The organism is Butyrivibrio sp. INlla18 (genome assembly GCF_900103635.1).
GTDB lineage: Bacteria > Bacillota > Clostridia > Lachnospirales > Lachnospiraceae > Butyrivibrio.
The window spans coordinates 1-57,671 of the sequence record NZ_FMXK01000003.1 but is presented as its reverse complement, the minus strand read 5'-3'; the positions used below and the strand labels follow the sequence as shown (position 1 = coordinate 57,671).

Here is a 57,671-nt window from a genome sequence, read left to right as displayed (position 1 = left end):
CTCCAAATCCGACGATCTTGTCTACTCTTTCACGCATCTCACCTGCTGCCTTGTTGGTGAAGGTGATAGCCATTATATTCCATGGATTGACGTTGCATTCATCGATAAGGTATGCAACTCTGTGGGTGAGGACTCTGGTCTTACCGGAACCTGCTCCTGCCAGGATCAGCACTGGACCATCCGTCTGAAGAACAGCTTTTTTCTGCTGCGTATTAAGTGTATCGTAAATTCCCATTACTTCTTCTTTTCCTTGCTCTTATCTTTCTTTGCCTTCGCCTCGTCCTCCTCTTTGGTCACGTTATCAAGGATCTTCTCTATGAGAAGCTTTTTAACATAAACGTCATAGGATAAAAGAGTTATGAAGGAAAAGAGCTGCATTCTCTTTTTCTCATCCTCTGTAATATTAAGGTTTGTGAAGGTCTCGCCTGCTCTCTCATATTTCTTTTTGAGGTCTTCAATAACAGGCTCAAGTTCTTCCTTCTGAAGATCGAAGGCTGTTTCATATATCTTACTAAGATTAAGTTCGTCATCACTTACATGGAACCTGTTCTTTAGAGGCTCAATAAGTGTCTGTATGTCATTTATAGATAAAATACTCTTAAGATAATAGATAAATATCAAAAGAATAAGATGATCTTTGGAATACTTTTTTCTCACTGGAGGTGGTAAAAGATCATTCTTGGCATAGTTATTGATCATGGTCTTAGTTAGGATCTTATCAGTCTCAGGATGTCTTGTAGTCTTTTTGAGTCTCTCATCCATAAAAGTCGTGAGCTGATCCATATACAGATCAATATTTGGAATCTCATCAAGAGGAATAGTATCTATTCTTCCAAGAGAAGCAATTATGCTGTTCATAAGATCATCATTGTCGATAGTCATCTTTTTTATCCTCGTTTAGTCTCTTCTGCCAATTTGCGCATCTCAAGTGCATTTTGAATAACTGCATCAGTGATCTCTTCACCGCCTAGGAGTCTAGCCAGTTCACTTGTAGAAGCGTCTGCGTCAAGCTTTGAAATGCTTGTTACTGTTCTGCCGTCATCAAGTCCCTTTTCGATCATGAAATGAGTATCTGACATAGCAGCGATCTGTGGAAGATGCGTAATGCAGATAATCTGGTGATCCTTTGAAAGTTCACCCAGCTTCTGGGAAACCTTCCAGGCTGTTCTGCCGCTGATTCCGGCATCAATCTCATCAAATATAAGAGTGCTGATATCGTCCTTGTCAGCAACCACAGTCTTAAGTGCAAGCATGATCCTTGAAAGTTCGCCACCGCTGGCAATCTGATCAAGTGGTCTCATGGCTTCACCAGGGTTTGTTGATATCATGAACTGTGCATCATCATAGCCCTTTGAAGAAATCTTATCTTCATCACTCTTTATTTCTATTTCAAATCTCACATCCAGGAAATTAAGGTCAATAAGAGCCTCTGTGAGCTTGTCCTGAAGAGATCTTGCTCCCTTCTTCCTGATATCTGAGATCTTTTTACATAGTAAAAGAACTTCTTTCTTCTTGTCATCCAAAGACTTAGTAAGCTTATTTCTTACAGCATCAAGATCTGAAAGAGCTTCAAGCCTACTAGACTTTTCCTCAAGGTACTCAAGAACCTTTTCTAAGCTTCCGCCGTACTTGTCCTTAAGATGATTTAAGGTATTAAGTCTGTCTTCTGTATTTCTAAAGTCTTCGTCGTCAAACTCAAGGTCAGAGACATAATCTGACAAGCTGTGATTAAAGTCTGTCAGGAGGTTCTCTATGTCTGATAACTGGGACAAAAGATCTTCTATATCGCTGTCATAATTAGAAACAGATGACAGCTCCCTTACAGCGCGGCCAATAAGGTCTGATGCGCTGTCTTCTCCGTCATTACCTGAAGTCATGGCTGATGCTGCATAGGCGGCTTCTGAGATCTTTCTGCTATTTACCATCTTGTGGTATCTGCTCTCAAGCTCTTCGTCTTCGCCAAGTACTACATTTGCATCATTTATCTCATTAACTTCAAACTCCAAAAGCTCCTGCTCTCTAAGTCTTGAAGACTCATCCATGCTCATGTCCTCAAGCTCTTTTTCAAGAGATCTCATCTCTTCATATCTAAGCGAAAGCTCCTGAAGCGGAGTTTTTAGCTCATTCATACAATAATCATCAAGAATCTCCATGTGCTTTTTCTTGTGAAGAAGCTCTTGATGATCATTTTGTCCGTGGATATTTATGAGAATGCTGGCAATATCTTTGAGCTGCCTAGCTGAAACAGTCTCGCCGCAGATCTTTGAAATGCTTCTTCCAGGCATGATCTTGCGCTGAATGATAACTGTTCCATCCTCATCAAGGTCAATATCCATATCCTTTATGAACTTTTTTTGCTGATCATTTAATTCCCCAAAAGTAAGTTCCACCAGAGCTGACTCTTCGCCAGTCCTGATAAGCCCAGCATCTGTCTTGCCACCAAGAGCAAGATTGACTGAACCTATGATGACTGATTTACCAGCACCAGTTTCACCGGTAAGAATATTTAGTCCCTTGGAAAACTCGATCTCCTGCTCTTTTATAAGAGCCAGGTTCTTTACATGCAAACTATATAACATTTTTCATCTCCTCTAAAAGAGGACCCCGCCAAAATTTATTTAGTCTTCATTCATGAGAGTCTGGATCTCCTCCATGATCTCTACCGCTTCCTCGTTGGTCTTAATGGCGATCATGATAGTGTCATCACCAGCGATACATCCAACGATCTGTGGAAAATTAAGTGCATCAAGGGCTGCAGCAAGAGCCATAGCCATACCTGATACTGTCTTCATAACTAATATATTCTGAGCCAGATCCATACTTACAAATCCAGCTTTGAGAACGCTAACATATTTGTCCTGCATTATATCGCTGTCTGCAGTTGAATATACATATTTTGACTTACCATCTTCTGTTACCTGCTTGGTAAGCTTCATCTGCCTGATATCCCTTGAAACTGTTGCCTGAGTAACATCATAACCAGCGTCCTTTAAAAGAGCTGCAAGCTGTTCCTGTGTCTCTACAACATTTCTTGCGATGATCTCGATGATCTTGTCGTGTCTGTTTTTCTTCATTTCTAACCTTCCCCTTCACAATCATATATTATCTAAACTTTTCACCAAGAACCTGTAAAAAGCTGACTCTGTTGAGCTTTAGTATCCTGGTTGTCATGTCGGACCTCTGAATTGAGATCCTATCCCCTGTTGTCATTTCAATTATACCGCATCCATCAAAGCTGGCCACAACCTTTTGACTTATGTTGTCTCTAAAGGCCCCAATCTCAACTTCGACCTTAGTCTTTGATGAAAGCACCAAACTCCTTGAATTAAGAGTATGTGGGCATATTGGAGTTATAAGTATCATATTGGCTGAAGGCTCCACGATAGGACCACCTGCAGACATATTGTAGCCTGTTGATCCTGTAGGAGTTGAAACTATGATACCATCTGCATGATAAGTGCAGAGCAAAAGGTCATTGACGTAAATATTGTAATCTATTGCTGAAATAGATGAATACCTTGTAATGGCAATATCATTGAGACAGTAATCCTTCTTGTCTCCCATACTGCCATCAAGCATCATCCTATCTTCTATCTCATACTTACCGGCAAGGATCTGCTCAAGAGCATTGTCGATGCCATTTTTTTCAACTTCTGCAAGATATCCAAGTGTTCCTAAATTGACACCTATGATCGGAATGTCATAGATAGCGGCACTTCTAGCTGCCTGAAGCATTGTGCCATCGCCGCCAAGAACAATACAAAGGTCAGAATCCTTTGGAATAGCACTCTTAAACTCTTTGCCAGTGTGCTTGTCATCTCTGATCTTTTCGCTCTCAGCTATAACACATTTCTTGCCGTGTTTTTCAAGATATCCCTTGATATAATTAGTGATCTCAAGGTTTATATCCTTGTTTCTGTTAGTAACTATACAAAAGTTATCCATCTATATTCCCCAATAATGCTTTAATCAAGTTTGCCGTGGGCTCTGTCTACAGTCTCTGCAATTAGCTTTTCCATTTCAGGAGTATGTGAGATACCAGTTTTGGCTTCACATATCTCTTTTAATATCTTCTCACCATCAGCCTCTGTGAGCTCAGAAACTTTCTCATTAAACTCAGGATTCTTTCTGATGTGGATCAGATACTCTATGTTTCCTTCTGGTCCCTTGATAGGTGAAAAATCAAGGTGAAGCACTTCAAAGCCTGCAATATCAACGAAATCCATGATCCTGTGTACAACTTCTTCGTGAACCTTTGGATCTCTGACTACACCTTTTTTGCCAACCTTATCTCTTCCTGCTTCAAACTGAGGTTTGATAAGGCATACCATTTCTCCGCCGTCCTTTAGAAGGTTTCTGGCTGGGAGTAATATCTTGGTAAGTGAGATAAAAGAAACATCGCAGGATGAAAAGTCAAGATCATCCTGAATATCTGCTCTTACCATGTATCTAAAGTTAGTCTTTTCCATGCAGACAACTCGGTCATCGCTTCTAAGCTTCCAATCAAGCTGTCCATGACCTACATCAACTGAATAGACCTTGGTCGCTCCATTTTGAAGCATACAGTCTGTAAATCCGCCAGTTGAAGCGCCTATATCCATACAAACCTTTGATTCAAGTGAAAATCCAAAGTTGTTAACTGCCTTCTCAAGCTTGAGACCGCCTCTACTAACATAAGGAAGAGTATCCCCCTTTACTTCTAGAGATGTGATCTTGGCTTCTTCAAAAGTAGTCCCTGGCTTATCCTCTCTTTGTCCATTCACAAAGACATCGCCAGACATTATGAGGGCCTTTGCTTTCTCTCTTGATGTAGCAAGACCTCTGTTTACAAGAAGGACATCAAGTCTCTCTTTTTCTTTTGCCATAATAAATTACCTGTGTATTTCTTTTAATATCCTATCTGCAATAGACTTAGCATCTATTCCAAGTTCCTGTCTGAGCTTGTCCACATTTCCGTGAGTTACAAACTGATCAGGAATAGCTATCTGAAGCATATCAGCATCGATCTTGTTCTCATCAAGATATGCTCTTACTTTCTCGCCATAACCGCCGCAGGCAACGTTCTCTTCCATTGTTACAAAGAGCTTGTGGTCCTTGGCTGCCATGTGAATGTAATCAGTATCTATAGGCTTAGCAAATCTTGCATTCACAAGACTGCACTTAAGTCCCTGTTCTTTGAGGATATTTCTGACTTCCTCTGCGCTCTTGACCATACTGCCAAGAGCCAGAAGACAGATATCTTTTTCCTCATAGATAGGCTCGCACTTGCCCATCTCTATTGGAGCTCTGAACTCCTTGAGACCATCATAGGCATTTCCTCTAGGGTATCTGATAGCAGTTGGTCCATTGAACTCAACAGCAAACTTCAACATATCAGAAAGCTCCCATTTATTCTTTGGCGCCATGATGTGCATATTAGGCATAGTTGAAAGATATGAGATATCAAATATCCCCTGATGAGTCTCGCCGTCACTTCCTACAAGTCCTGCCCTGTCAACAGCAAAGACTACAGGAAGGTTCTGAAGACATACATCCTCTAAGATCTGGTCATATGCCCTCTGAAGGAAGGATGAATAAACTGCAAACACTGGTCTATAGCCACCTGTAGCCATACCAGCTGCAAAAGTAACAGCATGTTCCTCAGCAATGCCTGCATCTACAAATCTATCCTTGTACATGTTCCTAAATCTCTTAAGACCTGTACCATCAGCCATAGCTGCAGTAATAGCCACCACCTTGCTATTTCTGTCTCCAAGCTTGCACATAACTGTGCTGAAGATATCCTGATAGTTAGCAGTAGTTCTAGGATTTCTAGGAAGACCATTCTCAACAAGGAAAGGTTCTGTGCCATGGAATCTAGCAGGATGTCTCTCTGCAGGCTCATAGCCCTTACCTTTCTTGGTCATAACATGGATCATAACTGCCTTTTTGACCTTCTTGGCCTCCTTGATAGTCCTGATAAGGCCTGCTGTATCATGACCATTAACTGGTCCAAGGTATGTTATTCCAAGGTTCTCAAATACCATTCCAGGTACAAAGAGCTGCTTAAAGCTGTTCTTGGCTCTTCTGATTCCTGTAACTGCCTTTTTATTCTTACGAAGCTGAGCGTATACGTCCTCTTTGAGGTTTAAGTACCCTTCTGCAGTACGAACACCGTTAAGGTACTTGTTCATACCGCCTACGCTCTCAGAAATAGACATCTCATTATCATTAAGGATAATGATAAAGTTAGTCTCCAATTTGGCTGCATTATTAAGGGCTTCATAGGCAAGTCCGCCAGTAAGAGATCCATCACCGATAACAGATACTACTGTGTAGTCATCCTGCTGAAGATCTCTAGCCTTGACCATTCCAAGGCCTGCTGAAATAGAGGTTGAGCTGTGACCTGTGTCAAAACAGTCTGTATCGCTCTCACATCTTTTGGGGAAACCACTGATTCCGCCGTACTGACGAAGAGTACTGAATTTATCTTTCCTGCCAGTAAGGATCTTGTGAGTGTATGACTGGTGCCCTACATCCCATATTATCTTGTCTTCTGGAAGATCTAAAGCTACATGGAGAGCCATTGTAAGCTCAACCGTTCCAAGGTTAGAAGCTAAGTGTCCACCTGTGATTGAAAGGTTGTCTATCAAAAACTCTCTGATCTCCTGTGCAAGTTCAGGATATTTATTTGCAGGAATATTCTTTATATCTCCAGTTTTATTTATCTGATCAAGCAGCATGTTCATCTACCATCCATCATTTCTTTCTATAGATCAAATACTGAAAGAGCTCATCCAAAAATGTGTTTTCAAAGCCATGATCACTAAGTATCTTGGAGGCCTCATCAGAGAGTTCTTTTACCTTGTTAGAAGCTCCCTCCATGCCATAAAGGCTCACATAGGTGCTCTTTCCGTTCTTTTCATCTGAACCGATCGGTTTACCAAGTTCTTCCTGATTTCCAACTATATCAAGGATATCATCCTGAATCTGGAATGCAACTCCTACGCAACTTCCAGCCTTCTCAATGGCCTCTACAGCACTTTCATCTGCTCCGCCAAGGATCGCTCCTATCATAAGACTGCTCTCAATGAGAGCTCCTGTCTTGTTCTCATCTATATAACTTAAGGTATCCTTCATCTCCTCATCAGGGATATCCGTCTTGTTCTCTGCTACGATGTCAGCGCACTGACCACCTACCATGCCATAGATTCCAGCCTTGGTAGCAAGGACTTTAAGAGCCTTAAGGTATCTTTTTTGTCCGTCAAAAGAATCTGAAACTGAGCCTGCAATTGCTGTCTCAAAAGCAAGGTTTAATAGGCCATCACCAGCAAGTGTTGCCATACCTGCGCCATATACTGCATGAGTAGTCTTTCTGCCTCTTCTGTACTCATCGTTGTCCATAGCTGGAAGATCATCGTGCACAAGTGAATAGGTGTGTATCATCTCCATTGCTGCCATAAAAGGCTCTACCACCTTAAGATCAGCATCTGCTCCAGCAAAAAGGCGATAGGACTCCATCATCATGATAGGTCTAAGTCTCTTGCCTCCTGCTAAAAGGCTGTAATTCATAGCCTCAATAACAGTCTTTGCATAACCTTCCTCTTTTGGAAGATACTTTTTTAATATATTCTCAACTTCTGATACTCGCTCTTTGAGGCGACTTTCAAAGCCTTCGCTCTTCATTACTCAAAATCCTCCAGACTGCCATTTTCTGCTATCTTCTGAACCTTGAGTTCAACCTCTTCTATAGCCTCGTGGCAATTCTTAAGTAGTTTCATGCCTTCCTGATACTCTTTAAAAGAATCTTCTAAAGAGATGTCATCTTTTTCAAGAGCATGGATCTTTTCTTCAATTTTGCTGAAAGCCTCTTCTACAGAGAGCTTTTCTTTTTTATCCTCAGTCTTCTTGGCTGCCATACGCATTTTCCTCAGTTTCTATAACCTTAGCCTTGATAGTTCCATCTGTTACGTAGATTGAAAGCTTGTCATCCTTGTGAATGTCCTTGATGCTCCTTACGTTGCTACCATCTTCACCAGCCACATAGGAATATCCACCCTTCAATCTATCAAGTGGTGACAGGCCCTTTAATTTCTCGATATCAATATTAAGCCTGTGCCTATAATCTGTAAGCTTCCTATCCATAAGAGACTGCAGAGTATCTGCAAATCCGTCTAGTCTAAGGAGCTTATCTCTTATCTTGCCCTGAGGGCTTAAAAGTCTCAAGGACTCTTTATATCTGTCCATCAGGAGCTTCTTGCTGTTTAACTTATTTTCCATGCTCCTATGAAGGGTAAAAGAGTAATCCTCTATATCCTGCACGAATCTGTTATATTCGAATACTGCAATTTCTGCAGCAGCTGAAGGCGTAGGAGCCCTTCTGTCTGAAACATAATCTGCTATTGTAGTATCTGTCTCATGACCAACTGCAGATATAATAGGAATTGGACAATCAAAGATTGCCTGGGCGACTATTTCCTCATTGAATGCCCAAAGATCTTCTATAGAACCTCCGCCACGGCCAACAATGATAACATCAACCTGTTTCCTGGATAAAGTCTCAATTCCTCTGACAATACTCTCGGAAGCCTTCTCACCTTGAACTATGGCAGGATAAAGAATTATCTGAATATGCGGATTTCTGCGTGTCGCTACATTTATAATATCCCGCACAGCTGCACCAGTTGGAGCTGTAACTATGCCAAGAGTCCTGATATATGATGGAATAGGCTGTTTGTATTCTTCTGCAAACATGCCCTGTTCCAGTAGCTTTTGTTTTAATTCTTCAAATTTCTCATAAAGAGCTCCAGCTCCATCAAGTTCTATCTGTCTTGCATAAAGCTGATATTTGCCATCTCTTTCATATACATCAACTGTTCCGCTAGCCTTGACCTGCTGACCTTCCTTCATCTGAAACTTAAGGCCGCCTCTGTCTCTATCACCACGGAACATCACACAAGAAATAGCACCACCTGCATCCTTCAACGTAAAATAAATATGTCCAGATGAGTGGTACTTTAAATTACTGACCTCTCCTTTAATAGTAAGTGACTTAAGGAGAAAGTCCTGAGTAAACATATTCTTTATATAAGAATTAACCTGTGTGACTGTATATTCACTGCGCAAATTTTGCTAACACTCCATTTACAAAAGCGGATGAGCCATCCTGACCAAACTTCTTGGCAAGTTCAACTGCCTCGTTAATAGCAACACCCGTAGGTACTGTATCATCATATTTGATCTCATAGATAGCAAGACGGATGATAGTGAGCTCAACCTTAGCCATTCGGCTTGTATCCCAGCCAGAAGTTTCCTTGTTGATAGCTTCATCTATCTCTGGAAGCTTTTCTGCTATCTTCTCGTATTTTTCTCTAACGTAATCGGCATCAGCCTTAGAGAACTCGTGATCACTAGTCTCTGTGAAGAGTTCCTCCTGCTCTGCCATATCTTCTTTTGAATTAAATTCAACACGAAAGAGCAGCTTGAATACCTGCTCCCTCAGTTCTGTTCTATTCATCATACTTTCATTCCTATCTTATGCCTTTGGCATTGTAATTCCGGCGATCCTAATATTAACATCAGTAACTTCAAGTCCTGTCATGTTCTCAATTGAAGCCTTAACACGAGTCTGAACCTGCTGACATGTAGCTGGAATATTGAATCCATAAGCCATCATAAGTGCAAGATCAACCTTTACCTCTGACTGACCAACAACAACCTTCGCACCCTTTGCAAGATTCTTGCGGCTAACCTTTTCAAGAACATCACTTGTATAATTACCAGCCATAGCAGATACGCCTTCAACCTCAAGGGCTGCAAGAGCTGCGATTCTAGCAACTACGTCATCTGCGATCTTAACTGATCCAACCTCTGCAATTTCTTTTCCCATAATTGTCACCTCAATAAACACATTAATAATCTAATTCATTATACAGTATATCATAATCAATTCGCATCAATCCAGAATATTATAGTCCTGGTCTCAGCAAATGTGGTATATGACACGCTGCTGGTATCACCCTGAAGCACATCAAAGACGCCTTTATTAGTAATGAGCTGTTCAAAGATACTATCGTAAACCTCTTTGGTAGCGCACTTCATTGTTACGTTATTACTTCCATCCTTGTATCTTCTGTCAAAGAGGTCCTTGATAAGAGACATCTCTGCTGACTTAAAATACTCATCTTCTCTTACATAGTAGTTGTCTGTCATGCTACTGCAAACAGGCATATCTATAAGATCTGAAATATGATGTGTCTTGCCGATATCATCAGAAGTAACACACAGATAGTCGTAATTTACTGCAGGAAGCTTGGTAGCATCAGCAGTTTCGCCGTTACTGGTCTGATAAGAAGAATCTCCCCAGGTAACATCTACATAGTAATATGTTCCATTACACTGAACCAGGTTCCAAGCGTGTCTCACACCCTTTGAACTCTTGGTATCAACTGTTCCTGTAACTAGTGTGCACTTGATCCCAATCTTATTAAGAAGATACTGCGCTGCCTTGGCGTATCCATTGCATACACTCTTGCCATTTATAAATACTGAGCAGATATTCTGATTGTCCTCTGCATCAAGATCATAATCAGTATTAGTGATCAGATACTCATAAATATATTTAATAGCGTAGTATTCATCTTCAGAAGAAGGTGCATTGGTAAGGCACTTATTTACTGCATCGTTTATCTTAGCTTTTTTGTCTGCAACCTGCTCTGGTGTGTATGTATAGTTACCTGTAAAGGTGATCATCTCAATGACATCGCCTCTTGTGTGGTTCGTATACTGATACCCATCCACATAAAAGATCTCCGGATGATCCATCATTACATAGTCAAAGATCAGTTCTACAGCTTCATCACTGGTTGTTGAAACCAGTATATCTAAAGCCTGGTTTTCGAGTATTGTCAGGATCTCAGCATAAAGAGTCTTGCCTTCATTTGTAAGGCGCTCGTAAGCATAGAGTCCTTCCTGCTTCTTTTTGATGGTCTCTAAGTTAGAATCTGTAAGTCCTATGGCCTCTCTAGCAGCTTTCAGTTCCTTCTCAGATACTGAGCCAGAAACTTTTTTGTTACTGTACTCTGCCGTTGTGGTCTGATCTGGTTCTGCAGGTGCTTCATCTTCTGAGGTAAAAGAAGCTCCTTCATCCGCTTCAGCAGATGTGCTGACAGTAGCACTACTATTAACAGCTACATCTTCAGAGACATAATAGGTCCCATCAGAAGATGCCTCACTAGTACTATCTGAGGCATCCTTCATCCCTAGGGACTCAAGATACTCATCTATACTAGAAAACTGGCATCCAGACAAAAGCCCGCAAGATAACACCCCGGCTAATGTTAAAGCGATAAATTTCCTCAAAAACTTATCCTGACTTATCAATGCTTTCCTCCAGACTTAGTTCTTTTTGAACTCAGACAAAACAAGTCCTTTATTACGCTCCATTGTCATGCCGACACTCCACTCGTTAATGAAAAGAAGAAGTGGTCTGTCATGCATATCCTTGATCTTCTTCATGTCAGATGTTCCTACAAGTGAAGACATATCAACATCCTCATTATCAACCCATCTGATGTACTCATATGGAAGATTCTCAAGAATTATATCTACATTGTACTCACTTTGAAGTCTAAACTTCAATACGTCAAACTGAAGTACACCTACAACACCAACGATTATCTCTTCGAGACCTGTGTTGTACTCCTGGAATATCTGAATAGCACCTTCCTGAGCAATCTGAGTGATACCCTTAACGAACTGCTTTCTCTTCATGGTATCAACCTGACGTACTCTTGCAAAATGTTCAGGAGCGAATGTAGGAATTCCCTCGTATACGATATTTTCCTTTGGCATACATACTGTATCACCGATTGAGAAGATACCTGGATCAAATACACCCATGATATCTCCAGCATAAGCTTCGCTCAGAATCTTTCTCTCATCAGCCATAAGCTGCTGAGGCTGTGAAAGACGCATTATCTTGCCGCTCTGAACATGCTTAACTTCATTGTTGGCATCATATCTACCAGAACAGATTCTCATGAAGGCTACTCTGTCTCTATGAGCCTTGTTCATATTAGCCTGAATCTTGAATACAAATGCTGAGAAATCTCTCTCCATAGGATCAATAACTTCTCCATCAGAAGAAGTACGTCCTGTAGGTGGTGTGGCCATCTTGAGGAAGTGGTGAAGGAAAAGCTCAACACCAAAGTTCTGAAGAGCTGAACCAAAGAATACTGGTGTAAGCTCACCTGCTCTAACCTTCTCAAGGTCATACTCTGCACCAGCTCCATCTAAAAGCTCGATCTCGCCCTGGAGCTTTTCAAATGCATCCTGGCCTACCATGCTGTCGATTCCAGCCTTGTCATCTAAGGAGATGAATGTCTCTTTACCTTCCTTGGTACCCTTCTGAGTCTCTGAGAAAGTAACGATATGTCCTTCTCTTCTGTCATATATTCCCTTAAAGTTCTTACCTGAACCAATTGGCCAGTTCATAGGGCATGTAGCAATACCAAGGTTATTCTCGATATCATCAAGAAGATCAAAGGTATCCATAGCATCTCTATCAAGCTTGTTGATAAATGTAAAAATAGGAATATGGCTCATTGCACAGACTTTGAAAAGCTTTCTGGTCTGAGCCTCTACACCCTTACTAGCATCGATAACCATGACTGCTGAGTCAGCCGCCATAAGTGTTCTATATGTATCCTCTGAGAAATCCTGGTGTCCAGGTGTATCAAGGATATTGATGCAGCAATCCTCATAATTGAACTGAAGAACTGAAGAAGTAACTGAGATACCTCTCTGCTTCTCAATCTCCATCCAGTCAGATACTGCATGCTTGGCTGTAGCCTTACCCTTAACAGATCCAGCCTGATTGATCGCTCCACCATAGAGAAGGAACTTCTCAGTAAGTGTAGTCTTACCAGCATCAGGATGTGAAATGATAGCAAAGGTACGACGCTTATTAATCTCGCTAATTGTTTCTTTTGTATTACTCATCTCTTAATTCCTTAAATAATAAACTAAACAAACTCAAGTCTTAAATTATATAAATCAGCTCATCACTTAATATTTATTAAATAAGCTCATCTCTTAATATTTATTAAATAAGCTCAAATATTAACTTAGTTAACTGTTACGAAAATAAAACGCAAGGCAATATACTTGCACAATTTGGCTGCTTTAGAAAACGTTGGTACTTAGGCGTCGTCTTTTGACGCCTTAGTACCACTACGTTTTCTATAGAGTGAGAACGTCAGTCAAATGGGCAAGAATATTCCTTGCGTTAAGTTCCGCTAATTCAGTCCTTAGGGCAATCTTTAATTGAGAAGCTGATACGTCCCATCTTGTCCTTGCCGAGGCAGATTACTTTTACTGTATCGCCAAGTGTAAGAACATCCTCTACATGGTCGATTCTCTCCTTAGAGATCTTGCTGATATGAACCATGCCTTCCTTACCAGGAGCAAACTCTACGAATGCACCAAACTCCTTGATGCTTACAACCTTACCTGTAAAGATCTGATCCTTCTCAAAGTCAGTAACGATAACATTGATCATGTTAACTGCTTCTGCGATCTTGTCCTGATCTTCTCCGCAAACTGAAACCTTACCGTCATCTGTGATGTCGATCTTAACGCCTGTACGAGCGATGATCTCGTTGATTGTCTTACCTCTCTGTCCAACTACATCACCAATCTTCTCAGGATCGATCTGGAGAGAAACAATCTTAGGAGCGTACTTAGATACTTCCTTACGAGGCTCGGCAATAGCCTTGCTCATGCACTCATCCATAATGAATAATCTAGCTTCACGGCACTGTGCAATAGCTGTCTCAACGATAGGCTTTGTAAGACCGTGGATCTTGATATCCATCTGAATAGCTGTGATACCATCTTTTGTACCAGTTACCTTGAAGTCCATATCTCCAAAGAAGTCCTCAAGTCCCTGGATATCTGTAAGAACGATGAAATCGTCATCTGTATCGCCTGTTACAAGTCCGCATGAGATACCAGCAACCATCTTCTTGATAGGAACACCAGCAGCCATAAGTGACATGCATGATGCACATGTAGAAGCCATTGATGTTGATCCGTTAGACTCAAATGTCTCTGATACTGCACGGATTGCATATGGGAACTCTTCAACGCTAGGAAGAACTGGAAGAAGTGCTCTCTCTGCAAGAGCTCCGTGTCCGATCTCTCTACGTCCTGGTCCTCTTGAAACCTTTGTCTCACCTACTGAGTAAGCAGGGAAGTTGTACTGGTGTACATATCTCTTGTCTGCAGCAAATGCATCAAGACCTTCAACCTTCTGAGCCTCTGAAAGAGGAGCAAGTGTTACAACGTCACAGATCTGTGTCTGTCCACGAGTGAACATAGCACTTCCGTGTACTCTAGGAATAAGGTCAACCTCAGCTGAAAGAGGTCTGATCTGCTTGATATCACGTCCGTCTGGTCTCTTGTGATCCTTTAAGATCATCTTACGAACTGTCTTTTTCTCATACTGGTAGATTGCTTCACCAAGGATAGCAAGCCACTCTTCGTTATCAGCAAACTTTTCTGTAAGTCTGTCTGTGATCTCTGAGATATTGTTCTCTCTTGTCTGCTTGTCGTCTGTGAATACAGCCTTCTCCATTTCTTCTGGAGGAACAACTTCCTTGATAGCTGCAAAGAGCTCTTCAGGAACTGCACAGCTTGTGTACTCGTGCTTTGGCTTACCAACTTCTGCTACGATACCCTTGAAGAACTCGATGATCTGAAGGTTAACATCATGAGCCTTGTAGATAGCTTCCTTCATCTTCTCTTCTGGGATCTCATTAGCACCAGCCTCGATCATGATAACCTTCTGTCCTACAGATGCAACTGTAAGCTTGAGGTCACCTGTGTTCCACTGCTCCTGAGTTGGGTTTACGATAAGCTCACCATCGATCATACCTATCTGTGTCATAGCACATGGGCCATCGAAAGGAATATCTGAAATTGAAACTGAAATTGATGCACCAAGCATAGCAAGAAGCTCAGGTCTGCACTGAGGATCTACTGCCATAACCATAGTCTCGATTGTTACATCATTTCTGTAATCCTTAGGGAAAAGAGGTCTCATAGGTCTGTCGATAACGCGGCTTGTAAGAATAGCGTTCTCTGAAGGCTTGCCCTCTCTCTTGTTGTATCCACCTGGGAATTTACCTACTGCATAAAACTTCTCACCGTACTCTACTGAGAGTGGGAAGAAATCGATTCCGTCTCTTGGCTTAGCTGATGCTGTTGCTGTACAAAGAACTGTTGTGTCACCGTACTGCATGAATGCGCATCCGTTTGCCTGTTTTCCTACTTTACCGATCTCTACCTTAAGGGTACGACCAGCAAGTTCCATTGAATAAGTCTTTACCATTATTTTCTCCTTCTACTGCCCATCCGCAGTCCATCATCCGCAAAAACGCTTCAGGTGCGTGTGCAGTTTAAACATTTATTATGATATATGGTTTTCAAGGTCATAATAAAAATCACGAAGACATAATCTTTATTATAACTTTGAACCCATATACCTAGTGCACTTTAGTAAAAATTGAAAAGACGGAATAAGCCGATGTGACTCAGCCATATCCCGTCTTTATAGTTCACAGAATTATTTTCTAAGACCAAGGTCAGCGATGAGCTTACGATAAGCTTCGATGTCCTTCTTCTTAAGGTATCCAAGAAGGCTACGTCTCTGACCAACCATCTTAAGAAGACCTCTTCTTGAGTGGTGATCCTTAGGGTTCTTTGAAAGGTGATCGTTGAGCTCCTTGATTCTCTCTGTAAGGATAGCTACCTGTACCTCTGGTGAACCTGTGTCGCCAGCTGTTCTAGCAAACTTGTTGATAACTTCTGTTTTCTTTTCCTTTGTAATCATTGTTACATTCTCCTTTTTTCTGGAAATCCGCCATATACACAGATAAAGGTTGGAGTATCCTTAATCCGAGTACTGGTAGTTTCTGTTACTATTTATTACTGATATTTTGTCAGCAACTATAGTATGTTAGCATAAATTTGTCTTTATGTAAAGTCAAACTTAACCTAAGTCAATATTAGGCATTGGGATCTCGAAAGGCTTCTTTTCCTCTTCCTCAGCCTTAAGGAATTCGTAAGGTTCACAGTGCTGCATACCAGCTACGATGTTCATAGGGATCATCTTGATAGCACTGTTAAATACTGTAACATTGCTGTTGTAGATTCTTCTCTGAGCAAAGAGTGTCTCTTCTGTCTCAGTGATAACCTTCTGAAGGTTAAGGAACTGCTCAGATGACTGAATCTGAGGATAGTTCTCAGCTACTGCATTGATCACGCCCATAGACTTTGTAAGATTTGAATCAAGCTGAGCGATTTCCTTTGAATTCATACCTGAACGATATTTGCAGCTCTCAAGGAGGACCTTCTGTTCTGCGCTAAGTACTGTTGCTGCTGCTGCATAGCATGACTTAACTGACTGTGCTCTCTTCTGGCAAGCTACATCGATGTTACTAAGTGCTTCATCTACTTTGTTCTTTAAAACAATGAGTTTGTTGTTTGTTCTAACATACCAACCGATAAAGATCAGTAAAAATGCTCCTACTCCTACTATAGCTTTAACTAAATAAGCTGCGTTATTAACTGTTTGTGCTGTCTGCTGTACGTCCATTTTTTAAGCTCCTTTTTTTCTTGTTGTAAAATCTTCTTTATCAAGTTCAAGCCCATCAATATAAGTTCTGATGAAATCATCAATACCCCTACACTTTTTGATTGCTCTTTTGATATTCTTTTTCTTACGTGGAGGTGCACTTATATCCACCCAGGTACTTGACTCATTCTGAGTATATAAGTATCCATTCATGAATAAGAGCATGAATTTTTTTGCCCACTTTTTTGATCTAAGTGAATCATAAAAATCTCTGATTCTCATGATATGTCTTGGATTAAGAAGCATAAATGCTCCAAGTTCTTCGTTTGTAATTACCTTAAACTGTTTATTAAATATAATGTCATCAGTTTCAATAGCAATCGCTCCGTCCTTTTTCAGAGGAATGAACTCCTTCTCACCCACTTCAACATAACCAAGAAAATCATCTGGAAGCTTGATTTCTATATAATTCATAGCATTAGACCAGCGATCATCTGTCCCAAAAAGGTTAGAAGACTTTTCACTTCCTGTGTCTGCATATTTCTTGTACTGAACAAGGTTGTAATCAAGCCCTTTGTAACTGCCACTAATCTGTAAACGAGGCATAATCTGCTTGGTTCCACCATCAAAGAATGATGTTCGTGCATGATCTTCAAAACCAAATCCAAGAGATGCAATATTAAATACAGTTTTGCGACCTGGAACCTCTTTCTCTATTCCATCAGGGCCTGTAACACCTTTCCTTATTCTATCAAGACAATGATATTTACTATACTCTCTTGAATAGGAAACATTTTTTACACCAAGATCTGGTTCAAATGCTCTGAAAATGCAATCTGCTGCTGACAGGTCTTTTGCCATACTGATTCCAAAGCGTATTTCATCAACAAAATGCAAGTTGAGTCCAATCGCAAATAATGTAGCTAAGACTTTAACCCACCATGGAATTGGAGCAAAAATATCTCCCAAAATGACTACCACAGTGATCAGAAATATAGCAAGTAAATACCACTTTTCTTTTTCACGTGGCTCTAAGATTTCCTCTGCAGTATAGAGGCATCTTTCTTCCCCAACATTTTTCTCCTGCGCCATTTCTCCTCCTTTATTAGCTCCTATTTTGTTACTATTTTTGTAACAAGCAGTAACAGTTTCTTAATTATATATACATAGCCTTAATAAATCAAGGCTTAATTATGATCTTTCAATCTACGTATGCACATAAAAAGAGAGCTAAACTGTTATGCTTAGCTCTCTTTAAGGTTAGTGTAATTATTCTGTGTAATCAGGAGCGTCATCCATAACAATAGCTGCAATAATGTAAGCGCCGATGCCAACTCCGCCGCCGAATGTTGTAAGTGCCCATACAAGTCTTACAACTGTAGGATCAATTCCAAAATACTCGGCAATGCCTCCGCATACTCCACAGATTTTTCTATTATTGCTTTTATATAATTTCTTTCCGTCCATGTCCACCCTCCAAAAAAATGAATGTATAAAAAACTAAAACACTAAAGCAGCATCGCTTGTGTTACTACTGATTATATTATCAGTAGTTTTTCCTTCAAATAGTAAATTCAGCAAATGAAGGTATATTATTTTTCTTTTTTGGCAAATTAGCTATCTTTTTACTCTACACTATTGATCAAGGCAAAGATTTCCTCTTTTATCTTCTGATTTACCAAAAGAGCATTCTCTCTTGAATCCTGGTTTGAATAGAAATAGAACTTTATCTTTGGTTCTGTTCCTGAAGGTCTGATAGCAAACCATGAACCATTATCAAGGAATAATCTGATAGCATTCTGAGCTGGAATATCCTCATATCCGCCAATATAGTCGATAACCTTATCAACCTTAGCGCCAGCAACAGATGTAGGAAGATTTTCTCTAAAGTACTTCATCATACGCTGTATACGCTGTGCTCCAGGAATACCCTCAAGGACGATATTTGGTTCATCCTCTGCAAAGAATCCGTATTTAGCGTAGATTTCCTGAAGGACATCCCAGAGTGTCTTGCCCTGCTTTCTATAATATGCTGCAGCTTCTGCAACAAGCATACCTGCTGAGATACCATCTTTATCTCTGATATCCTCACAAACTGCGTATCCAACAGACTCCTCATATCCAAAGAGGTATGTATAACCATTCTCGTGAAGATATGGGATCTTACCGCAGATATTCTTAAATCCTGTAAGTGTCTCAAACATCTCTACGCCATAAGCCTTAGCCATGATAGTAGAAAGAGTTGATGTAACGATAGACTTTACCATTGCTCCCTTTTGAGGAAGTGTGCCAGCGTCTTTTCTACCCTCTAATACATAGTTAACAAGAAGGTATCCAGTCTGATTACCATTAAGAGGGATATAATTGCCATCTGCGTCTCTGATCTCAATAGCAAATCTATCTGAGTCTGGGTCTGTAGCCATTAAGAGCTCTGCTCCAAATTCCTTACCATACTTCTCACTAAGCTTGAATGCCTTAGGATCTTCTGGGTTAGGATATCCAACTGTTGTAAAGTCTGGATCAGGATTCTCCTGTTCTGGAATGATCTTCCAGTTGTTGAAGCCCCTATCTGTGAGCATCTGTCTAAATGGAATAGAACCGCATCCATTAAGTGGTGTATAAACAAGAGGAATAGAAAGGTCAAGCTCGTCTCCCTCATGAATAGCCATCTTTTCGATCTTATCAAGGTATTCTCTGTCGTACTCTTCACCAAGGATCGTGATCTTACCTTCTTTTACAAGAGCATCGAAATCACCAGTCTTGATGCCATTCCAGATATCAACAGCATTGATCTTCTCTGTCATGCCATCTGCGATCTCAGATGAAACCTGGCATCCATCATCCCAATATGCCTTGTAGCCGTTGTATTCTCTAGGATTGTGTGAAGCAGTAATGTTGATTCCAGATACTGTTCCAAGGCGTCTGATCATAAAAGCAAGCTCTGGTGTAGGTCTAAGATCAGGGAATGTGTAAACCTTGATACCATTTGTTGCAAATATACCAGCTGCAAGCTTAGAGAACTCTTTTGAAAAATGTCTTGGATCATGAGCGATGATAACGCCCTTTTCCATGTTCTCTTTACCAGAAGCTACGATATAATCAGCAATACCCTGTGAAGCCTTGCCGACAGTCAAAAAGTTCATTCTATTAGTTCCAGCGCCTACCTTACCACGAAGTCCTGCTGTGCCAAATGCAAGATCCTGGTAAAAGCGCTCTTCAATATCTTTGTCATCATCCCCTATCTGAAGGAGCTCTGCCTTTAATGGATCGCCATCAGAAAGGTTTGTAAGCCATTCATTATATCTTTCTTTGTAATTCATTTATTAAACCTCCTTAATGAATTATTCGATTCAAATACTATTTTAACATATAAACATTTTTATATGAGTGATGATCCTTTTAATACAAGTATCCACACAAATATGGTGAAAATACTAAGAATTGTTGAAACTACCACGTATTCACCCGCAAGATCAGCGTCTCCATCCATACTCTGTGCCATAGGATATGATGCCGCTGCAACAGGGGTTGCAAACATGCAAAATACAACAAAAAGCTGAGCGCCTCTAAATCCGATCATAGACATGATAGTCACTATGATGCTTGGTATCACAAGGAGCTTAAGTCCTGTTCCTATAGCAATTGGCTTTGCATTTTTCTTCATATCAGAAGCTTTAAGAGTTCCTCCTAGTACAAAAAGAGATAAAGGAGTTGCCATATTGCAAAGCTGAGATATAGGTCCTGTAAGGCATCCAGGCATCTTAAGAGGGAGCATATTAAAAACGATACCTGCAATAGCACCTATGATAAGGGGATTCTTTAGGATATTTTTTACCAGCACATTTGGTGATACTGAGCCGCCTCTAAAATACTCTAGGATTGCAACAGAAGTGATGTTATAAAGAGGCACGATAAAGGCTACCATGATACTTGCCATTACCACACCCTCTTTGCCGAATACGCTCTCTGTAAGAGGAATTGCAAAAAGAACTGAGTTACTCCTAAAGATTGCCTGCATTATAACGCCGCGTCTTGAATTTTCTTTTTCAAATAAAGGAACAATGAAAAACACGGCGAATATGACCACAAGGGTGGCTGCAAAAGCAAAGCCTACATATCCCGCGCCCTTAAGCTCAGTAAAGTCCACATCATAGAGATTGTTGAACATTATAAATGGGAAAAAGACGTTAAATACTACTCCATTTAGTTCTTTTAAAAACTTTTCTTGTACAAGTCCTATTCTCCTAGATATAACTCCAAGAAGGATGTAAACAATAAAGGGTATTACTGCATTTGTAGCGATTATCAGATTTTCCATTGCTGTCCCAGCCTTAATTATTTTGCCGCTAGCTTAAGATCACTTTCTATTTGAGCCTTAAGCTGATCTATACTGTCAAACTTCATTTCTGGTCTCAAAAAATCTTTGAGCTTTACTTCTATTGTCTTACCATAAACATCTTCGTCAAAATCATAGATATAGGTCTCCACACCTACCTTCTCATGCTCTGAAATAGTAGGCTTTCTGCCAATATTAGTCATGCCCTTATATTCGCAGCCATCTATCACAACGAGGCTACTATATACGCCAAATGGAGGAAGGAGCTTATTGTCAGGAGGAAGAATATTAACTGTAGGAACACCTATTGTATGACCAATATGTCTTCCGTGCTCAACGATTCCGCTGATACTGTAGTCATAACCCAGAAGCCTTCTGACCATATCCATATCTCCGTCTGAGACAACGTTTCTAACTCTTGTGGAGCTTACTTCTTCGCCGTCCATCATAACCTTATCAATGAGCCATAAGTCAAATCCAAGCTCCTTACTTAAGTTCTTGAGTAGGAACTGATTGCCGCTTCCCTTGTCGCCAAAAGAGACATCGGTACCCGCAGCGATATACTTGGCCTTTAGATCATCTACCAGAATGTTTCTGACAAAATCCTCTGGTGGTGTTGCTGCTGTATTCTCAGTAAGTGGGAACTCTACAAGAATATCGATTCCCATCTTCTCAAAGGCTCTTCTCTTTTCATTTCTGGTAAAGAGCTGTCTTACTGTGTGCCCTACAAAAAACTCCTCAGGCGATGGCTCAAAAGTAAATACTGTAGCTTTAAGGCCATTTTTCTTTTGCTCAAGGATCATATCAAGGAGCTTTTTGTGACCTAAATGTATGCCATCAAATTTGCCCATTGCTATGGCTGTTTTTTCATTTATATTCAGTTCATCAAGTCTTGTGATTATCTGCATCTTTTTATATCTCATTTCTCAAAAAAGAACTTGTCCACCTTGAACATCTTAGTTCTTGAATCATATTTGTATATTCCAAAGAAAGTCTCATCTTCGGCGTATACTCTGATCATATTGCCATCTTCAAGCATCTCTTCGAGATACTCTGTATCATTAACACCCTCAGGATCTTCATTTATGATGTTGTCCTTCCTGAAGCTATTACCATTTTCCAAAAGCACTCTGGCTGAATCCTTGACGTGAACTTTATCAAGGTCTCTAAAGATAAACTCTGGAGACTGGATATTGTCAATCAAAGTACCATCATCTCTCATCTGCTCAATCTGAGACAACGTAAAAGCTGTCTCAAGATTAAAAGCACCTACCCTCGTCCTTGTAAGATGCTGCATTGCTGCCCCGCATCCAAGGCGAAGGCCAATATCTTGGCACAAAGTCCTGATATAGGTTCCCTTAGAGCACTTTACTTCCATAGTAAACATATGCTCATCTTCTAAATGTGAATCATCTAAAATGGTTATGGCATCTATATGGATCTTTCTTGGTTTTCTTTCAACTTCGATTCCTTCTCTTGCTAGTTCATAGAGTTTTTTGCCATCCTGCTTGATAGCTGAAAACATAGGAGGAATCTGGTCATAATCTCCAACAAAGGCCTTAACCGCCTCGTGGAGCTCCTCTTTGGTCACATTAACCTCTGATGATTCAAGTACATTGCCAGACATATCCTGGGTATCAGTTATAACACCCAATCTGCATACAGCAATGTACTCCTTGTCATGATCTGTAAGCATCTCAACAAGCTTGGTTCCTGTGCCAAGGCATACTACCAAAACACCCACAGCATCAGGATCAAGAGTTCCTGTGTGGCCAATCTTTCTCTGATGAAGAATGCCCCTAAGCTTTGCTACGACATCATTTGACGTAAAGCCAGGTTCCTTATATATATTTATTAATCCGTTATACTGGTTCATATTTTTCCTATCCAATGTGATAAAACAAGCCACAAGACATAACAACATATCTTGTGGCTATTATTCATGTGATCAATCAAACAGCTGCTGGTGTATATATTTAGTAATGTTATTGATTACGTCATGCTGTGTTCCATTCACTGTGCAGCCTGCTGCTCTCTGATGGCCACCACCTCCGAAGAGCTGGGCAATCTTGGAAACATCAACTGCTCCATTACTGCGAAGGCTCACCTTGTAGGCCAAAGGCTCAATCTCATACATAAACACAGAACAATCAACTCCAATAGTAAGGAGCATCTGATTGACTATACCATCAAGGTCACTGCTGACAGCTCCATAGAACTCCATTGTCTGCTTGGAAACAACAGATACGATACATCTGCCATCCATAAGCATGATGCTTTCCAAAAGAGTTCTTCCAAGGATCTGATTCTGCATATAGGTCTTTTCATAAAAAACATGATCTATAAGACTTCCAAAATCAAAGCCGTAGGAAATAAGTTCTGCCGCAACTTTCATGGTCTTTGGAGAAGTATTGTTATACTTGAAAACTCCAGTGTCTGTGACCATTCCAGTATAAAGAGTCTTGGCTATATCAATATCAAGTTTGCTATTATCGATCACATCATAAACAAGCTCACAGGCTGAACTAGCTGTAGGAACAATGTAGTTCTCATGACCAGTTCCCTGATTGCTGATATGATGGTCGATGTTAACAACCTTCCTGGCATTATCAACAAAGGTTTCTGCCTTACCAGTTCTGTCTTTGCCACAATCAAGAACAATAAAAAGATCGTAGCTGTCTACATCTGTTGTGAACTCATGATTTACCTTATCAACATCTTTGATAAAGGTAAGTTCTGCTGGTATACTCTCAAGAAAAACGTCAATCTTGGCATCTGGATAGCATTTGGACAAATACTGATACATGCCCATACAAGAACCGACGCAATCTCCATCTGGCCTTATATGACCGCTGATACCGACAGTCTTTACACCTTCCATTAGCTGATCGATTTTCATTCTTCCTCCTCAAAAGAGTCATCATCTGCAGAGTCTTCTAACTCATCCTCGATGTCCTCTCCACGAGCTGCTCTAGCCTCATTGTCCTTGGCTGTAACCTCATCGATTATCTTGGACATATTGATAGCATACTCAATAGAATCATCCATGATAAATCTAAGCTCTGGAGTATATCTCATGTTGAGCTGCTTGGCTACTGTGCTACGGATATAACCTGCTGCACTCTTAAGACCTTCTGCAGTTCTAAGTCTATCCTCGTCATTACCCATAACAGTCACCCAAACCTTGCATGTCTTAAGGTCAGGGGCAACCTCTACATCCATAACGGATGTAAAGGGACTGATCCTTGGGTCTTTACTATAACGGATTGCTTCAGAAATAACCTTCTGAACCTCGCCATTAATTCTTTTATTTTTATTACTGTTTTTACGCATTTTACTCTCCTGTTAATAGGAAGTTCTGCTCTCGCATCAGGTTCTAGGAACCTCTACCATCTCGTAAGCCTCTACCATATCGCCTTCATGAAGCTGATCGAAACCGTCAAATACAAGACCACACTCGAAGCCTTCCTTAACTTCCTTGACGTCATCCTTGAATCTCTTAAGAGATGCAAGATCACCTTCGAAGATCTGCTCGCCGTCTCTAGAGATACGAACCTTACAATCCTTCTTGATGACACCGTCCTTAACGAAGGAACCAGCGATGTTACCAACCTTAGAAGCCTTGAAGATCTGTCTAACTTCTGCATGACCAGTAACTCTCTCCTCATAGATAGGAGCAAGCATACCCTTCATAGCATACTCAATCTCTTCGATAGCCTGGTAGATAACCTTGTAAAGCTTGATCTCAACGCCTTCATGCTCAGCCATGCTCTTAGCTGTTGCATCAGGACGAACATCAAATCCGATGATGATAGCGCTAGATGCAGCTGCAAGAGTTACATCTGACTCGTTGATAGCACCAACACCACCGTGAATAACCTTAACAACTACCTCATCATTTGAAAGCTTAAGAAGACTCTGCTTGAGGGCCTCTACGCTACCCTGAACGTCAGCCTTGATGATGATGTTAAGTTCCTGAAGTCTACCCTCTTCGATCTTGGAGTAGAGATCATCAAGAGACATCTTAGCCTTTGTCTCTTCGATAAGATCCTTCTTGTGCTGCTGAAGGTATGTATTAGCATACTGCTTGGCCTGCTTGTCAGTCTCATGTCCAAGGAATACCTCACCGGCATTAGGAACATCTGAAAGACCAAGAATCTCAACTGGCTGTGAAGGACGAGCTTCTTTGAGCTTGTTACCCTTATCATCAACCATGGCTCTAACCTTACCTGAGCTTGCTCCTGCAGAAATGAAGTCACCTACATGAAGTGTACCCTTCTGAACAAGAACATTTGCAACAGGACCACGGCCCTTATCAAGTCTAGCCTCAAGTACAAGACCTCTTGCCTCTCTATCAGGGTTAGCCTTGAGCTCAAGGATATCAGCAGTAAGAATGATAGTCTCAAGAAGGTCTTCAATACCTTCACCTGACTTAGCAGAAACAGGTACGAACTCTGTTGTTCCGCCCCAATCAGTAGAAATAAGACCATATTCAGTCATTTCCTGCTTAACTCTGTCGATATTTGCATTTGGCTTATCAATCTTGTTAACAGCTACAATGATCTCTACCTCTGCAGCCTTAGCATGGTTGATAGCTTCTATTGTCTGTGGCATAACTCCGTCATCAGCTGCAACTACAAGTACAGCGATATCTGTAGAATTAGCACCACGCATACGCATAGCTGTGAAAGCTTCATGACCAGGAGTATCAAGGAATGTGATCTTCTGATCATTTACTGATACCATGTAAGCACCGATTCTCTGTGTAATACCACCGGCCTCTCTATCAGTAACGCTTGTCTTACGGATTGCATCAAGGAGTGATGTCTTACCATGGTCAACGTGACCCATTACGCAGACAACTGGAGGTCTCTTCTTGAGAGTCTCTGGTGCATCCTCATCCTCTTTAAGAAGCTCTTCGATAACATCAACAGGAATCTCCTTCTCGCAGATGATATCGTACTCGATGGCGATATTCTCAGCTTCTTCATATGTAAGCTCTGTATTAACTGTTGAAACCTGACCAGCCATGAACAGCTTCTTGATGATAACTGATGGCTGCATCTTCATCTTCTCAGCAAGTTCCTTAATAGAAACCTTCTCTGGGATTGAGATAACCTTGATCTGCTCTTCTGGCTCTTCTACCTTCTTGACCTCAGGCTTGATGAATCTGCCAACTCTCTTACTTCTTGGCATCATCTCTTCCTGCTCGTAAGCAAGATCTTTCTTGTTTCTCTTATCCTTTTCCTGACCGATACGACGTCTTTCTTCGTCTCTGTGGCTTCCGCCCTCTTTTACAGGAGCATCTGCAAATCCGCCTCTAGAAGCATTCTTATCAAACTTGTTTCCAAATTTGTTGTCGTTTCTATCGTTTCTGCCACCGAACTTACCGCCCTGTGGAGCGCCCTGATTGTCGCGTCCACCTCTTGGTCCGCCGAAGGAATTGTTCTGGCCATCTCTACGGAATCCACCGTTTTGACCATTTCCATTATTTCTATTCTGGAAGTTATTTCTATCGCCTCTGTCATTTCTAGGTCCGTTGTTTCTGTCCCCATTCTGACGGAAGTTTCTATTATCTCTGTTTCTGTCATTCTGTGCAGGAGCTGCATTCTGCTCTCTTGCTGGAGCCTTTGGCTGTACATTCTCCTGTACCTGCTCTTTAACCTCTGGAGCTGCCTGTGCCTGAACTGGAGCCTCCTTCTTTGGTGCTGGCTTTGGAGCTGGTGTCTTTGATACAACGTTATCATAGCTATCAAGCTGTGATGGAGCTGTTAAAGGCTTGATTGGATGGTAAACATTCTGTGACTGAGCAAAAGTTCCTCTTCTGCCGTTGTTGTTTCCACCATTTCTGTTGCCACCATTGTCACGGCGCTGGTTGTTATTGTTATTATTGCCGCCGTTTTGGCCGTTATTGTATCCACCCATCTTGGAATTACCAGCATTGGTAACCATGATGATCTTGCTCTTCTTTTTCTTTGGCTCATCGCCTGCTGCCTGCTTAGGCTCTTCCTTTGGAGCTTCTTTCTTAGCTTCCTTTGGAGCGTCCTTGCTCTCTGCAGGTGCCTTTGCCTCCTTGGTAGCACCACCCTTAAAGTGCTTTCTAGCTACCTCTGCATCAGCTTCCTCGATAGAACTATTCGAACGTTTTGCCTCTATGCCTTTCTCCTGCAGAACGCTTATCAGCTCCTTTGCGTCGCATCCAAGCTCGCTTGCAAGTTCGGATATTTTAATTTTTGCCATTCACATTTCCTCCGTACTTTTTTCTAGAAGTAAGTCCTTTATGAGGGTCTTAGCCAAACCTTGGTCTGTTACAGCCAGACTCGTTCGAACGTCCTTACCAATTGCATGTCCCAAAGCATCTTTGTTGCCAAAGAAGTATATTGGAACGTTATAATAACTACATTTATCCCTAAACTGCTTTTTAGTATTATCTGAAGCGTCTTCACTTACGATCACCAGCACTGCTGTTTTTTTCCTGATAGCTTCAAGGCAGGCAAATTCGCCGCTCTTTAGCTTGCCAGCTCTCATACATAGCCCCAGCATAGAATATATCTTGTTAGAATCCAATATCTTAGCCAAGCTCCTTTTCCATTCGCTCAAGCACGTCTGCTGGTATCTGAGCCTTAAGAGATCTCTCAAGTCCTTTGTTCTTGACTGCTTTCAAAAGACATTCCTTGGAGCTACAGATATATGCTCCCCTGCCATTAGCTCTACCTGTGGTATCAAGAACAATCTCGTCCTCAGGAGTCTTAATGACCCTGATCATCTCTTTTTTCTCTTTCATTTCACCGCAGCCGACGCATTTTCTCATCGGAATCTTTTTTTGCATATTATTCCTCAACTTCAGCATCAGAAGACTCTACATCGCCTTCCTCATACTCGCCCTCTTCATACTCATCGTAATCTTCATCATCAAGATAGTCTTCCATACGGAATCCAGGAGCATCCTTAGCCTGTGTCTCACTCTTGATATCGATCTTGTAACCTGTAAGTCTTGCAGCAAGTCTAGCGTTCTGACCTTCTTTACCGATAGCAAGTGAAAGCTGGTAATCTGGAACTACTACCTTAGCGCTCTTCTCGTCTGGATCAGCAAATACTGCAACGATCTTGGCTGGTGAAAGAGCATTCTGAATAAGGTTACCAGGGTTCTCATCCCAGTTGATAACGTCGATCTTCTCACCACCGAGCTCATCAACGATAAGGTTAACTCTAGCGCCGTTAACACCTACGCATGCACCAACTGCATCTACGTTAGGGTTGTTAGAATAAACTGCGATCTTAGTACGGCTTCCAGCCTCTCTTGCGATTGACTTGATCTCAACTGTACCATCCTGGATCTCAGCAACTTCCTGCTCAAAGAGTCTCTTTACGAGATCTGGGTGAGTTCTTGAAACAAGGATTCTAGGTCCCTTTGAACCATTCTTAACTTCAAGAACATATACTCTGATACGAGATGTAGGTCTGTAAACCTCTCCCTTTACCTGCTCATTTTCATTGAGGATAGCATCTGCTCTTCCAAGGTTGATGCTAACGTTCTTGCCAATGAATCTCTGAACAACACCAGTAACGATGTCATGCTCTTTCTCAAAATACTCATTGTAGATAGCACCACGCTCTTCCTCACGGATCTTCTGAAGGATAACGTTCTTGGCATTCTGTGTTGCGATACGTCCGAACTCCTTAGAGTTAAGAGGAACTGCTACAACATCATCTACCTTTGCCTTCTTGGTGATCTTCTTGGCATCATCAAGTGAGATCTCAATCTGAGGATCCATAACATCATCAGCAGTCTCAACTACAGTCTTGTCTGCATAGCACTTGAAGTCGCAGTTGTTTCTGTCAACTTCTACTCTGATGTTCTCAGCTCTGCCAAAGTTGTTCTTGCAAGCTGTGATAAGTGAATTCTCGATTGCATCAAACAGAGAATCCTTGCTGATGTTCTTCTCCTTTTCTAAAAGATCAAGGGCATCCATTAATTCTTTACTCATCGTAATCTCCTTTTTTACGCTTGGATCAAAAATCCAAAGCAAGCTTAATCACTGATATCTCTTTTCTTAAAAAGTTTTCATCTTTATCATTTATAGTTACGGTTACGCTGTCGCTGTCAAAACTCTTGAGCGTACCGGCAAACTCCTTAACTCCATCTCTGGCTTTGAAGAGCTTGAACTCTACATCCTGTCCGATGCTGTTTGCAAAATGTCTGTCTTTCTTGAGCTGTCTTCCAAGTCCTGGACTTGAAACCTCAAGAGTATAAGCATCTTCAATAAAGTCATCTGCATCTAATGCATCAGATAAAGCATGACTTACATCAACGCATTTGTTGATATCTACTCCGCCTTCTCTGTCAATGTAGGCACGAAGATACCATTCACCAGCCTCTTTGACATACTCAACGTCATAGATCGTGACGCCATTAGCCTCGGCTATAGGAACTAAAAGCTCCTCGGTTTTCTTCTCGATTTCATTTTTCTTCATGAATTAAACCTCATCCTTCGATTCATATATTCATAATCTGAAACATGATTTACATATGAATACATAAATCTTATCTAAATACATAAAGAAAGTGGGCTTTCTTCAAGCCCACTTAACATTTACCATATCGACAATACCACAATAACGCATTTTCGTCAAGGGCTACTATTTTATCACCTTGAGATTCATTTGTCATCACCGTATTTTTTCTCTGGTAATACTATTAGCTTGTTTTTTGCATGTTTTGGTATGCTTGATACAAAAGCAAGTGATACCATATTCTTATATATTCCTATTTTAGTACCACTGTATCAAACTTCAGTAATACCATTTTTCTTTTTTCTACTTGCTTAGTATCATTGTATTAATTTCTTGTAATACCATTATGTTTTATCTAGTTCTTTTAGTATCACTTGCACGGATTCAAGGGATACCATTCACTCTTTTCTTGCCTTTTTAGTATTACTACGTATAGCTCTTGTAATACCATTAAGGTTTATCTTGCATTTTTGGTATCACTCCGCAGAGCTCTCATAATACCATTGCACTTATTCTAGCTATTTTGATACCATCTCAAAGGACTTCAGCAATCCCACAGTAATACACAATAACCTATTCTTTCAGATATAGCGCTATCACCTTCCTAACATCATCAATTGTCAAAGGATGTCGCTTTGTTTCAAAAGTCATGATAAGGTTCACGCCCGGAATATACCCATTTTTCATATAAAGAGATATCTTGCGCATCATATTGTCAAAATAAGCCGCATCATCAACCAATCCAAAATGCTCCCAAATAATAATTCCGCCAGTAACATCGTTCCTGATAGTAAAGTCCGGATAAAACGCGATTCCGTCAATGTCTAGAAGACATTCATATCTATAAGAAATACCTTGTTCAAAAAGTTCGTTAGCTATTAGTGCTTCCGACTTGGACCTCACGTATTGTCCTTTCGGAGCCTTTACTATAAGGTTTTCTGGATGAGAACCGCTGCGTTCATATGCCTCATCGCCCCAGCCATCACCCAATATAAGTGAGCGGTACGGTGAATTTTCTTCAATCAAAGAGGCATAATCAGTGCATTTTCGCCTTTTAATATATGCCTCAATACAGCTAAGCTCATTTTCTTTATCCCGTAAAATAGCTTTGGAATAAGCCTTCTTAGCAAGCTTCCTTGCAAGCTCGACATCTTTCTTATTAAGGTACTTTCGTTCATAGCCGCCATTCTTATTCTTCTTTTGATGGTACCATCTATAATGGCCATTTTTCTTCAAGGGAACTATTGAACCAGCCGGGGCATGCGATATCTCCTCCTTTAATAATTCAATTTTCTTTTTTATCTCATATTTTTTCTCAAGATAATAATCAATACTCATATTTCTGTATGCACACTCTCCTTTTGCAATCTAACATCAAAGATGCAAGTCTTCTCTCACCTCTTTCACTGCATAAAAAAATAAATGAGGATTCTTTTGGATGAATATCCACAAATAATCTAAAGACGCACTGTCCGTGCCGAATACTTAGAAAACAAAAAAATAATCTCAACTATCAGATAGTTGAGATCTCGGGTTGGGCTGTTATTAAACAGTCAGTACCTCGTAGCGGAATCGAACCGCTGATTCTGCCGTGAGAGGGCAGCGTCTTAACCGCTTGACCAACGAGGCTTACTAGCTTTTGTCGACCGCCGTATCGCGGCGACTTGTTTATATTATCTCAAAGATAAAAATAATGCAAGTACTTTTTTTAAATTTTTTCAAAAAATTTTTATGTTAACTTCTAGGCGTTTCCGTAATTTTCAAGATAGCGTCAAGACACACGCCTTAGATTCAGGAAAACACTGACAATCCATAGATCATTCATTTATCAAAGCATATCATAAAAAAATTGGCGACTTAGTTTTCCAAGTCGCCGAATCTTATATCAATTTACTATATTCCTTGGCTCGCCCTTCTGCCATGCCTGAACATTTTTCTTTACTTCTTCGAGGCATCTTTTTCTAGCTTCTGTACTAGCCCATGCCATATGAGGTGTTACAAAGAGCTTGCCACTATCCTGAATCTTAAGAAGTGGTGAATCCTTAGCCATAGGCTCTGGATTAAGTACATCAAGGCCTGCTGCCGCGATCTTGCCTTCTACAAGTGCATCATAGAGATCCTGCTCGCTGACTACAGCTCCTCTTGCTACATTAATAAGGATTGCATTCTTCTTCATCTTGTCAAATGCATCTTTATTAAAGAGGTTTCTAGTTCTGTCACTAAGTGGGCAGTGAAGAGATACCACATCAGAACGACTAAGAAGCTCATCAAACTCTACTCTCTCGTAATCTGTGCAAGTACTCCTACCTGAAGCAGAATAGAAAATAACCTTAGCACCAAAAGCTGTTGCAATCTCTGCAACCTTTCTACCTATATTACCCATTCCAACAATTCCATAGGTCTTGCCATCAAGCTCATTAAATGGAATATCAAGGCAGCAAAAATGTGGCTGGTTAGCGTATTTGCCACTCTTAACAAACTCATCATAATACTTGCAGTTCTCCATAAGGTAAAAGAGAAGTGCAAAGGTATGCTGTGCTACTGACATAGTTGAATAGTTGACCACATTTGCAACCTTAACGCCATGTCTGTTGCAAGCTTCTATGTTCGCATTATCAAAGCCTGTTGCGAACTCGCAAATAAGCTCAAGGTCTGGTGCATCATCTAATATTTTGTCGGTGATGGCACTCTTGTTGATCATAAGGACCTTGGCGCCCTTAAGTCTCTCAGCTGCATTGTCATCTGTTATCTTGTCGCCATAATATGTGCACTCACCCAGCTCATCAAAAAGGGTGTAGTCCATATCTGATCCTACGCTATCGGTATCTGCTACTACTATTTTCATGATCCGCTCCTTCAATAATATAAAACATTTTTATTCAAGACTTACTTCAGGAAGTTCCTGACTTGTCCAGTTTGTATCATTAGTATAAAAAATATCCTCTGAATAATTGTGCAAAAGAATATATGCGCGTCCATCTTCTACAAGGACAAGCTCATATCCAAGTCCGCCCATGGTTGGAACAAAGGAATCTACATATTTGCACTTGGCTCCATCTCCAAGGACTTTGTCATCATAGAGACTTACAACGCCTTCATCTGTGCTAAATTCAAAGACATCTTTGTACTCATCCTCAGTAATAAGTTCCTTAATAAGCTTAAGCTCATTATCTGTATATGTCTCTTCCATGATGCCTTCATTGGTATGTACCACTTCGCCAGTTGTGTATTCACCATTTGGTGATACAGCCATTCCCATCATACCAGCTGTTCCGGCACATCCAACAAACATTTCGCCATCATTCATATGGAAAAAGATATATCCATCATATTCTTCATCCTTATAAATAGCTGTATTGTCAGAAACAAAGTAAGCTACGCCCTCTGCATCTCCAGTGTGAGAAAAGTAATAAAACTCTCCTTTAAAGCTAAACTTCTCCTTGTCCTGATCACTGATAGTGATATCTCCGCCAATTGATGAGTGATTGTTTGTCTGCTGCCACTGTCCTTCGAAATTTGTAGCAGTCTCTGTACTCTTTCTAGTCTCATATATAGGTGCTATAGTCTCAACTTCAATGTACTTATTTATATCTTCCTGACTTGTAACATCTATTGGTTCACTTGCATCTGTAACAGCTGCTACAGTTTCCTCGCTGCTAGCAACTTCTGAAGTCATCTCAGTAGAAACCTGCGTACTACTATCAGGACTTGTAAACTCCTTATCAGTAGGCTCTGCCTTAGTAGCACATCCTGTTAAAAGAGCTGCTGCCAGCATGATAGGTAAGATAGTCTTTTTATTCATAATAATGCTCTCCTCTGTATATATCTTTACATTATACACACATAGGAGAGCTTAATTGTTAATTATTTTTGTATTTTAAATTCGTAAAATTCACCTGGGTTAAGAATAACATCAGCCACAAGCTCAGTGTTTTTCTGAAGATCATAGCCAAATTCTCTCTTTTGAAGCTCAAGCTCTTTTTCTTTAAATGGATACCAACCATCAAAATACTGAGTAATCTTGGCATTCTCACTCTGTACATGGATTGTAGCATGGACTGGATGAGCCTGTCCTGTAACATGAGCATAGAGGATGACCATATCATTGTCATAGTGGAAAACAGACACATTTGGTGCTGATACATATACACCGCCATAGTTAAACACTGGCTTAATGGCATCAAACGCCCACACTGGCACTCTAGACAGGTCTGATGGATTCTCAGGAATATTCACAAGATACATCTGTCCCTTGCCATAGCCATCCTTAAGGAAAAGAGATGTGTGATACTCCCCTGCTCCGCCATTTAAAAGTGACCATGACATATTATTAGAATGCTGAATATCTGCAAAAAGAACTGGCTCAACATTTTCAAGGTATCCAGCTGGATCGTCAGTCTTGTAATATCTTGTAACTGAAAGCTTTCTACCTGTAAGGTAGGCGCTACTAAGATCCTTCCATTCCTTTTCTGGGGCCTTTGCCATAAATCCTGGTGTTACAAAGGCCTTACCGCCCTTAATAAGGAAATCTTTAAGCTTTTCAAATATCTTTTCATCGCAAAGGGAACTCTCTGTCACAAGGACACTTCCGCTGTCTGGGAAAAGAGGTGTTGGATAAAGAGCAAAGCCCTGCATTCCAAGGAAGTCTTCTACGTGATTCTCACCCTGTGATGCATAAGGAATGTAAGCTGGGATTCCCACAGGCTTACCAGTTCTATCAAGCATCTTGTCGATTCTCTTAAACTGTAGTCCCAGAGGAGTTACAAGCTTATTTTCAAAAAGATCTGTCCACTGGAAAAGAGTTATCTCTTCAGGCTTGGAAAAGGCTGAAAGATAGCCCTGCTCAAGATAGTCATCAACTGGCCAGCACTGATAAGTGTCAAACCAAGTTCCATGATTTCTGCCGCCGCTGGCATCATCCATCCATCTAACCAGGCTGTAACTAAGATATGTTGGAAGGTGCTGATCCTGATAGGCACTGGCTCTTGTCTCAGTTCCTGTGTAGACCATATCAAAAATATCTTTTTCAACGTCAGGTCTATAGCCTGTTGCATGGTAAGATTCACGCCAGTTAGGGAACTTGATGATCATCTTGACATTAGGATTAACCTTTTTAGCTGGTCCTACTACAAGGTTCTCCGAAACATCCTTCATAAGTTCTTTTCTAAACTCTACCCAGGACCTATCTCCCTTAGCCTTGAGGCAATCCTCACAGGTACAGTTTGTAAAATAGAAGTCATCGAGAATAACTTCATCAAACTGCTCTGCACAGTACTCAGAAACCTTCTGAATGTACTCCCTCATCTTTGGATTTGTGTAACAGAAGGTACCAAAAAGTCTCTGTCTCTTTTCATCTTCCTTATCAAGGTCAGGCACAACCGTTGTAAATCCGCCTGCAACCTCAACATTTCTCTCTTTAAAGAACTCGATAAAGCTCTTCATCTTGTCCTTGTCTACCCAGTGTCCTTCTCTGTATGGCTCAAGATAGACCTTATCAAGACCTACATACTTCTCAATGAAGTCATACTGCGTTTTAAGCGTTTCAAGATCCATTCTCTCTAAGATCTGAGCTACGCAATACACTGTAGTTTTAAAATTATTAAAATGTCCCATTTCAAACCCCTCCGTATTATGCGTGATTATCTATAATGATCCTGCTGTCTTTGCAAGTATCCTTATCAGCCTTTAATAGTGGCATAAGTGAGATGTAAAGTGCATACCCATTTACAGCAAGTGCTCCGAGCCATGCGCTTATCTCTGTATAAGCTGTAGCCTTAAATCCAATCCTTCCTATGAAGAAAGAAATGACAAAGGTTCTAAGTATCATTTCCAAAATACCGGAAAGCATAGGAAGCATAGGCTTACCCATTCCTTGTACTGCACTCCTAACAACAAATAAGATATTTAAAAAGATCATCATTATGCCGCATCTAGGAAGGAACAGGCACACAAGGCCTATCTGCTCCTCACCTGATAAAAGGATCGCAGCAAGCTTATCTGGAATAAACACCATGATAGAACCAAGGATGGCATATGCAGTAAGCGCTATTCCAAGGCATACCTTAAAGCCTTCTTTTATCCTGTCATATCTACCTGCACCGTAATTTTGGCTTGTGTATGCGCTCATGGCATTTCCAGCTGTTGTTGCCGGATTCATGAAAAGATTTAAGTACTTGCTACAAGCTGCATAAGCTGCTGTATATACAACTCCGAATCCATTTACAAAGTACTGAACCACCATGCAGCCTATGGCTGTGATAGAGTTCATAAGCGCCATTGGAATACCATTTTTTAACAGGTCAAAAAATATTTTCTTTTCATTTTTGAAATACTCTTTTTGGAGTTTTAGAACTTCCATCTTCCTTAGGCTGTTAATACAAATAATGGATGAAATAACCTGTGAGCACAGCGTTGCGATGGCTGCACCCTCAACTCCCATGTGAAGCTTAAAGATAAATAGGCTATCCAAAGAAAGATTTAATATTGAAGAAATGATAATAGCCTTAAGAGGTGTTCTGCTATCTCCCAAAGCCCTTAGTATCGCTCCAGAAATATTGTAGCATATGCCAGCTGAAAGTCCGCCAAATACAATGTATCCATACTTTAAGCTATCAGCAAAGATAAGTTCATCTGTTCTCAAAAGTCTCAGGGCATGAGGCAAAAACAAAACGCTACTAACAGACAAAAAAGCCGCTAATACAATACCAAGCTCTATTACTCCTGCAAATCTGTGCTTTAAAGTCTCAATATCTTTGGCTCCGTAGCTCTGAGCTACCAGAACAGCGAAACCATTAGCAAGTCCAAAGGAAAAACCAACAATAAGGAAAAATAGCGATCCCATGTTACCTACAGCAGCAAGGGCATTGTCTCCAAGGCCTTTGCCTACTATCCAGGTATCTGCAAAATTGTAAAACTGCTGCAACATACTGGTAAGTAGTAGTGGCCAGTAGAAGGAAAGTATAAGTTTCAATGGACTTCCCTGTGTAAAATCGATCTCTTTTCTTTTCATAATAATCCCACTCCACATACAAAAATGCTGATATTACCTACATTTGTAGTATCATTCTAGTCCTGTATCTTTTTAAATTGATATATATTTTTTGCCAATTTTTGCCCAATTTTTGTTATGATTGATTTATGGGAAACGCAAGAAAAGAAAAAATACAATTTGATACACCTTCAAACATATACGTTGTAAAAAACGGATGTCCTGTGACCTATCCGCCTCATTGGCACAATGCTGCAGAATTTACCATTATATTAAGGGACGGCTGTAAATACCGCGTAAATGACGTCTCCTACGAGCTAAAAAAAGGAGATGCCCTTTTGATATGGCCTCACCAGATTCATGAGACAATATCCATTCCTGAAAATGGAGCTCTTTTCATCCAGTTCTCATCTGCTATCATCGAGAACAGCTTGGACCTTGTATCAATCTCTAGATTCCTGTATACCTGTCATTACATTTCAGCTACAGAGGAGCCTGAGCTTGCCAAATATATAACCAAGAAGATCCTGGAAATAAAAAAGATACACGAACTTTCTGAGCCCCTTTCAGAGACTCAGTGTAAGCTGTGTATCTATGACATCTTATTAAAGATCGGCAACCACGTCCTTGATAAAGCCAAAAAGAATGCGTCCGAAGATTCCGTTACCAGAAAAGGAAGCTGGAAATACATTCATGCTGCCTGTAACTATATCATAGAGAACTCCTCTGACAACATCACTCAATCAGAGGTAGCAAAAGAGATTGGCCTTAGCACCTACTATTTTTCAAAGCTCTTTAAACAGCATATGAACATATCTTTCCCAGCATATCTTGCAAATATACGTGTTAAGAGCGCTGCATCACTCCTGCTTGATGAAAATATGTCCATCACAGAGTGCGCATTCCAGGCAGGCTTCCAGTCAACTACTGCTTTTAACAAGATCTTCCATGATATAACCGGCTATTCACCAAGGGATTATAGAAAGCTCTACAAGCAGTGATCATCTCACCATCATCTTATAAATTTCTGTGCAGTCTTTAGTATCAAGGGTTACAAAACCTGAGATACTACCTGTTCTGCCATCTCCATTGCAGAGAACATCAACAAGCTTTGGAATATCTTCTTCCTTTGCTCCAAGCTCTGCAAAAGAAAGTGGCATTCCAATACTCTTAAGGAAATTCTCAAGGCATGCAATTCCAGCAAGAGCAGTAGCTTCTGGGTTATCAAAATCCATCTGGCATCCCCAAACACGAGTAGCAAGCTTAGCAAAACGCATTACATCATGCTTGTAGACATACTTAAATACCGCAGGCATAGTAACTGCAAGGCCAGCTCCGTGGGCACAGTCATAAAGAGCTGAAAGCTCATGCTCTATGTTGTGGCTATTCCAGTCTTGACTCCTACCAACACCAACTGCGTTGTTGTGAGCCATCATTCCAGCCCACATGATATTTGCTCTTGCCTCATAATTATTGGGATCTGCTATTACTCTTGGAGCCTCATGGATCATAGTAAGCATAAGACCTTCAATAAGTCTGTCTGTAACCTCAACATCTTTGGTATTAGTAAGATATCTCTCATGAAGATGCGCAAGGATATCTGTGATACCTGCTGCTGTCTGATATGGAGGAAGGGTCTGTGTAAGTGCAGGGTTCAAGATACTAAACTTAGGTCTGATGGCATCTCCGCTAGCGCCCCTTTTAAACATTCCCTCTTCTTTGGTAATAACTGAATCAGGGCTTCCTTCACTACCTGCTGCCGCAATGGTAAGAATGGTTCCAATTGGAAGAGCCTCTTCAATTCTCTTTCCAGAATAAAAATCCCAGAAATCGCCGCCATAAACAGTTCCTGCTGCTATAGCCTTTGATGAATCGATCACACTTCCGCCGCCAACAGCAAGGACAAAATCAACTGACTCCTTTTTACAGAGTTCAATTCCTTCGTATACAAGGCCGCTTCTAGGGTTTGGCTTAACACCACCAAGCTCAACAAAAGAAATGCCTGCTACCTCCAAGGATTTTTTTACCCTATCCAAAAGTCCTGATCTTACTACACTTCCGCCGCCGTAATGGATAAGAACCTTACTGCCGCCAAAGCGCTTAACATATTTACCGGCGTCATTTTCTGTATCCTTACCAAATGCAAAAAAAGTTGGTGAATAAAAAGTAAAGTTATCCATAAATACCTCCGTTTTAAATTATTTCATAAAATGAATTACAGAATCATCAATATCTGAAACCTTTGAAAAGCCAGTAGAGCTCATAAGATATCTCAAGTCTCGGCCAAGGCCTTCAATGAACTTCTTAACTCCTTCTGTTCCTTCGCTTTCTAGGGATGGAAGCATTGATCTACCTACAGCTGCTGCATCTGCTCCAAGGGCAAGGGCTTTGAACACATCAGCTCCCGACTCAATTCCGCAGTCTACGATTATCTTGACATTCCTACCCTTCAAAGCCTCTTTTATCTTAGGAAGAGCCATCATAGGCGGAATAGCATATGGGATTCGTCCATGATGATGGCTTACGATAATAGCCTTAGCTCCGATATCAGCGCACTTAACAGCATCAGCCACACTCAAAACACCTTTGACTACAAAAGGTAGATCTGTCATTTCAACGTAAGATCTCAGCATATCAGCTGTCTGGAAGGTCATATCTTCCCCAACAACAAGATCATATCCGTTCTCTCCAAAGATATGGTCTATGTCCATTCCTATTCCAAAAGCACCAACTTCCTTGGCAAATTGAAACTGGTCACGGACCTTGCCATTATCAGCGTAGGGCTTAACTATTCTAACGGTCTTGGCCCCAGTATCAGCAATCCTCTTAAACTGATCATTTTCCATCATTCCGCAAAAATTAAGGATATTTACCTCTTTAGCAGCCATGGAATACTCTTCAAGTCCGTTATGTGTCCTTCCATTGTAATTTCCAAGGTGAGAAAAAGCTGGTGTCATAACCGGCATGGAAAAAGCCTCTCCAAAGAAATCTATAGTAGTGTCAGCCACCTTGGAGTCAATATACCTTGGTTCTATAAGAATAGAATCCATGTACTTTTGTGTAATAATATTTGCGTCAAACTCTCTAGTATAGGCCATTTAGCTCCTCCTTTAAGTACTCCATATACTTGTAATATTCTTCGTCGGTCTTAAGATGTTCCAAGATAACCGGCATATCTGAATCTATGGCATTCATCTTCTCTGCATAATATCTAAGTGGGAACTCTCCCTGCCCTGGCGCACACTCTTCTAGCCTTACCGTAAACTCGGGGCTAAGGTGCACATCCTTGATGTGACAGCTCCTTATTCTGTTTCCTAAGAGTTCTGCGCACTCATCAATAAATTCCTTGGCATTAAAATATCTGTCTATGGAATTTATCATGTTGATAGCATCCATATGAACTGCAAAGCGGTCCCTATCCACTTCCTCAATAAGTCTTAAATAGTCCTTGGGGCTAGTTGGCACCATCCAAGGCATAGGCTCTAAGGTAAAAAAGGTATTTTTAACATCCGCCCTGTCAATGATCTCCCGAACCATGCTCACTATGTCTTTTCGCATATCATCAGAAAAGTTTTCTTTATAAGCACCGTCCCAGATAGGGCCTGTAGTTCCGGCTACGTTAACGCAGCACCTTGCTCCAACATAATCTGCAAGTCTTAGCTGCTCTACGCAGTAATCAATATTCTGTTTTTTCTCTTGTGAATCTGAGGAAAGAGCATTCCTCCATATTCCGACTTCTGCTACTGAAAGTCCAGCCTTATCAGCAGCTTCTTTATATTCGATTATCTTTGACTCTGGTTCACTGCTCTGAACCGGGAAAACCACTGTCTTGCAGCCAAGCTTTATCTGATTGTCAGCCCAATGAACAGCAGAATCATATACAAGTGGTGAAGATGTTCCTAGTCTCATTTTGTCTCCTGTTTTCAAGCTTCAAAATGCAAAAAACAACACTACAAATTAATGTTATAAAAACAAGAGACAAAAAACTAGCAGATTATTTTTATATTTTGACCGATTTTTGTCTATCAATCTTCTTTGTGTTTTTCAAGCTTTTCCACAAATGCCTGTCCCATTTCAGAAAGCTCACTGCCTTTTCTGGTGATGTAGCCAAAGGTAAGTGTCTCATCCTCTTTTAGCTTAATTGCTGTAAGTTCAGATTCGTTAAGGCTGTCTCCAAGCATAGCAGCGCCAACTGCGTAGCCATTAAGTCCCAGCATGAGCTCGATTGATGTAGCTCTTTCGTTGGTGCTGATGACCTTCTTATAATCGTAAGTAGCAAGGGCTTCTTCTCTGTAGTAAAAAGAGTTGTTGTCTCCCTGATCAAATACCATGCAAGGATAGTCCTTGAGATCCTCGAGGGAAATCTCATCACTACCTGCAAGTGGATGGTCTTTTCTCATATATACATAAGTGTCACGGGTAAAGAGCTCATGAAATTCAAGGGATGCGTCTACAAAGACCTTTTTAAATGTATTCTTGTTAAAGTCAGAAAGGGCAATAACACCAACTTCACTTCTCATGGTCTTAACGTCCTCAATAACTTCACTGGTCTGAGTCTCTCTGATAAAGTACTGATACTCCTCAAGGTCATATTCCTTGACAGTATCGATAAATGCATTAACAGCCACAGTATAATGCTGCATAGATACAGAAAATGTAGGCTTCTCAGTCCTAGAATTTAAGTACTTTTCTTCAACCTTCTCAAACTGCTCTACAGCATGTCTTGCATAGGCAATAAAGCTAGAGCCAGCAGGCGTTGTGACAACACCATTATGAACTCTTTCAAAGATCTGAATTCCAATCTCATTTTCAAGATCTCTAACTGCACTAGAAAGACCAGGCTGCGAAACATAGAGCCTATCCGCTGCCTTTCTCATTGAGCACTCCTCATCTATGGCAATAACGTACTTAAGCTGTAATATAGTCATGTGCATTACCCCTTTAACGCAAAAAAGTATTTTTAACATAATAACATAAAATTATTGCTCCGGGGCAAATGAGCTTCGGAGCAATAGATTATGAACAGTCTATGGATGTTCAAAGAATATATATTAGTCGGCAAATAGTGGTGTGGAAAGATATCTATCACCAGAATCTGGTAAAAGAACTACGATATTCTTACCCTTGTTTTCTTCTCTTTCTGCAAGGATAGTAGCAGCCTTAAGAGCAGCACCTGATGAAATACCTACGAGGATACCTTCAGAAACAGCAAATCTCTTACCTTCTGCAAATGCATCGTCGTTTTCGATAGCGATTACTTCATCATAGACTTTGGTGTTAAGTGTATCAGGAACAAATCCTGCACCAATTCCCTGAATCTTGTGAGGTCCTGCTGTGCCCTGTGAAAGAACTGGGCTGGTTGCTGGCTCTACAGCAACAACCTTAACGTTAGGATTCTGCTCTTTTAAGTATTCACCTACGCCAGTAACTGTTCCGCCTGTACCTACACCAGCTACAAAGATGTCTACCTTACCATCTGTCTGCTTCCAGATCTCAGGACCAGTTGTAGCTTTGTGTACTGCTGGGTTAGCTGGGTTTACAAACTGACCAAGAATGATCGATCCTTCAATCTGACCATTGAGCTCTTCTGCCTTGGCAATTGCTCCCTTCATTCCCTTGGCACCTTCTGTAAGAACGATCTCTGCGCCGTATGCCTTGAGAAGATTTCTTCTCTCAACACTCATTGTATCTGGCAGTGTAAGGATTGCTTTGTATCCCTTAGCTGCTGCAACTGCTGCAAGACCAATTCCTGTATTTCCTGAAGTAGGCTCGATGATTGTTGCCCCTGGTTTTAACTTACCACTCTTTTCAGCATCCTCGATCATGCTAAGAGCTACTCTGTCTTTAACTGATCCTGCTGGATTTAAATACTCAAGCTTTGCAAGAAGTGTTGCATTTGTAACTCCTGCTTTCTTGCTATAGCCGTTAAGCTTAAGAAGTGGTGTTCCCCCGATAAGTTCTAATGCGCTTTCCTTGATGTCTGCCATTGTTTTTTCCTCCATTTATCTTGATTTGATTTCGTATCCGTTATTTGATGATATGATACTAACACGTCCATCTCATAAATTAAATTAAACAATCCTTATCGTTAGAGTTAAAGATTTCTTATCACCCACAGATCTCCTTATACTTAAGAAGTTCCTCTACATAGGCTTCTCCATACGAAGAAAGAACGCTTCCTTTTCTAGTGATATAGCCAATCGTAAGAGGATCTTCCTCCTCAAGCTTGATGGCCACCATACCTCCAAGGATAACGTCGTCACCTGTAAGCATACCTGAACCAATTGAATAGCCCCCAAGCTCAGCAATGATCTCCATTGTGGTCGCTCTGTCATCTGACTTTATCATCTTTGGAAAGTCATAGTCTGCCAAAGCCTCCTCTGTCAGATAGAAATTACTGTTATCATCAGTCTGGTCAAAAGAAACACATGGATAATCCCTCATCTCTTCTATAGAGATACTCTTTCTACCAGCAAGTTCGTGGTCTTTCCATACATAGACGAAAGTCTCTCTCCTCATAAGAGGTGTGAATACAAGCTGATATTCCTTAAAGAGCTTTTTCATGATGCTCTCATTGGCCCCAGAAAAAGAGATTATTCCGACTTCACTCTTAAGGGATCTGACATCTTCCAAAACTTCTCTTGTCTTGGTCTCATGAATAGCAAAAACAAACTTCTCCGGATCACTTTTCTTGATAACATCAGTAAAAGCCTTAATAGAGAAGTTATAGTGCTGAGTAGATACAGAGAACCTTTCTTTGTCACTATCCTTAGAAATATATCTATCCTCTAAGATCTCGTACTGAGCAACGGCCTTTTTGGCATAGGAAATAAATTCTCTTCCTGCGTCAGTTAAAGAGATTCCCTTGTTAGTTCTCTCAAAAATAAGAAATCCCAGCTCATCCTCAAGCTCCTTGATACTAGCTGAAATGGCTGGCTGTGATACATAAAGTTTGCTGGCAGCTTCTCTCATGGAAGAAGAGGTAGCTACCTCTAATACATATTTGATCTGTACTATATTCATGATTTTTACTCCTGTAAGTTCAAAATCTTCAAGATTTATTATGCCTTATTCCTATAGAAAATTCGAGCATTTCTCATTATTATTTGCTATGATTTATTCATTATATTTAAAAAAAGAAGGAAACTAAAATGCCAAGATCATCCGAAAGCAAAACTCAGAACATGACTTCAGGAAACAGTTTTAAACAGATAGTACTGTTTTTTATTCCTCTTTTATGGGGGAATCTCTTTCAGCAAGTTTATAGCCTTGTAGACAGCATCATAGTTGGTAAAGGGATCTCAGATAAGGCCCTTGCTGCAGTTGGAGCATCTGGAACTTTAAACTTTCTTATTCTTGGCTTTGTAGTGGGTATGACAAGAGGCTTTGGCATTCTCTTTGCACAGTGCTTTGGACGTGAAGATCATGCCATGCTAAGAGCCTATATATCTGCTGCCAAAAGACTCTGCATCGGCATTTCACTTGTATTATCAGTTGTATGCATTCTAGCCCTTAGATCAATGCTTAAGTTCATGCAGACTCCTGCTGACATCATAGATGATGCTTATATATACTTTGTGATCATCCTCATAGGAATCGTGATCACTGTCCTTAATAATCTTGTGATCACAATCCTTCAATCCCTTGGAGATAGCAAAACTCCGCTGTCAGCAATGATCATCTCTTCTCTTGCAAATATCGTCATGGATATCTTCCTTGTTATGGGACTTGGAATTGGCGTTGCAGGAGCAGCTATAGCTACAGTTCTTGCACAGCTCTTTTCATTTATCTACTGCTTCTACAAGATCAAGATGATAGATATATTTGATAAAAAGAATTATTCAGATGCTGAAGTTAATGGCAAGAATATTACCTTTGAACTTGTTAAGATCGGTATCCCCGTTGCATTTATGAACTCCATAACTGCTGCCGGCGGAATCATCCTTCAGTATTTTGTAAACCTTATGGGAAGTGGCTATGTGGCTGCCTATTCTGCCTGCATGAAGTTTGCTTCACTATTTGAGCAGTTCGGCATGTCAGCAGGTCTTTCTATGATGACCTTTGTAGGCCAGAATATGGGCGCTGGCAAGTATGACAGGATAAGGAAAGGCGTAAGACAAGGTCTGTTACTAGCTACTGTCTTAAATATCCCCCTTGCTAGTGTTCAGATTCTTTTCCCAGAGCAGCTTGCAAGGATATTCCTTAGTGACCCTGAGATCATCTCCTACTGCAAAGACTTCCTTCCTATCCTTGGAATAAGCCTCTTTGCCCTTGGATGGCTCTTTGTATATCGCTACTCAGTTCAGGGCCTTGGCAACACCTTCGTGCCTATGCTCTCAGGCGCCCTAGAAGTAATAATGCGCCTAACCGTATGCTTCACTATTGGACGAGCAAGCTTTAGAGGCATTGCCCTCTCCGAAGTATCCGCATGGATAGGCGCATTCATAATGCTAATGATCACATATTATGTAGTTATTTCCTCAAAAAATGATCAAATAAGTTAATAAAACAAAGGCTGATAAGGCATCCCCCAAGGATATCTGTAAACCAGTGAACTCCGCATACAAGTCTTCCAACAATTGTAAGGCATACGATCACAAGGCTCACTATTCTGATAAGTCCCTGAAGCTTGTCAGCCTTAACATACTCTCCGATTACAAATGTAAGTGTCGCAAATACTGTTACTATCAGCATTGTATGTGATGAAGGAAATGACGCTTCTACATGCTCAGCTCCCTCTTCAATGATAGGTCTGTAGTTGATGACAACCTTCTCAAAAAGTGCATAAGTAGCCAGAGTCACAGCATACACACCGCCAAGACAAAGGATCTCTCTATCTACCTTTGCGATGCTCTTTCTCTTAATGAGCTGCACAAGTCCCATTACTGCAAATATGGCTACAACTAAGAGTGCAAGTATTCCAAATACCTCTGTAAGCTTGTACCAAAACATATTGATTCCAAAGACTTCATGCACTGTCTGATTGATATGTGACAGACCAATTGATGTTCCCTCTGGGCCAATTGCTGCCACATCCACTGTCTTAACTAGTATTATCAGCACTACGAATAATGCTAAATAAATGATCCCCTGTACTAAACTATTTCTTTTCTTCATTGTTTCTCCTCTTTTCTAACTACACAGGCCAAGGCCTGTAATTTGTTCTTGTTTTTTAGCTGGTTCCTGATTTTTAATTAATTCTTGTCTTTTACGTCTTATTTGTTCTTTCATGGTATAAGACGTAATTTTAGTTTCCATTTTAAGTCTTTTTACACAATAAGCCAGAATAATACGTAGTTTTGATTAACCAATTACGTCTCTTTCAAAACAATTATTATCCATACGTAATATATTGGCAATAAACTACGTCTAATCAGAAGAAATTTCGCTATTGGCGTAACTCATCGAAATAACTATACGTCTTATTTAAAAATGCCTCTATTCAGACGTAGATTTGCTATTCATTAGTGGCACTTATATTCGTCACTGCCCATGGAGCTATTTTACTGCATTAAAAAACCGGTGTCTAATATTTTAATATTTGACACCGGTTATCTCATGTATGGTTTCTCCTACGTCCAAACCTCTAGTATGTAAACACAATACAACTCAGCATGGACATAATTAGTCCATCTAAAAATAACAATTTCTATTTGGTTCTTTACACAAAATGTATAGAAAGTGGCTGCCAAAAAATTTTGTCACTTTGTGCTATCAATCTCGATCATCACAATTTCCGGATGATTGAAAAATCTCGGATATGGCGTACTCTCACGGGCCAGCCCCCTGCTGATGACAATCACAGAACCATTTTCCATTTCATAAGTGCCTTCAACAAGCTTTGGGAAACGCCCCTGATCAGGAGCCATTACTCCCATCTTTGTGAAAGGAATTCTCCACTGCCCGCCGTGGGCGTGTCCGCAAACAACAAGGTCAAAAGAATACCTCTCATATACATAAACCCTTTCCGGTCTGTGGGATAAGAGAATCCTGTAGTGATTGCTGTCGGAAGCAGCATCTGCGCCATCTAGCTGAGCTGTCCACTCTTCTTCTGTCATGTAGGTGGGATCATCAACTCCGCAGATATCTATGATGTTTCCTCTTATCTCGATTGTACTTGAATCCCCCTCAAGTACCACTACACCTTGTGATTCAAGGTACGCCTTCATCTCTTTTTCTCTCTTACTCCAATACTCGTGATTGCCCGTCACATAATAGCATGGGTACTTAGGTGCAATCGCCTCTATTAATGCCTTGGTGTTATCATCATCAATCTTGTCATCAAAAATATCTCCAGATAAAAGAACTGCATCCACATTTCCTTTTTCCAGCATAGAAGTCAGCTGTGACTGGTTCTTACCATAGTAACAAGAATGCAGATCAGTGACCAGCGCAAATCTCACAGGTCCATCTATCTTACCGTCACCGTCAATGCTGATCTGCTCAGTAACCGGAACTTCAAACCATGCTGTAACTCCGATCAGCACCAGCAGTATAGAAATCAAAAATTTTACAATCTTTTTTACCTTACCTTTTTTCATTTCAACTCATTCCTATCATCTTTATCTTCTTCAAGATCAACGAAGATCACTACTAATAATACAGCCTGGAGCAGGGAAATGTCCCAGCAAACACACATATGCCAAATATTTTTAAATATCCTTATAAATTCCTTATAATTGCCTGATATCCTTCTAACCATAGAAAACGAAATGCATGGAGGAAATCAAAATGAAAAACTTACTTAAAAAAGGTCTCACAGGATTTGAATTAAAATACCTGGCTCTTATATTTATGGTGTTAGACCACATTCACTACTTTTTTGAATATACAGGCATGATTCCTATTTGGTTCTCATGGCTCGGCAGACTGGCAGCTCCTTTATTCCTGTTCTGCCTCATAGAAGGCTTCACCCACACACATGACAAAAAGAGATATTTTCTTAAGATCTACTCTATCTCAATAATCATGGGTCTCTTACGATTTGGCTTTTACAATGTACTTGACTTTGCAGTAAGAGGCGATGGTTTCATACCTGCAAACGCTATGCTTTCAAGCTTTGTGGTACTTCTAGTAGTGCTTATGGGAATTGAACTTATCAGACAAAAGAAATTCTTAATTGGAATTCTAGCCGTTGTAATCCCAGTTATACTGCCATATCTCTTTATTTACTTTGTATATATACCATATACAGATAACCATACAGTTAACATCATTGCAAGCCTGATCAACTTCACGATTCTTCCACTTCATACCATGATCCAGGATGGCGGAACTCTTACACTTATTGAAGGCGTGATCCTATATCTGTTTAGTTTTTGCAAAAACAAGAACGCAAGAATCTACGCTTTCGTTATCTTTGAGCTCTTGTACGGAATTGGACTTGTGACACTTGCTATTGGATCATTTAATGTTCACACTCTTATATTTGAAGCCTATGAATGGATGTCAGCCTTTTCAGCTATATTCATGCTCTGCTATAATGGAGAGCGTGGCCATGGGAATTCAAGGTTCTTTTACCTCTTTTACCCAGCCCACATCTACGTGTTATATGGCATCTCTCTTATTGCCTATGCATTATTCTAAAACTAACACCCTATGGGGACGATTTTAATGAAATTACTAGTTATTGATGACGAAAAAGACATACTGATACTAATAAAAAAGGTGCTCTCTTCAGATTATGAAGTGACAACAGTGCACAGGCCCTTTGAGGAGGTTCCAGAAAACCTTGCAGACTTCGACCTCTTGATCACGGATGTGATGATGCCTGGCGAAGATGGATATTCTCTTTTAAGTAGTATCCGTGACAAGACTGATGCTCCCATCATCTTCTTAAGTGCCAAGGCCCTTGAAGAAGACGTTATCTATGGTCTGTCCATTGGCGCTGACGATTATATCAGAAAGCCTTTCGCCATCGCTGAGCTTAGAGCCAGGGTCGCCGCCCACATAAGACGTGATAAGCGTGATCACAGTGCCTGCATCAAGGATGGAAATATCAGTATTTATCCTGACTCTAGGCTTGTCCAGGTTAATGGCAAAGAGCTATCTCTTACCAAGAGCGAATTTGACATCGCTATGCTCCTTGTGCGGAACAAGGGACAGGTCTTTTCCAAGGAACAGATTTATGAAAAGATCTATGGCTTTGATAAGGATGGCGATGAATCAGCAGTAACTGAGCACATCAAGAATCTTAGAAGAAAGCTATCATACGCAGGAAGCGTTATTGAAACAGTATGGGGAATTGGTTACAGATGGAAAAAAGAAGCATGACTATAAGCCGTATGATTGGCATTTATATTGCAATTGTCTGCGTGTTGATTGGATTTACTACTCTCGTTGCTATCATGTTTATTTCTTTCTTCCTTAAAGGAGAAAGCTCTTATGCCGCAGATAATGTAGAAAAAGCGGTGGAAGCCTGGATCATTGATTGCCAGGAAAGCGGCGAGATAAACACAGCTCTTTTCCCAGAAGGGGCAGATATTATTGTGATCTCAGCTGATGGAAAAGAAATCTTAGTTAAGGTGTCATCTTCTAAGGAGAAGGCCCTTCGTAAATTCGCCAAGGAGTCAAGTCCAGAAAATGGCAGAATGCTTAAAGGACAGGATGTTTATCTGCGTATGGACGCTGTAGATAGAAGCGCATTTATCCACTACTGCGTAAGTGCACCTTACGAGTACCTGATCCTTTTTGGCTTAGCCCTTGCATACCTTTTGGAAGTGCTGATTCCAACTGTGGTTTTGGTCAAAAAGATCAAGAGTAGCCTTGGAAAAGTATTTGATTATACAGAGAGTCTAAAAAGACAAGACCTTAGCGCATCAGCCATAAACACAGGCATCTACGAGCTTGATCAGATAAATATTGCAACTGAAGGCATGCACAAAGAGCTTGTTGCCACCATGGAAGATAAATGGAAAAAAGAACAGGATTCAAAGGCTCAGATGGCTCAGATAGCCCATGACCTCAAGACTCCCCTGACTGTCACCAGAGGAAACGCAGATCTTCTCATGGAAAAAGACTGCGATGAAGAGTCCAAGGAAAGCCTTGAAGCCATAGTTCGTAATTCTGAAAAGATTGCCCTGAGCGTTCTAGATATTCTTGAAAAGTAGCGGCAAATGAGGATATATACATGCTACTTAGTACAAGAAAAATAGACCATCGAACCATCAACATGAAAGTCAATGTCCTTATACAAATTCTTAAGGACATGCAATAATTGCTTTTGGGTTTAAATATCGAACTACTATAAAATTGAAAAGGCCCTCCACTACTATATGAGTAGTGGAGGGCTGAAAGAGTGATATTATGTATTAGCCTTCAATGGCAATCAGATTCTTTTCCGGGATTTTTTTCTCTATCGCCTTTTTAGGAATCGTCAGATTGAGAACACCATGTCTGTAATTTGCATCGACATCTTCTTTTTCAACATTCTCGCCAACATAGAAGCTTCTTGTCATAGATCCTGCATAACGTTCCTGTCTGAGGAGTTTACCTTTTTTGTTATTTTCATCCTTGTCAAGATTCTTAGAAGCATTGATGGTGATGTAGCCATTATCAAGTTCTACTGTAATGTCTTCTTTCTTGAATCCAGGAAGGTCTACTGAAATCTCATAATTATCATCTTTTTCCCGGATATCAGTCTTCATCATCCTTGATGCTTTTCTGCCATAGAGCTTACGCTCCATGTCATGTTCCATGTTGCCAAATTCCTTCATGTAAGGGAATCCGAACAGATCATCAATAAAATTCTCTTCAAAAATACTAGGTGCTAACATAATGCTTACCTCCTTTGCACAAAAACAATTTGTTAACTGTTATTGAGCATTGGGACGGAGGGTTTGGATCATTGGAACCTCTAAGTCCTAACGGTCTTCTCTGTTCCTTTGTTCTACTTATGGTATAACACCAAAATTAGCACTCGTCAACCTAGAGTGCTAATTCAGATAAAAAGATATTGTATTCTTCAATACAGAATTAATATCTGTAAGCAGTTCTTAATTGCCTGGGTGTATAGCTCCGTGTATTCATCCCCCAAAAATATCGTGCATTCAATAGCTGACAAGACCTTTTTCTCTATGAATTCATTGTGATATTGGAAACGTAACCTGCCACGATCCTTCTATAGGAGCGTTGTTACAAGTCCAAAATTCACCCATTACTTCGCAACCTGCAAATTCTTCGAAGGCGATATCAAAAACATACTCTTCATAACTATCAGCGTTATTGTCAGCCCAAAAAGCCACGCTGTAATTGTAATTTATGATTTCTCCGGAAGAGCTCTTCAGATATGCATATCCGTGATTATCTGTATTAAGGATATCATCATACTTTACCTGTATGTGAAGTTTGCCGTCAACCAGCCCTGTACCTGTAAGCGTTACTCCATCACATAACTGATAACCAGTTCTATCTGGAAAAAGCAGCGGTGTTGATTCGATATCATTTTCATCGTAATATCCGGCACATCCTCTAATCTGAGGATCTATGGCAAAATTATTAGCTTCTCTAATATCAGTGATAACAATTGACTCCAGTGCCATTTCAGTGTGTTCCTTTTTGCTAAGGATCTCACTTACAGAGAAGGTAATCTTATCGCCAGGCTTTAATTTGCTTTCGTCTTGATCTATTGTAATTGCCCATAATGCCGTTCCGGTTTCGCTATCGAACTTTTCAAGGTGACAGCCTGCAGTCTGATCATATGGTGTGTAGATTGAATAGCTGTCCATAAGGTCTGAAGATGCCGTTATGCGGTTTCCAGTCATATCCTGCATGGCCATAAGTATATTCACGGTGTCTCCTTCAAGTTTTGCTGCAATAACTTCCATTTTTATTCCATTGTCCTCACATATTTCTCGGACAGGCTTTAGTTTCTGAGCAAACGCTGGTGATACGGAATAAAGCAATTCGTAGGCAATACTATTATCAGCGGCTGCAAGGGCCGGTACTGAAAGTGAAAAGCATAGAAGCAAACAGGCTGCTGCGGCTAAACCCCTTTTCCAAGTTTTTCTTTTGTTTACAAAGCGTATATCAGCTTCTTCAATGTACTGCGAACTGATTTCGGATATGGCTTCGTATAAATTTTCAGCTGTCATTTGTTACACCCCTTTTCTTGAAGACATATTCTTAGTTTTCTTCGGAGTTTCAACATACGCTGCGAAATATAGTTTTCACGACATCCATAATCATGAGCCAGATCTTTCACCGAATCTCCGTAGTAGTATCTTCTTACGAACAGTATCCGGTCTTCTTTTGGAATTGTTCCAAGAAAGGCGTTGATCAGATCTGCCAGCTGCTTCTTTTCATATATTTCCTCCATGTCAAAATCTGAAGGCAGACAACTATCAAGTTCTTCCAACATCACGACCATAGCATTAAAGCGCTTTTTTGCATGATTGGACCTGTACCTGCTAAGCGAAATATCCCTTACGATTTTTCCCAGGAAAGCTTTTAACGATTCGGGAACTGTAGGTGGGATTCTTTTCCATGCCTGCCCCCATGTGTCATTTACGCATTCTTCTGAATCTTCTCTACTTTCGAGGATATTCTTAGCAATACGGAAACAGTAAGCACCATATTTGACATTGGTCTCCTGCAATGCAGCTTCATCTCTCTTGAAATAAAGTTCAATAATATGAGTGTCCTCCACGTAAGTCTTCTCCTTAAAATATGTCTTCTATCTATATAGCCGCAAATAAAACAAAAATATTTCTGTCCATGAAAACTTTTTTAGTATTCAACATCAAATACGGCACATAAAGAAAAGCCCTGTCTATGCAAGGCTTTTCCTGAATAACTCACCCTCTTTGAATATATTAGTTATGTGCTCGCTGCCATTGGATTTACTTGTATGATACAGATCTGCTAGTTGCTGCTGAGTGAGCCAAACTGCCTCATCTTCAAGTCTGACATCTATCTTGGTCACTCCATCATCTGAGCTGTATATTTAAAACTCACCTTTCTCTCCGGCTATATTTTTTCAAACCTTTCATTTTTTAGCATGTCTCTATCATCTTTCTTATACCATTAGGTATCACTTCAAATCCAAGCTTCTGATAAAACCCTTCTTTTCCCTTAGCCGAAACTCCGCCAATAGTCGTAAACCTTCCTGTAGAAGAATTCTTCACAGCATAATCTACAAGATGGTCAACAATCATGGTTCCTATACCCATACCTTGATATTCAGGTAAAACCACTATTTCCTGCAGATACCAATACATTGCTCCATCACCAACAAGTCTGCCCATTCCTATTAGTTCACCGTCTTTCACGGCGGAAACATTTATAAGGCCGTTCTGTAATGCCTTTCTTGCATGCTCTACTGGAATATCTGCAAAACCAGTAACGACTCTGAGTCTAACAAAATCCTCCGGCTTCAATATGTTATCAACAAGCTTAACCCTAGTGCTCAAATAGTCCTTGATTAACGCAATGTCTTTTTTATCCTTGTCTCGCCCAAGTTCCTGCTTCATCTCGATGAGGCCTTTTATTGAGATTACCGGAACGTTATCAACCATATCAATTGTATCTTTGATCCAGTTCTCAAAAACTTCTATTTTTTCCCCAATTTGAAACTTCCTATTGCCGCTTTCTGTTAAAGAAAATGAGTAGCCATCTGCCGCAAGTTGATCTGCCATCTTTGACGTGCATCCCATATCTATATCATGAGTTTGCTCTCTGATTCCGTATAGAACCATGGCACTTCCAGCTATTATCCAGTATTCATCGCGATTATAAGGGAAATCTTCTAATTTACTGATGATCTCTTGTTTGTTCATACTCTCTCCATCATTCCAATTGCTTCATCCAAAGAAACACAATCCACAAATCTCTTAGGCCACATTCCCTCAATCTTCCCCTACAAGATGCACAATTTCCGCCTCATGTCCAACTGCCGGCAAGAACTTTTCGAAAATATCTGCAGTCTTTATCTTCAAGCTGGAAGTGTTAACACAGGGATGACATCCTATATATTCCCCCTCTTTAACATCCTCATCAACAAGGAGTCTTACTCCACACTCACTATCATTCATAAGTCCCATCACGCTCACAGCCCCTGGCTCAATATCCAAGAACTTTAGCATATCTTCAGCTTCCGCAAAAGAAAGCCTTGCTGATTTTATCTGGCTTGATAGTTCCTTCGTTTTAAACTTCTTATCGCCGGGCATCAGAAGCAAATAGAACGCCGTTTTCTGTCTGTTGCACAAAAAGAGATTCTTGCACATCAGCGTTCCCAGCGCCACGTCCACCGCTTCACATGCTTCCATAGTCATGGCAGGTTCATGATCCACCCTCTGGTACTCTATTCCAAGGCTATCTAAATAGTCATAGACTCTAACCTCTCTGGAGAGCCTCCCTTCAATGTTTTCCGGTCTTCCAATGAATAATTCCATACTTAAAACCTCCAAATGCTGAATGCTGGCAAATTAGTCAAATTCAATTTTTCTATACTAATTCTTCACATACCTAGCATTTCAGGCAACTTATGAATAATCATACCTGATTTCGGGCAAAATAAAAAGCCATATTAGAGCATATTTGCCTCAATATGGCTTTACAATAGTTAACTATATTCAAAGATAATCGACAATGCGCTTTTTCTGTGACATACAAAAATAGCCTATTTTACATAAAAAAGCGAATAATTATTCATACATGTTCTTTCTAATGGTAACGTAATCTTCTCTTTCTTTTTCTCTGTTCTCACTTATCAGGATATCTTCATAAATATTATATCCGTCTATGGTGTAGGCAAGCTTCACGTCAAAATTTGTTATTTTTTCATCCAGTCTTTTGTTAGTAGGAAGAATTATATATCTGTCCAGATCCACTCTTGTATAATACAAAAGCTCTTGGGTTTCAATTTCCTCTTCCTTCATCACTCTCAAAACTCCGGTGTAATAATTATGATCAACATAGTCTCTTCCGTAAGGCATCAGTATATTGGGATCATATTGTCTTACAAAGTAGACAAGTTCAGGAGTAAACGCAGCTCTTATTATTCCTTCATCCTCTGTGGGCTTTATCCTGTCACATATGTCTATCACATTTTGTGGCAAATGGTATATATTTTCCACCAGATACACGTGTTCATTTGCATATACGCATGAACCCGTTATTGCAATAACCACAGCTAAAATGCCGACTGCGATATGCTTTTTTACCGAACTTTTTATACTCATAATAAACTTGGTAAAAGCGTAAGCAATAGTAACATACATTGGGATAATCCATAAGATTCTGTAATATGTATTGGCAGATTCAAGTCTTGCCACTTTAACATACAGCTTCTTTGTTATAGGAAAAAGAAATCCTGCAACTATAACAAGCGGAATCACTCCAAATATGATTTTCTTTCTTACATCAGATTCTTTTACTATAAGATAAATCGATGATATCAATAGAAGAAGCCAAAATATTATCCAGCTACGTCCGTTTCCAAGTCCACCATATCTCTGAAGGTCAACTAGGCATTCCCTAAAAATTCCGTACATATAGCATCCTCGTAAAATATGTATCAGCAGGATTATTTCGTAATCCAGCCAAGTCGTCGGAACCATTCCAAATCATGACTTCGTCATGATGGTTCCTCCTCACATAAGCTTATATAGTACAACATAAACAAGATTTGGAATAACAGAACAAAATGCTCCTAAAAGGACAGTTAGTCTCTTTGAAGAATACAGCAACACAAGTGTCAGTAGCGCAATAAGTCCCGCTCCGAACACAACTCCCATTTCTGAACACATTCCGGAAAACATGTTAACCAGTGCCAACAGTCCCCAGAGAGACGCTTTCTGCGAAAGCTTCTTCTCTTCTTCACCTGTATCCTTAAACATCCATAAAAATATCAACAGGATAGTCGGAAAGGCAATGCTTGTAAGCATTGATTTTCCCTGCCATGTCCTCATCAGAAAGAATGTTGCCGGAGTATAGATTGATACATTTCCAAAAATCATAAGCATATTGACAATGATCATGAAAATCGGTCTCATCTCAATTTTATCTGTAAATAGCACTCTAGCTATCTCATGATAAATAAAATATGCCAGTAGAATAATCAGAACCGGCCACACTGTATAGGCAACAATTGTCGAATGTACACCTGCAGCTTTTGCAATAAACGCTATCCACATCGGAATAGCCGCAAGCGCATGCCTTCCATCAAGCATAATGCTACCACCTTTATTTGGATCTATGGTATACATTGCTCCCATTTTTTGTGCGATTACAGATTGAGTGACATAATACGAGTTGTCGCCGTCAAAAATCCGGGTTATAACCGCCATTACCATTTGAAAAGCAACAAGTGCAAAAAATATTCCGTAAAAGATCTTGGTATCCATGCTAAGGCTCTTTATATCTGGCTTTTTCAACATCTTCTTGTCAAATCTAAAACAACCTGCCACAGCGAATAACAGTACCGCAAAAAGACACCACTTGAAACATGTTTGAAAAGCATAAGGCTTGCCTGCAATGGTCATAATACATAAGATGGATATTATCTGAACAATCCCCGAATAGATAAAAAAACCAAGTAAAAAGGTAATGCCCAGGGTTCTAAGTTCTTTTTTCAAAAAAAATTTGAACAGTTGTCCAATACACATAGGTACTATGAACATAAAGATAATAAGTCTTACTATAGACCATATCGTTAACATGCTTGCATTCATTCTTCTGACTGATCATTCCCCCTTAGCTGTGCTTGGGACCTTTCCTTTCAATTTTTCCCAGAGACTCTATAGTCTCCAGATAATCTTTTTCTACTGAACTCAGTGTCTTAGCCTGATACTTTTTATACTCTTGTTCTACCTTGTCTATTGCTTTTTGATGACTTACTGAACCATTTCCCTCCAAGAGCTTTTCTCCGCTCATGGTAAGGATATTATCCAGATGCCTTGCCCAATCGTCCATAGTCATTGGTATCTCACGTTCTGCCTGTCTTTCTGCAAAATCAAGGTATCCAGATACAATCTGTCCCATTGCTCGTAGTTCTTTTTCGTTCAGATAGTTCTTGGCAATCTTGGCTTCCCCAAGAGTAGGCTGATCACCTTTAAAAGACATAAGTCCCATGAATTCCTTCTCTGCATCCACCCTATGATATATAACTTCAGCAGCAGTTTCTCCGTGAACTGCAAAGTGAATCTTATTCTGCACTTTTTTGAAGAACTCTATAGATGTTTGTGCCTTTGGATCATAATCAACACTTGTAGCGTATATTTCAAGGACTTGCCTGTAAAATACCTTTTCAGATGCACGGATATCTCTGATGCGTTCAAGAAGCTCTTTGAAATAGCCACCGCCGCCGAGGTTCTTTAAGCGCTCGTCATCCATTGTGAAGCCTTTCTGCATATATTCCTTCAGCCTGGCTGTTGCCCATTGACGAAACTTAGTAGCGGTTATTGAAGTTATACGATACCCCAAAGAGATTATCATATCCAAATTATAATGAAGCAGGTTTCTTTCAACGTTTCTTCCGCCTTCAATTTGAACTGTTCGGAATTTCCGAACAGTTGCCAATTCATCTAACTCACCCTCTTTGAATATATTTGTGATGTGTTCGCTGACATTGGATTTACTTGTATGATACAGATCTGCTAGCTGCTGTTGGGTGAGCCAAACTGTCTCATCTTCAAGTCTGACATCTATCTTGGTCACTCCATCATCTGAGCTGTATATTAAAATCTCACCTTTCTCTTCGGCCATATTTTTCAAACCTTTCATTTTTTAACATGTCTCTATAAATATATATTGCGGTCAAAAATCTTGACCGCAAATAAATTCTGTAATAAAGCATAACATAAATTCACACGCATTAACATCGTTAGCTACAAACATGAATATGTCTGTCGTCCTTATTTTATGCATGAATTATACATTTTGTTAAAATATCATCAAGCAAGATAAATAGTAACGTGAACAATCGGTGTAAGACCAAACAAAAAAACAGACTTCATATATCCTAAATCTGTCCTTTTGTTTGGGCTTCAGACCGATTTTCATCAGAGTGAACTAAGTCGCGTCCGGGTGGCTGTGGAATTTCAATCTGCCACCATTTATACAAATCTTATCATTGTTTCCGGCTAAAAGACATCAGCCATTCTCAAATACAGTCTTTATTCCACGCAAAATAAGCCTTCGTGAAAAGGCTTGTCTATCGATATGAGATTCACTTACTCAACAAAGCATATATCTGCCGTCCATGCGAAAAGTGATGA

The 57,671-nt window shown here is 40.3% G+C and carries 57 protein-coding genes and 1 tRNA gene (1 of these 58 running past the window's edge); 5 read left to right on the top strand and 53 right to left on the bottom strand.

Annotated elements, in window-relative coordinates; genetic code table 11:
* From BLS24_RS00300 to BLS24_RS00125, 36 genes are all read right to left on the bottom strand, one after another.
* Nucleotides 1-235: the 5' end (the start) of an ATP-dependent helicase gene (locus tag BLS24_RS00300; RefSeq protein WP_091755127.1), read on the bottom strand. 2,225 nt of this gene lie to the left of the window's left edge; 235 of the gene's 2,460 nt are visible here — the first part of the coding sequence; the start codon lies at nt 233-235; the stop codon falls past the left edge of the window.
* Nucleotides 235-882, bottom strand: a complete 648-nt coding sequence (locus BLS24_RS00295; protein WP_091755126.1) for a DUF1836 domain-containing protein — start codon at nt 880-882, stop codon at nt 235-237. The genes BLS24_RS00300 and BLS24_RS00295 overlap by 1 nt, the downstream gene beginning before the upstream one ends.
* 5 nt (nt 883-887) lie before the next feature.
* Nucleotides 888-2,579: a DNA repair protein RecN gene (gene recN / locus BLS24_RS00290; RefSeq protein ID WP_091755125.1), complete on the bottom strand. Its 1,692-nt coding sequence runs from the start codon at nt 2,577-2,579 to the stop codon at nt 888-890.
* A gap of 39 nt (nt 2,580-2,618) precedes the next feature.
* The gene (locus BLS24_RS00285) at nt 2,619-3,074 is read right to left on the bottom strand and encodes an arginine repressor (RefSeq protein WP_091755124.1); all 456 of its coding nucleotides are present in this window, start codon (nt 3,072-3,074) and stop codon (nt 2,619-2,621) included.
* Between the two features lie 28 nt (nt 3,075-3,102).
* On the bottom strand, nt 3,103-3,945 hold the full coding sequence (locus BLS24_RS00280; protein WP_091755123.1) for an NAD(+)/NADH kinase: 843 nt from the start codon (nt 3,943-3,945) through the stop codon (nt 3,103-3,105).
* A 20-nt stretch (nt 3,946-3,965) separates the two neighbouring features.
* On the bottom strand, nt 3,966-4,865 hold the full coding sequence (locus tag BLS24_RS00275) for a TlyA family RNA methyltransferase (RefSeq protein WP_091755122.1): 900 nt from the start codon (nt 4,863-4,865) through the stop codon (nt 3,966-3,968).
* A 6-nt stretch (nt 4,866-4,871) separates the two neighbouring features.
* Nucleotides 4,872-6,722 carry a 1-deoxy-D-xylulose-5-phosphate synthase gene (gene dxs / locus BLS24_RS00270; RefSeq protein WP_091755399.1) on the bottom strand — a complete coding sequence of 617 codons (1,851 nt, stop codon included), beginning with the start codon at nt 6,720-6,722 and terminating at the stop codon, nt 4,872-4,874.
* A gap of 16 nt (nt 6,723-6,738) precedes the next feature.
* Nucleotides 6,739-7,665, bottom strand: a complete 927-nt coding sequence (locus tag BLS24_RS00265) for a polyprenyl synthetase family protein (RefSeq protein ID WP_091755121.1) — start codon at nt 7,663-7,665, stop codon at nt 6,739-6,741.
* A complete protein-coding gene (gene xseB / locus BLS24_RS00260) occupies nt 7,665-7,898 on the bottom strand; it encodes an exodeoxyribonuclease VII small subunit (RefSeq protein WP_072701501.1) in 234 nt (77 codons plus the stop codon). The genes BLS24_RS00265 and xseB overlap by 1 nt, the downstream gene beginning before the upstream one ends.
* The gene (gene xseA / locus BLS24_RS00255) at nt 7,879-9,105 is read right to left on the bottom strand and encodes an exodeoxyribonuclease VII large subunit (RefSeq protein WP_091755120.1); all 1,227 of its coding nucleotides are present in this window, start codon (nt 9,103-9,105) and stop codon (nt 7,879-7,881) included. The genes xseB and xseA overlap by 20 nt, the downstream gene beginning before the upstream one ends.
* Nucleotides 9,095-9,496: a transcription antitermination factor NusB gene (nusB, locus tag BLS24_RS00250; RefSeq protein WP_091755397.1), complete on the bottom strand. Its 402-nt coding sequence runs from the start codon at nt 9,494-9,496 to the stop codon at nt 9,095-9,097. Before nusB ends, xseA begins: the two co-directional genes overlap by 11 nt.
* Before the next feature lie 18 nt (nt 9,497-9,514).
* On the bottom strand, nt 9,515-9,868 hold the full coding sequence (locus BLS24_RS00245) for an Asp23/Gls24 family envelope stress response protein (protein ID WP_091755119.1): 354 nt from the start codon (nt 9,866-9,868) through the stop codon (nt 9,515-9,517).
* A 56-nt stretch (nt 9,869-9,924) separates the two neighbouring features.
* The gene (locus tag BLS24_RS00240; protein ID WP_143015131.1) at nt 9,925-11,361 is read right to left on the bottom strand and encodes a transglutaminase domain-containing protein; all 1,437 of its coding nucleotides are present in this window, start codon (nt 11,359-11,361) and stop codon (nt 9,925-9,927) included.
* A gap of 15 nt (nt 11,362-11,376) precedes the next feature.
* Nucleotides 11,377-12,981, bottom strand: coding sequence for a peptide chain release factor 3 (locus BLS24_RS00235; protein WP_091755117.1), 1,605 nt, complete (start codon nt 12,979-12,981; stop codon nt 11,377-11,379).
* A gap of 301 nt (nt 12,982-13,282) precedes the next feature.
* On the bottom strand, nt 13,283-15,373 hold the full coding sequence (locus BLS24_RS00230; protein ID WP_091755116.1) for a polyribonucleotide nucleotidyltransferase: 2,091 nt from the start codon (nt 15,371-15,373) through the stop codon (nt 13,283-13,285).
* Between the two features lie 234 nt (nt 15,374-15,607).
* Nucleotides 15,608-15,874 (bottom strand): 30S ribosomal protein S15, encoded by a 267-nt coding sequence (gene rpsO / locus BLS24_RS00225; RefSeq protein WP_071175647.1) that lies wholly within the window; start codon nt 15,872-15,874, stop codon nt 15,608-15,610.
* Nucleotides 15,875-16,033: 159 nt separating this feature from the next.
* Entirely contained in the window at nt 16,034-16,639 is a 606-nt protein-coding gene (locus tag BLS24_RS00220; protein ID WP_091755115.1) for a LemA family protein, read from the bottom strand.
* Between the two features lie 3 nt (nt 16,640-16,642).
* Entirely contained in the window at nt 16,643-17,710 is a 1,068-nt protein-coding gene (locus tag BLS24_RS00215; RefSeq protein ID WP_091755114.1) for a DUF3137 domain-containing protein, read from the bottom strand.
* Nucleotides 17,711-17,887: 177 nt separating this feature from the next.
* Nucleotides 17,888-18,085, bottom strand: coding sequence for a PspC domain-containing protein (locus BLS24_RS00210; RefSeq protein WP_091755113.1), 198 nt, complete (start codon nt 18,083-18,085; stop codon nt 17,888-17,890).
* Between the two features lie 158 nt (nt 18,086-18,243).
* Entirely contained in the window at nt 18,244-19,938 is a 1,695-nt protein-coding gene (locus BLS24_RS00205) for a phospho-sugar mutase (RefSeq protein ID WP_091755112.1), read from the bottom strand.
* 59 nt (nt 19,939-19,997) lie between these two features.
* Nucleotides 19,998-20,936 (bottom strand): AEC family transporter, encoded by a 939-nt coding sequence (locus BLS24_RS00200; RefSeq protein WP_091755111.1) that lies wholly within the window; start codon nt 20,934-20,936, stop codon nt 19,998-20,000.
* Nucleotides 20,937-20,953: 17 nt separating this feature from the next.
* The gene (locus BLS24_RS00195) at nt 20,954-21,862 is read right to left on the bottom strand and encodes a bifunctional riboflavin kinase/FAD synthetase (protein ID WP_091755395.1); all 909 of its coding nucleotides are present in this window, start codon (nt 21,860-21,862) and stop codon (nt 20,954-20,956) included.
* A gap of 11 nt (nt 21,863-21,873) precedes the next feature.
* On the bottom strand, nt 21,874-22,830 hold the full coding sequence (gene truB / locus BLS24_RS00190) for a tRNA pseudouridine(55) synthase TruB (RefSeq protein WP_091755110.1): 957 nt from the start codon (nt 22,828-22,830) through the stop codon (nt 21,874-21,876).
* 72 nt (nt 22,831-22,902) lie between these two features.
* Nucleotides 22,903-23,853, bottom strand: coding sequence for a DHH family phosphoesterase (locus tag BLS24_RS00185; protein ID WP_091755109.1), 951 nt, complete (start codon nt 23,851-23,853; stop codon nt 22,903-22,905).
* Nucleotides 23,850-24,287, bottom strand: coding sequence for a 30S ribosome-binding factor RbfA (gene rbfA / locus BLS24_RS00180; RefSeq protein WP_091755108.1), 438 nt, complete (start codon nt 24,285-24,287; stop codon nt 23,850-23,852). Before rbfA ends, BLS24_RS00185 begins: the two co-directional genes overlap by 4 nt.
* Nucleotides 24,288-24,323: 36 nt before the next feature.
* Nucleotides 24,324-27,194, bottom strand: coding sequence for a translation initiation factor IF-2 (infB, locus tag BLS24_RS00175; protein WP_091755107.1), 2,871 nt, complete (start codon nt 27,192-27,194; stop codon nt 24,324-24,326).
* Nucleotides 27,195-27,524 (bottom strand): L7Ae/L30e/S12e/Gadd45 family ribosomal protein, encoded by a 330-nt coding sequence (locus BLS24_RS00170; protein WP_442857223.1) that lies wholly within the window; start codon nt 27,522-27,524, stop codon nt 27,195-27,197. It abuts the gene before it with no gap.
* A 1-nt stretch (nt 27,525) separates the two neighbouring features.
* Nucleotides 27,526-27,783: an RNase P modulator RnpM gene (rnpM, locus tag BLS24_RS00165; RefSeq protein ID WP_083385735.1), complete on the bottom strand. Its 258-nt coding sequence runs from the start codon at nt 27,781-27,783 to the stop codon at nt 27,526-27,528.
* Nucleotide 27,784: 1 nt separating this feature from the next.
* Nucleotides 27,785-28,942: a transcription termination factor NusA gene (nusA, locus tag BLS24_RS00160; protein WP_071175636.1), complete on the bottom strand. Its 1,158-nt coding sequence runs from the start codon at nt 28,940-28,942 to the stop codon at nt 27,785-27,787.
* Nucleotides 28,943-28,967: 25 nt separating this feature from the next.
* Nucleotides 28,968-29,429, bottom strand: coding sequence for a ribosome maturation factor RimP (gene rimP, locus BLS24_RS00155; protein ID WP_072701473.1), 462 nt, complete (start codon nt 29,427-29,429; stop codon nt 28,968-28,970).
* Nucleotides 29,430-30,041: 612 nt separating this feature from the next.
* Nucleotides 30,042-30,806: a PDDEXK family nuclease gene (locus BLS24_RS00150; protein WP_091755106.1), complete on the bottom strand. Its 765-nt coding sequence runs from the start codon at nt 30,804-30,806 to the stop codon at nt 30,042-30,044.
* A gap of 219 nt (nt 30,807-31,025) precedes the next feature.
* Nucleotides 31,026-31,097 (bottom strand) — tRNA-Glu (locus tag BLS24_RS00145).
* A gap of 256 nt (nt 31,098-31,353) precedes the next feature.
* Nucleotides 31,354-32,313, bottom strand: coding sequence for a D-2-hydroxyacid dehydrogenase (locus BLS24_RS00140; protein ID WP_091755105.1), 960 nt, complete (start codon nt 32,311-32,313; stop codon nt 31,354-31,356).
* Nucleotides 32,314-32,343: 30 nt separating this feature from the next.
* The gene (locus BLS24_RS00135; RefSeq protein WP_091755104.1) at nt 32,344-33,270 is read right to left on the bottom strand and encodes a hypothetical protein; all 927 of its coding nucleotides are present in this window, start codon (nt 33,268-33,270) and stop codon (nt 32,344-32,346) included.
* Nucleotides 33,271-33,332: 62 nt separating this feature from the next.
* Nucleotides 33,333-35,081: a hypothetical protein gene (locus BLS24_RS00130; RefSeq protein WP_091755103.1), complete on the bottom strand. Its 1,749-nt coding sequence runs from the start codon at nt 35,079-35,081 to the stop codon at nt 33,333-33,335.
* Nucleotides 35,082-35,097: 16 nt separating this feature from the next.
* On the bottom strand, nt 35,098-36,477 hold the full coding sequence (locus tag BLS24_RS00125) for an MATE family efflux transporter (protein WP_242872192.1): 1,380 nt from the start codon (nt 36,475-36,477) through the stop codon (nt 35,098-35,100).
* A 128-nt stretch (nt 36,478-36,605) separates the two neighbouring features.
* On the opposite strand from BLS24_RS00125, the gene BLS24_RS00120 reads away from it, so the two are divergent.
* The gene (locus tag BLS24_RS00120; RefSeq protein WP_091755101.1) at nt 36,606-37,457 is read left to right on the top strand and encodes an AraC family transcriptional regulator; all 852 of its coding nucleotides are present in this window, start codon (nt 36,606-36,608) and stop codon (nt 37,455-37,457) included.
* Here BLS24_RS00120 and BLS24_RS00115 read toward each other — a convergent pair whose 3' ends face one another.
* From BLS24_RS00115 to BLS24_RS00090, 6 genes are all read right to left on the bottom strand, one after another.
* A complete protein-coding gene (locus BLS24_RS00115; RefSeq protein ID WP_091755100.1) occupies nt 37,458-38,636 on the bottom strand; it encodes an iron-containing alcohol dehydrogenase in 1,179 nt (392 codons plus the stop codon).
* 18 nt (nt 38,637-38,654) lie between these two features.
* Entirely contained in the window at nt 38,655-39,554 is a 900-nt protein-coding gene (locus BLS24_RS00110; protein WP_091755099.1) for an alpha-hydroxy-acid oxidizing protein, read from the bottom strand.
* Nucleotides 39,541-40,365, bottom strand: a complete 825-nt coding sequence (locus tag BLS24_RS00105) for a sugar phosphate isomerase/epimerase family protein (protein ID WP_091755098.1) — start codon at nt 40,363-40,365, stop codon at nt 39,541-39,543. The genes BLS24_RS00110 and BLS24_RS00105 overlap by 14 nt, the downstream gene beginning before the upstream one ends.
* A 116-nt stretch (nt 40,366-40,481) precedes the next feature.
* A complete protein-coding gene (locus BLS24_RS00100) occupies nt 40,482-41,384 on the bottom strand; it encodes a LysR family transcriptional regulator (RefSeq protein WP_091755097.1) in 903 nt (300 codons plus the stop codon).
* A gap of 123 nt (nt 41,385-41,507) precedes the next feature.
* Nucleotides 41,508-42,443 (bottom strand): cysteine synthase A, encoded by a 936-nt coding sequence (gene cysK / locus BLS24_RS00095; protein ID WP_091755096.1) that lies wholly within the window; start codon nt 42,441-42,443, stop codon nt 41,508-41,510.
* 121 nt (nt 42,444-42,564) lie between these two features.
* Nucleotides 42,565-43,479 (bottom strand): LysR family transcriptional regulator, encoded by a 915-nt coding sequence (locus tag BLS24_RS00090; RefSeq protein WP_091755095.1) that lies wholly within the window; start codon nt 43,477-43,479, stop codon nt 42,565-42,567.
* Nucleotides 43,480-43,607: 128 nt separating this feature from the next.
* On the opposite strand from BLS24_RS00090, the gene BLS24_RS00085 reads away from it, so the two are divergent.
* Nucleotides 43,608-44,960 carry an MATE family efflux transporter gene (locus BLS24_RS00085; RefSeq protein ID WP_091755094.1) on the top strand — a complete coding sequence of 451 codons (1,353 nt, stop codon included), beginning with the start codon at nt 43,608-43,610 and terminating at the stop codon, nt 44,958-44,960.
* Here the strand turns inward: BLS24_RS00085 and BLS24_RS00080 are convergent.
* Together BLS24_RS00080 and BLS24_RS00075 are read right to left on the bottom strand one after the other, a co-directional pair.
* The gene (locus BLS24_RS00080) at nt 44,929-45,573 is read right to left on the bottom strand and encodes a phosphatase PAP2 family protein (protein ID WP_091755093.1); all 645 of its coding nucleotides are present in this window, start codon (nt 45,571-45,573) and stop codon (nt 44,929-44,931) included. The two genes, BLS24_RS00085 and BLS24_RS00080, sit on opposite strands and share 32 nt — an antisense overlap.
* A 584-nt stretch (nt 45,574-46,157) precedes the next feature.
* Nucleotides 46,158-46,997 carry a metallophosphoesterase gene (locus BLS24_RS00075; protein WP_091755092.1) on the bottom strand — a complete coding sequence of 280 codons (840 nt, stop codon included), beginning with the start codon at nt 46,995-46,997 and terminating at the stop codon, nt 46,158-46,160.
* Between the two features lie 190 nt (nt 46,998-47,187).
* Between BLS24_RS00075 and BLS24_RS00070 the strand changes: the two genes are divergently transcribed.
* Genes BLS24_RS00070 through BLS24_RS00060 form a run of 3 tightly spaced genes read left to right on the top strand, consistent with a single transcriptional unit; the run spans nt 47,188 to nt 49,565 of the window.
* Nucleotides 47,188-48,042, top strand: coding sequence for a TraX family protein (locus BLS24_RS00070; RefSeq protein ID WP_091755091.1), 855 nt, complete (start codon nt 47,188-47,190; stop codon nt 48,040-48,042).
* 27 nt (nt 48,043-48,069) lie between these two features.
* Nucleotides 48,070-48,729 (top strand): response regulator transcription factor, encoded by a 660-nt coding sequence (locus BLS24_RS00065; protein WP_242872191.1) that lies wholly within the window; start codon nt 48,070-48,072, stop codon nt 48,727-48,729.
* On the top strand, nt 48,711-49,565 hold the full coding sequence (locus BLS24_RS00060; protein WP_176764287.1) for a histidine kinase dimerization/phospho-acceptor domain-containing protein: 855 nt from the start codon (nt 48,711-48,713) through the stop codon (nt 49,563-49,565). The genes BLS24_RS00065 and BLS24_RS00060 overlap by 19 nt, the downstream gene beginning before the upstream one ends.
* Nucleotides 49,566-49,766: 201 nt before the next feature.
* Here BLS24_RS00060 and BLS24_RS00055 read toward each other — a convergent pair whose 3' ends face one another.
* The 9 genes from BLS24_RS00055 to BLS24_RS00015 form a co-directional block, all read right to left on the bottom strand.
* Entirely contained in the window at nt 49,767-50,231 is a 465-nt protein-coding gene (locus tag BLS24_RS00055) for an Hsp20/alpha crystallin family protein (RefSeq protein WP_072701424.1), read from the bottom strand.
* Between the two features lie 306 nt (nt 50,232-50,537).
* A complete protein-coding gene (locus tag BLS24_RS00050; RefSeq protein WP_091755088.1) occupies nt 50,538-51,548 on the bottom strand; it encodes a hypothetical protein in 1,011 nt (336 codons plus the stop codon).
* Nucleotides 51,545-52,102, bottom strand: a complete 558-nt coding sequence (locus tag BLS24_RS00045; RefSeq protein ID WP_091755087.1) for an RNA polymerase sigma factor — start codon at nt 52,100-52,102, stop codon at nt 51,545-51,547. Before BLS24_RS00045 ends, BLS24_RS00050 begins: the two co-directional genes overlap by 4 nt.
* Before the next feature lie 123 nt (nt 52,103-52,225).
* The gene (locus tag BLS24_RS00040; protein ID WP_242872190.1) at nt 52,226-52,378 is read right to left on the bottom strand and encodes a hypothetical protein; all 153 of its coding nucleotides are present in this window, start codon (nt 52,376-52,378) and stop codon (nt 52,226-52,228) included.
* Between the two features lie 70 nt (nt 52,379-52,448).
* On the bottom strand, nt 52,449-53,231 hold the full coding sequence (locus BLS24_RS00035) for a GNAT family N-acetyltransferase (protein ID WP_091755086.1): 783 nt from the start codon (nt 53,229-53,231) through the stop codon (nt 52,449-52,451).
* Between the two features lie 69 nt (nt 53,232-53,300).
* Nucleotides 53,301-53,846, bottom strand: coding sequence for a prolyl-tRNA synthetase associated domain-containing protein (locus tag BLS24_RS00030; RefSeq protein WP_091755085.1), 546 nt, complete (start codon nt 53,844-53,846; stop codon nt 53,301-53,303).
* Nucleotides 53,847-54,098: 252 nt separating this feature from the next.
* On the bottom strand, nt 54,099-54,947 hold the full coding sequence (locus BLS24_RS00025; RefSeq protein ID WP_091755084.1) for a hypothetical protein: 849 nt from the start codon (nt 54,945-54,947) through the stop codon (nt 54,099-54,101).
* A gap of 99 nt (nt 54,948-55,046) precedes the next feature.
* Complete coding sequence (locus BLS24_RS00020) at nt 55,047-56,114, bottom strand: DUF6077 domain-containing protein (RefSeq protein ID WP_278289638.1); 1,068 nt, start codon at nt 56,112-56,114, stop codon at nt 55,047-55,049.
* A gap of 34 nt (nt 56,115-56,148) precedes the next feature.
* The gene (locus BLS24_RS00015) at nt 56,149-57,159 is read right to left on the bottom strand and encodes a virulence RhuM family protein (RefSeq protein WP_091755391.1); all 1,011 of its coding nucleotides are present in this window, start codon (nt 57,157-57,159) and stop codon (nt 56,149-56,151) included.
* Nucleotides 57,160-57,671 lie beyond the last annotated feature (512 nt).

Excerpts from the sequence above, each read along its gene's own strand:
- BLS24_RS00220 (WP_091755115.1), bottom strand. The coding sequence starts at position 16,639 with ATGGACGTACAGCAGACAGCACAAACAGTTAATAACGCAGCTTATTTA.
- recN (WP_091755125.1), bottom strand. The coding sequence starts at position 2,579 with ATGTTATATAGTTTGCATGTAAAGAACCTGGCTCTTATAAAAGAGCAG.
- BLS24_RS00280 (WP_091755123.1), bottom strand. The coding sequence starts at position 3,945 with ATGGATAACTTTTGTATAGTTACTAACAGAAACAAGGATATAAACCTT.
- rbfA (WP_091755108.1), bottom strand. The coding sequence starts at position 24,287 with ATGCGTAAAAACAGTAATAAAAATAAAAGAATTAATGGCGAGGTTCAG.
- xseB (WP_072701501.1), bottom strand. The coding sequence starts at position 7,898 with ATGGCAGCCAAGAAGACTGAGGATAAAAAAGAAAAGCTCTCTGTAGAA.
- BLS24_RS00025 (WP_091755084.1), bottom strand. The coding sequence starts at position 54,947 with ATGTACGGAATTTTTAGGGAATGCCTAGTTGACCTTCAGAGATATGGT.
- BLS24_RS00020 (WP_278289638.1), bottom strand. The coding sequence starts at position 56,114 with ATGTTAACGATATGGTCTATAGTAAGACTTATTATCTTTATGTTCATA.
- BLS24_RS00100 (WP_091755097.1), bottom strand. The coding sequence starts at position 41,384 with ATGACTATATTACAGCTTAAGTACGTTATTGCCATAGATGAGGAGTGC.
- BLS24_RS00215 (WP_091755114.1), bottom strand. The coding sequence starts at position 17,710 with ATGGCGCAGGAGAAAAATGTTGGGGAAGAAAGATGCCTCTATACTGCA.
- BLS24_RS00285 (WP_091755124.1), bottom strand. The coding sequence starts at position 3,074 with ATGAAGAAAAACAGACACGACAAGATCATCGAGATCATCGCAAGAAAT.
- BLS24_RS00125 (WP_242872192.1), bottom strand. The coding sequence starts at position 36,477 with ATGAAAAGAAAAGAGATCGATTTTACACAGGGAAGTCCATTGAAACTT.
- BLS24_RS00075 (WP_091755092.1), bottom strand. The coding sequence starts at position 46,997 with ATGAAAAAAGGTAAGGTAAAAAAGATTGTAAAATTTTTGATTTCTATA.
- BLS24_RS00140 (WP_091755105.1), bottom strand. The coding sequence starts at position 32,313 with ATGAAAATAGTAGTAGCAGATACCGATAGCGTAGGATCAGATATGGAC.
- cysK (WP_091755096.1), bottom strand. The coding sequence starts at position 42,443 with ATGGCAGACATCAAGGAAAGCGCATTAGAACTTATCGGGGGAACACCA.
- BLS24_RS00015 (WP_091755391.1), bottom strand. The coding sequence starts at position 57,159 with ATGGCCGAAGAGAAAGGTGAGATTTTAATATACAGCTCAGATGATGGA.
- BLS24_RS00115 (WP_091755100.1), bottom strand. The coding sequence starts at position 38,636 with ATGGATAACTTTACTTTTTATTCACCAACTTTTTTTGCATTTGGTAAG.
- BLS24_RS00200 (WP_091755111.1), bottom strand. The coding sequence starts at position 20,936 with ATGGAAAATCTGATAATCGCTACAAATGCAGTAATACCCTTTATTGTT.
- BLS24_RS00205 (WP_091755112.1), bottom strand. The coding sequence starts at position 19,938 with ATGAATTACAAAGAAAGATATAATGAATGGCTTACAAACCTTTCTGAT.
- BLS24_RS00035 (WP_091755086.1), bottom strand. The coding sequence starts at position 53,231 with ATGAACAAACAAGAGATCATCAGTAAATTAGAAGATTTCCCTTATAAT.
- infB (WP_091755107.1), bottom strand. The coding sequence starts at position 27,194 with ATGGCAAAAATTAAAATATCCGAACTTGCAAGCGAGCTTGGATGCGAC.
- BLS24_RS00080 (WP_091755093.1), bottom strand. The coding sequence starts at position 45,573 with ATGAAGAAAAGAAATAGTTTAGTACAGGGGATCATTTATTTAGCATTA.
- dxs (WP_091755399.1), bottom strand. The coding sequence starts at position 6,722 with ATGCTGCTTGATCAGATAAATAAAACTGGAGATATAAAGAATATTCCT.
- BLS24_RS00265 (WP_091755121.1), bottom strand. The coding sequence starts at position 7,665 with ATGAAGAGCGAAGGCTTTGAAAGTCGCCTCAAAGAGCGAGTATCAGAA.
- BLS24_RS00030 (WP_091755085.1), bottom strand. The coding sequence starts at position 53,846 with ATGGAATTATTCATTGGAAGACCGGAAAACATTGAAGGGAGGCTCTCC.
- truB (WP_091755110.1), bottom strand. The coding sequence starts at position 22,830 with ATGAACCAGTATAACGGATTAATAAATATATATAAGGAACCTGGCTTT.
- BLS24_RS00090 (WP_091755095.1), bottom strand. The coding sequence starts at position 43,479 with ATGAATATAGTACAGATCAAATATGTATTAGAGGTAGCTACCTCTTCT.
- rpsO (WP_071175647.1), bottom strand. The coding sequence starts at position 15,874 with ATGATTACAAAGGAAAAGAAAACAGAAGTTATCAACAAGTTTGCTAGA.
- BLS24_RS00105 (WP_091755098.1), bottom strand. The coding sequence starts at position 40,365 with ATGAGACTAGGAACATCTTCACCACTTGTATATGATTCTGCTGTTCAT.
- BLS24_RS00185 (WP_091755109.1), bottom strand. The coding sequence starts at position 23,853 with ATGAAAATCGATCAGCTAATGGAAGGTGTAAAGACTGTCGGTATCAGC.
- rnpM (WP_083385735.1), bottom strand. The coding sequence starts at position 27,783 with ATGCAAAAAAAGATTCCGATGAGAAAATGCGTCGGCTGCGGTGAAATG.
- BLS24_RS00195 (WP_091755395.1), bottom strand. The coding sequence starts at position 21,862 with ATGCAGATAATCACAAGACTTGATGAACTGAATATAAATGAAAAAACA.
- BLS24_RS00110 (WP_091755099.1), bottom strand. The coding sequence starts at position 39,554 with ATGGCCTATACTAGAGAGTTTGACGCAAATATTATTACACAAAAGTAC.
- BLS24_RS00210 (WP_091755113.1), bottom strand. The coding sequence starts at position 18,085 with ATGGACGGAAAGAAATTATATAAAAGCAATAATAGAAAAATCTGTGGA.
- BLS24_RS00065 (WP_242872191.1), top strand. The coding sequence starts at position 48,070 with ATGAAATTACTAGTTATTGATGACGAAAAAGACATACTGATACTAATA.
- BLS24_RS00275 (WP_091755122.1), bottom strand. The coding sequence starts at position 4,865 with ATGGCAAAAGAAAAAGAGAGACTTGATGTCCTTCTTGTAAACAGAGGT.
- BLS24_RS00055 (WP_072701424.1), bottom strand. The coding sequence starts at position 50,231 with ATGTTAGCACCTAGTATTTTTGAAGAGAATTTTATTGATGATCTGTTC.
- nusB (WP_091755397.1), bottom strand. The coding sequence starts at position 9,496 with ATGAATAGAACAGAACTGAGGGAGCAGGTATTCAAGCTGCTCTTTCGT.
- BLS24_RS00295 (WP_091755126.1), bottom strand. The coding sequence starts at position 882 with ATGACTATCGACAATGATGATCTTATGAACAGCATAATTGCTTCTCTT.
- BLS24_RS00060 (WP_176764287.1), top strand. The coding sequence starts at position 48,711 with ATGGAAAAAAGAAGCATGACTATAAGCCGTATGATTGGCATTTATATT.
- BLS24_RS00135 (WP_091755104.1), bottom strand. The coding sequence starts at position 33,270 with ATGAATAAAAAGACTATCTTACCTATCATGCTGGCAGCAGCTCTTTTA.
- nusA (WP_071175636.1), bottom strand. The coding sequence starts at position 28,942 with ATGAGTAAAGAATTAATGGATGCCCTTGATCTTTTAGAAAAGGAGAAG.
- BLS24_RS00050 (WP_091755088.1), bottom strand. The coding sequence starts at position 51,548 with ATGACAGCTGAAAATTTATACGAAGCCATATCCGAAATCAGTTCGCAG.
- BLS24_RS00070 (WP_091755091.1), top strand. The coding sequence starts at position 47,188 with ATGAAAAACTTACTTAAAAAAGGTCTCACAGGATTTGAATTAAAATAC.
- BLS24_RS00150 (WP_091755106.1), bottom strand. The coding sequence starts at position 30,806 with ATGAGTATTGATTATTATCTTGAGAAAAAATATGAGATAAAAAAGAAA.
- BLS24_RS00085 (WP_091755094.1), top strand. The coding sequence starts at position 43,608 with ATGCCAAGATCATCCGAAAGCAAAACTCAGAACATGACTTCAGGAAAC.
- BLS24_RS00130 (WP_091755103.1), bottom strand. The coding sequence starts at position 35,081 with ATGGGACATTTTAATAATTTTAAAACTACAGTGTATTGCGTAGCTCAG.
- BLS24_RS00245 (WP_091755119.1), bottom strand. The coding sequence starts at position 9,868 with ATGGGAAAAGAAATTGCAGAGGTTGGATCAGTTAAGATCGCAGATGAC.
- BLS24_RS00120 (WP_091755101.1), top strand. The coding sequence starts at position 36,606 with ATGGGAAACGCAAGAAAAGAAAAAATACAATTTGATACACCTTCAAAC.
- BLS24_RS00235 (WP_091755117.1), bottom strand. The coding sequence starts at position 12,981 with ATGAGTAATACAAAAGAAACAATTAGCGAGATTAATAAGCGTCGTACC.
- BLS24_RS00230 (WP_091755116.1), bottom strand. The coding sequence starts at position 15,373 with ATGGTAAAGACTTATTCAATGGAACTTGCTGGTCGTACCCTTAAGGTA.
- rimP (WP_072701473.1), bottom strand. The coding sequence starts at position 29,429 with ATGAAGAAAAATGAAATCGAGAAGAAAACCGAGGAGCTTTTAGTTCCT.